The sequence below is a fragment of the Allobosea sp. GW821-FHT03A12 genome (assembly GCF_058986765.1).
Genome location: NZ_JBYSVZ010000006.1, coordinates 274,393 through 329,775 on the forward strand (window position 1 = coordinate 274,393; position 55,383 = coordinate 329,775).

52 protein-coding genes and 1 tRNA gene (2 of these 53 cut by a window edge) are annotated in these 55,383 nt (G+C 67.5%); 29 read left to right on the plus strand and 24 right to left on the minus strand.

All coding sequences use genetic code 11. From position 1 onward, the window contains the following. Both AC3WLC_RS23625 and AC3WLC_RS23630 read left to right on the plus strand, forming a co-directional pair. Positions 1 to 473 carry the final stretch of a bifunctional folylpolyglutamate synthase/dihydrofolate synthase gene (locus AC3WLC_RS23625; protein ID WP_493686356.1) on the plus strand. It extends 850 nt beyond the left edge of the window, so only the last 473 of its 1,323 coding nucleotides appear in the window; the start codon falls outside the window, past its left edge; it ends in the stop codon at positions 471 to 473. Positions 474 to 495: 22 nt separating this feature from the next. Continuing rightward, complete coding sequence (locus tag AC3WLC_RS23630) at positions 496 to 909, plus strand: hypothetical protein (RefSeq protein WP_493686357.1); 414 nt, start codon at positions 496 to 498, stop codon at positions 907 to 909. A gap of 10 nt (positions 910 to 919) precedes the next feature. Here AC3WLC_RS23630 and AC3WLC_RS23635 read toward each other — a convergent pair whose 3' ends face one another. After that, positions 920 to 1,753 (minus strand): alpha/beta hydrolase family protein, encoded by an 834-nt coding sequence (locus AC3WLC_RS23635; protein WP_493686358.1) that lies wholly within the window; start codon positions 1,751 to 1,753, stop codon positions 920 to 922. 108 nt (positions 1,754 to 1,861) lie between these two features. On the opposite strand from AC3WLC_RS23635, the gene AC3WLC_RS23640 reads away from it, so the two are divergent. Further along, entirely contained in the window at positions 1,862 to 2,707 is an 846-nt protein-coding gene (locus AC3WLC_RS23640; RefSeq protein WP_493686359.1) for an aldo/keto reductase, read from the plus strand. 11 nt (positions 2,708 to 2,718) lie between these two features. Here AC3WLC_RS23640 and AC3WLC_RS23645 read toward each other — a convergent pair whose 3' ends face one another. From AC3WLC_RS23645 to AC3WLC_RS23655, 3 genes are all read right to left on the minus strand, one after another. Beyond that, entirely contained in the window at positions 2,719 to 3,456 is a 738-nt protein-coding gene (locus tag AC3WLC_RS23645; RefSeq protein WP_493686360.1) for an SIMPL domain-containing protein, read from the minus strand. Positions 3,457 to 3,552: 96 nt separating this feature from the next. Continuing rightward, positions 3,553 to 4,770 carry a tryptophan synthase subunit beta gene (gene trpB / locus AC3WLC_RS23650; protein WP_493686361.1) on the minus strand — a complete coding sequence of 406 codons (1,218 nt, stop codon included), beginning with the start codon at positions 4,768 to 4,770 and terminating at the stop codon, positions 3,553 to 3,555. After that, positions 4,767 to 5,450, minus strand: coding sequence for a phosphoribosylanthranilate isomerase (locus AC3WLC_RS23655; RefSeq protein WP_493686362.1), 684 nt, complete (start codon positions 5,448 to 5,450; stop codon positions 4,767 to 4,769). Before AC3WLC_RS23655 ends, trpB begins: the two co-directional genes overlap by 4 nt. Before the next feature lie 130 nt (positions 5,451 to 5,580). Here AC3WLC_RS23655 and AC3WLC_RS23660 point away from each other — a divergent pair, with 130 nt between their 5' ends. Together AC3WLC_RS23660 and AC3WLC_RS23665 are read left to right on the plus strand one after the other, a co-directional pair. Beyond that, on the plus strand, positions 5,581 to 6,834 hold the full coding sequence (locus AC3WLC_RS23660) for a TAXI family TRAP transporter solute-binding subunit (RefSeq protein WP_493686363.1): 1,254 nt from the start codon (positions 5,581 to 5,583) through the stop codon (positions 6,832 to 6,834). A gap of 71 nt (positions 6,835 to 6,905) precedes the next feature. Next, positions 6,906 to 7,241: a hypothetical protein gene (locus AC3WLC_RS23665; protein WP_493686364.1), complete on the plus strand. Its 336-nt coding sequence runs from the start codon at positions 6,906 to 6,908 to the stop codon at positions 7,239 to 7,241. Positions 7,242 to 7,248: 7 nt separating this feature from the next. Here AC3WLC_RS23665 and AC3WLC_RS23670 read toward each other — a convergent pair whose 3' ends face one another. Both AC3WLC_RS23670 and AC3WLC_RS23675 read right to left on the minus strand, forming a co-directional pair. Further along, positions 7,249 to 8,151, minus strand: a complete 903-nt coding sequence (locus AC3WLC_RS23670) for an NAD(P)/FAD-dependent oxidoreductase (protein WP_493686365.1) — start codon at positions 8,149 to 8,151, stop codon at positions 7,249 to 7,251. Next, positions 8,129 to 8,587, minus strand: a complete 459-nt coding sequence (locus tag AC3WLC_RS23675) for an Rrf2 family transcriptional regulator (protein ID WP_493686366.1) — start codon at positions 8,585 to 8,587, stop codon at positions 8,129 to 8,131. Before AC3WLC_RS23675 ends, AC3WLC_RS23670 begins: the two co-directional genes overlap by 23 nt. Positions 8,588 to 8,781: 194 nt before the next feature. Between AC3WLC_RS23675 and typA the strand changes: the two genes are divergently transcribed. The 10 genes from typA to AC3WLC_RS23725 all read left to right on the plus strand — a co-directional run bounded on the left by typA (position 8,782) and on the right by AC3WLC_RS23725 (position 19,513). Beyond that, the gene (gene typA / locus AC3WLC_RS23680) at positions 8,782 to 10,605 is read left to right on the plus strand and encodes a translational GTPase TypA (protein WP_493686367.1); all 1,824 of its coding nucleotides are present in this window, start codon (positions 8,782 to 8,784) and stop codon (positions 10,603 to 10,605) included. Positions 10,606 to 10,839: 234 nt separating this feature from the next. Further along, a complete protein-coding gene (locus AC3WLC_RS23685) occupies positions 10,840 to 12,402 on the plus strand; it encodes a putative bifunctional diguanylate cyclase/phosphodiesterase (RefSeq protein WP_493686368.1) in 1,563 nt (520 codons plus the stop codon). Beyond that, positions 12,399 to 13,031 (plus strand): ATP-binding protein, encoded by a 633-nt coding sequence (locus AC3WLC_RS23690; RefSeq protein WP_493686369.1) that lies wholly within the window; start codon positions 12,399 to 12,401, stop codon positions 13,029 to 13,031. Before AC3WLC_RS23685 ends, AC3WLC_RS23690 begins: the two co-directional genes overlap by 4 nt. Beyond that, positions 13,028 to 13,273 carry a type II toxin-antitoxin system VapB family antitoxin gene (locus AC3WLC_RS23695; RefSeq protein WP_493686370.1) on the plus strand — a complete coding sequence of 82 codons (246 nt, stop codon included), beginning with the start codon at positions 13,028 to 13,030 and terminating at the stop codon, positions 13,271 to 13,273. Before AC3WLC_RS23690 ends, AC3WLC_RS23695 begins: the two co-directional genes overlap by 4 nt. Beyond that, on the plus strand, positions 13,273 to 13,671 hold the full coding sequence (locus tag AC3WLC_RS23700; protein ID WP_493686371.1) for a type II toxin-antitoxin system VapC family toxin: 399 nt from the start codon (positions 13,273 to 13,275) through the stop codon (positions 13,669 to 13,671). The genes AC3WLC_RS23695 and AC3WLC_RS23700 overlap by 1 nt, the downstream gene beginning before the upstream one ends. A 24-nt stretch (positions 13,672 to 13,695) precedes the next feature. Further along, on the plus strand, positions 13,696 to 14,634 hold the full coding sequence (locus AC3WLC_RS23705) for an aldo/keto reductase (RefSeq protein WP_493686372.1): 939 nt from the start codon (positions 13,696 to 13,698) through the stop codon (positions 14,632 to 14,634). Positions 14,635 to 14,787: 153 nt separating this feature from the next. Continuing rightward, a complete protein-coding gene (locus tag AC3WLC_RS23710) occupies positions 14,788 to 16,026 on the plus strand; it encodes a COG3904 family protein (RefSeq protein WP_493686373.1) in 1,239 nt (412 codons plus the stop codon). A gap of 189 nt (positions 16,027 to 16,215) precedes the next feature. Then, the gene (gene xylF, locus AC3WLC_RS23715; RefSeq protein ID WP_493686374.1) at positions 16,216 to 17,265 is read left to right on the plus strand and encodes a D-xylose ABC transporter substrate-binding protein; all 1,050 of its coding nucleotides are present in this window, start codon (positions 16,216 to 16,218) and stop codon (positions 17,263 to 17,265) included. Further along, entirely contained in the window at positions 17,258 to 18,562 is a 1,305-nt protein-coding gene (locus AC3WLC_RS23720) for a sugar ABC transporter permease (RefSeq protein ID WP_493686375.1), read from the plus strand. Before xylF ends, AC3WLC_RS23720 begins: the two co-directional genes overlap by 8 nt. A 171-nt stretch (positions 18,563 to 18,733) precedes the next feature. Then, positions 18,734 to 19,513, plus strand: a complete 780-nt coding sequence (locus AC3WLC_RS23725) for an ATP-binding cassette domain-containing protein (RefSeq protein ID WP_493686376.1) — start codon at positions 18,734 to 18,736, stop codon at positions 19,511 to 19,513. A gap of 22 nt (positions 19,514 to 19,535) precedes the next feature. On the opposite strand, the gene AC3WLC_RS23730 is transcribed toward AC3WLC_RS23725, so the two are convergent. From AC3WLC_RS23730 to AC3WLC_RS23745, 4 genes are read right to left on the minus strand one after another with little or no spacing between them, the layout of a single operon-like run. Beyond that, positions 19,536 to 20,120 (minus strand): amino acid synthesis family protein, encoded by a 585-nt coding sequence (locus AC3WLC_RS23730; RefSeq protein WP_493686377.1) that lies wholly within the window; start codon positions 20,118 to 20,120, stop codon positions 19,536 to 19,538. Then, positions 20,117 to 20,701, minus strand: coding sequence for an amino acid synthesis family protein (locus AC3WLC_RS23735; RefSeq protein WP_493686378.1), 585 nt, complete (start codon positions 20,699 to 20,701; stop codon positions 20,117 to 20,119). Before AC3WLC_RS23735 ends, AC3WLC_RS23730 begins: the two co-directional genes overlap by 4 nt. Beyond that, entirely contained in the window at positions 20,694 to 21,581 is an 888-nt protein-coding gene (locus AC3WLC_RS23740) for a UPF0280 family protein (protein ID WP_493686379.1), read from the minus strand. The genes AC3WLC_RS23735 and AC3WLC_RS23740 overlap by 8 nt, the downstream gene beginning before the upstream one ends. Before the next feature lie 4 nt (positions 21,582 to 21,585). Continuing rightward, entirely contained in the window at positions 21,586 to 23,070 is a 1,485-nt protein-coding gene (locus tag AC3WLC_RS23745; RefSeq protein WP_493686380.1) for a 6-hydroxynicotinate reductase, read from the minus strand. 391 nt (positions 23,071 to 23,461) lie between these two features. Between AC3WLC_RS23745 and nadC the strand changes: the two genes are divergently transcribed. Together nadC and phnN are read left to right on the plus strand one after the other, a co-directional pair. Next, entirely contained in the window at positions 23,462 to 24,295 is an 834-nt protein-coding gene (gene nadC / locus AC3WLC_RS23750; protein ID WP_493686381.1) for a carboxylating nicotinate-nucleotide diphosphorylase, read from the plus strand. A 19-nt stretch (positions 24,296 to 24,314) separates the two neighbouring features. Beyond that, positions 24,315 to 26,357 (plus strand): phosphonate metabolism protein/1,5-bisphosphokinase (PRPP-forming) PhnN, encoded by a 2,043-nt coding sequence (gene phnN / locus AC3WLC_RS23755; protein ID WP_493686382.1) that lies wholly within the window; start codon positions 24,315 to 24,317, stop codon positions 26,355 to 26,357. Between the two features lie 10 nt (positions 26,358 to 26,367). Here phnN and AC3WLC_RS23760 read toward each other — a convergent pair whose 3' ends face one another. From AC3WLC_RS23760 to AC3WLC_RS23780, 5 genes are all read right to left on the minus strand, one after another. Beyond that, positions 26,368 to 26,823 (minus strand): MarR family winged helix-turn-helix transcriptional regulator, encoded by a 456-nt coding sequence (locus AC3WLC_RS23760; protein WP_493686383.1) that lies wholly within the window; start codon positions 26,821 to 26,823, stop codon positions 26,368 to 26,370. 99 nt (positions 26,824 to 26,922) lie between these two features. Next, complete coding sequence (locus AC3WLC_RS23765) at positions 26,923 to 28,035, minus strand: Gfo/Idh/MocA family protein (protein WP_493686384.1); 1,113 nt, start codon at positions 28,033 to 28,035, stop codon at positions 26,923 to 26,925. Between the two features lie 147 nt (positions 28,036 to 28,182). After that, complete coding sequence (locus AC3WLC_RS23770; protein ID WP_110491983.1) at positions 28,183 to 28,977, minus strand: ATP-binding cassette domain-containing protein; 795 nt, start codon at positions 28,975 to 28,977, stop codon at positions 28,183 to 28,185. 2 nt (positions 28,978 to 28,979) lie between these two features. Continuing rightward, positions 28,980 to 30,128, minus strand: coding sequence for an ABC transporter permease (locus AC3WLC_RS23775; RefSeq protein WP_493686385.1), 1,149 nt, complete (start codon positions 30,126 to 30,128; stop codon positions 28,980 to 28,982). Positions 30,129 to 30,198: 70 nt separating this feature from the next. Next, on the minus strand, positions 30,199 to 31,134 hold the full coding sequence (locus AC3WLC_RS23780) for a sugar ABC transporter substrate-binding protein (RefSeq protein ID WP_091835212.1): 936 nt from the start codon (positions 31,132 to 31,134) through the stop codon (positions 30,199 to 30,201). A gap of 595 nt (positions 31,135 to 31,729) precedes the next feature. Between AC3WLC_RS23780 and AC3WLC_RS23785 the strand changes: the two genes are divergently transcribed. Further along, complete coding sequence (locus tag AC3WLC_RS23785) at positions 31,730 to 32,974, plus strand: Zn-dependent hydrolase (protein WP_493686386.1); 1,245 nt, start codon at positions 31,730 to 31,732, stop codon at positions 32,972 to 32,974. A gap of 164 nt (positions 32,975 to 33,138) precedes the next feature. Then, positions 33,139 to 33,459 carry a thioredoxin gene (trxA, locus tag AC3WLC_RS23790; RefSeq protein WP_137883921.1) on the plus strand — a complete coding sequence of 107 codons (321 nt, stop codon included), beginning with the start codon at positions 33,139 to 33,141 and terminating at the stop codon, positions 33,457 to 33,459. Positions 33,460 to 33,533: 74 nt separating this feature from the next. On the opposite strand, the gene AC3WLC_RS23795 is transcribed toward trxA, so the two are convergent. Then, the gene (locus tag AC3WLC_RS23795; protein WP_346362097.1) at positions 33,534 to 33,929 is read right to left on the minus strand and encodes a DoxX family protein; all 396 of its coding nucleotides are present in this window, start codon (positions 33,927 to 33,929) and stop codon (positions 33,534 to 33,536) included. A 310-nt stretch (positions 33,930 to 34,239) separates the two neighbouring features. Here AC3WLC_RS23795 and AC3WLC_RS23800 point away from each other — a divergent pair, with 310 nt between their 5' ends. Then, positions 34,240 to 36,390 carry a transglycosylase domain-containing protein gene (locus AC3WLC_RS23800; RefSeq protein WP_493686387.1) on the plus strand — a complete coding sequence of 717 codons (2,151 nt, stop codon included), beginning with the start codon at positions 34,240 to 34,242 and terminating at the stop codon, positions 36,388 to 36,390. 174 nt (positions 36,391 to 36,564) lie between these two features. Here the strand turns inward: AC3WLC_RS23800 and hrpB are convergent, their stop codons facing one another. Both hrpB and AC3WLC_RS23810 read right to left on the minus strand, forming a co-directional pair. Then, the gene (gene hrpB, locus AC3WLC_RS23805) at positions 36,565 to 39,078 is read right to left on the minus strand and encodes an ATP-dependent helicase HrpB (RefSeq protein WP_493686388.1); all 2,514 of its coding nucleotides are present in this window, start codon (positions 39,076 to 39,078) and stop codon (positions 36,565 to 36,567) included. Positions 39,079 to 39,121: 43 nt separating this feature from the next. Continuing rightward, a complete protein-coding gene (locus tag AC3WLC_RS23810) occupies positions 39,122 to 39,910 on the minus strand; it encodes a class II glutamine amidotransferase (protein WP_493686389.1) in 789 nt (262 codons plus the stop codon). A 179-nt stretch (positions 39,911 to 40,089) separates the two neighbouring features. Here AC3WLC_RS23810 and AC3WLC_RS23815 point away from each other — a divergent pair, with 179 nt between their 5' ends. Next, entirely contained in the window at positions 40,090 to 41,502 is a 1,413-nt protein-coding gene (locus AC3WLC_RS23815) for a sodium:proton antiporter (RefSeq protein ID WP_493686648.1), read from the plus strand. Positions 41,503 to 41,665: 163 nt separating this feature from the next. After that, positions 41,666 to 42,862 carry a multidrug effflux MFS transporter gene (locus tag AC3WLC_RS23820; protein ID WP_493686390.1) on the plus strand — a complete coding sequence of 399 codons (1,197 nt, stop codon included), beginning with the start codon at positions 41,666 to 41,668 and terminating at the stop codon, positions 42,860 to 42,862. A gap of 3 nt (positions 42,863 to 42,865) precedes the next feature. Here AC3WLC_RS23820 and AC3WLC_RS23825 read toward each other — a convergent pair whose 3' ends face one another. Then, complete coding sequence (locus AC3WLC_RS23825) at positions 42,866 to 43,684, minus strand: DUF1194 domain-containing protein (RefSeq protein ID WP_493686391.1); 819 nt, start codon at positions 43,682 to 43,684, stop codon at positions 42,866 to 42,868. A 183-nt stretch (positions 43,685 to 43,867) separates the two neighbouring features. Then, positions 43,868 to 44,494: a (d)CMP kinase gene (gene cmk / locus AC3WLC_RS23830; RefSeq protein WP_493686649.1), complete on the minus strand. Its 627-nt coding sequence runs from the start codon at positions 44,492 to 44,494 to the stop codon at positions 43,868 to 43,870. Positions 44,495 to 44,735: 241 nt separating this feature from the next. On the opposite strand from cmk, the gene AC3WLC_RS23835 reads away from it, so the two are divergent. The 7 genes from AC3WLC_RS23835 to AC3WLC_RS23865 all read left to right on the plus strand — a co-directional run bounded on the left by AC3WLC_RS23835 (position 44,736) and on the right by AC3WLC_RS23865 (position 51,877). Then, positions 44,736 to 45,137 carry a TIGR02300 family protein gene (locus AC3WLC_RS23835; RefSeq protein ID WP_137883912.1) on the plus strand — a complete coding sequence of 134 codons (402 nt, stop codon included), beginning with the start codon at positions 44,736 to 44,738 and terminating at the stop codon, positions 45,135 to 45,137. Positions 45,138 to 45,326: 189 nt separating this feature from the next. Then, positions 45,327 to 45,402 (plus strand) — tRNA-Ala (locus AC3WLC_RS23840). Positions 45,403 to 45,796: 394 nt separating this feature from the next. Beyond that, positions 45,797 to 47,491 carry an ATP-binding protein gene (locus tag AC3WLC_RS23845; RefSeq protein WP_493686392.1) on the plus strand — a complete coding sequence of 565 codons (1,695 nt, stop codon included), beginning with the start codon at positions 45,797 to 45,799 and terminating at the stop codon, positions 47,489 to 47,491. Positions 47,492 to 47,818: 327 nt separating this feature from the next. Beyond that, complete coding sequence (locus AC3WLC_RS23850; RefSeq protein WP_493686393.1) at positions 47,819 to 49,165, plus strand: LLM class flavin-dependent oxidoreductase; 1,347 nt, start codon at positions 47,819 to 47,821, stop codon at positions 49,163 to 49,165. A gap of 92 nt (positions 49,166 to 49,257) precedes the next feature. Further along, a complete protein-coding gene (locus tag AC3WLC_RS23855; protein ID WP_493686394.1) occupies positions 49,258 to 50,271 on the plus strand; it encodes an ABC transporter substrate-binding protein in 1,014 nt (337 codons plus the stop codon). 2 nt (positions 50,272 to 50,273) lie between these two features. Continuing rightward, positions 50,274 to 51,152 carry an ABC transporter permease gene (locus tag AC3WLC_RS23860; protein WP_493686395.1) on the plus strand — a complete coding sequence of 293 codons (879 nt, stop codon included), beginning with the start codon at positions 50,274 to 50,276 and terminating at the stop codon, positions 51,150 to 51,152. Next, the gene (locus AC3WLC_RS23865; protein WP_493686396.1) at positions 51,128 to 51,877 is read left to right on the plus strand and encodes an ABC transporter ATP-binding protein; all 750 of its coding nucleotides are present in this window, start codon (positions 51,128 to 51,130) and stop codon (positions 51,875 to 51,877) included. Before AC3WLC_RS23860 ends, AC3WLC_RS23865 begins: the two co-directional genes overlap by 25 nt. Positions 51,878 to 52,045: 168 nt before the next feature. On the opposite strand, the gene AC3WLC_RS23870 is transcribed toward AC3WLC_RS23865, so the two are convergent. From AC3WLC_RS23870 to AC3WLC_RS23885, 4 genes are all read right to left on the minus strand, one after another. Beyond that, positions 52,046 to 53,254 (minus strand): ABC transporter substrate-binding protein, encoded by a 1,209-nt coding sequence (locus tag AC3WLC_RS23870; RefSeq protein WP_493686397.1) that lies wholly within the window; start codon positions 53,252 to 53,254, stop codon positions 52,046 to 52,048. Positions 53,255 to 53,285: 31 nt separating this feature from the next. Next, the gene (locus AC3WLC_RS23875) at positions 53,286 to 54,314 is read right to left on the minus strand and encodes an SMP-30/gluconolactonase/LRE family protein (RefSeq protein ID WP_493686398.1); all 1,029 of its coding nucleotides are present in this window, start codon (positions 54,312 to 54,314) and stop codon (positions 53,286 to 53,288) included. After that, positions 54,314 to 55,240: a 3,5-dioxohexanoate:acetyl-CoA acetone transferase gene (gene kce / locus AC3WLC_RS23880; RefSeq protein ID WP_493686399.1), complete on the minus strand. Its 927-nt coding sequence runs from the start codon at positions 55,238 to 55,240 to the stop codon at positions 54,314 to 54,316. Before kce ends, AC3WLC_RS23875 begins: the two co-directional genes overlap by 1 nt. A gap of 85 nt (positions 55,241 to 55,325) precedes the next feature. Continuing rightward, positions 55,326 to 55,383: the end of a cyclase family protein gene (locus AC3WLC_RS23885; protein ID WP_493686400.1), read on the minus strand. Its footprint extends 722 nt past the window's final position; 58 of the gene's 780 nt are visible here — the last part of the coding sequence; its start codon lies beyond the right edge, outside the window; it ends in the stop codon at positions 55,326 to 55,328.

The following is a 55,383-nucleotide window of genomic DNA, read 5'->3' on the forward strand; positions in this document are numbered from 1 at the left end:
GCATGACCGAGGCCGAGTGGCCGGCCCGCCTGCAGAGACTGGCGCGCGGCAAGCTCGCCGAGCTCGCGCCGGCCGGAGCCGAGCTCTGGCTCGATGGCGGCCACAACCCCGATGGCGGGCGCGTCCTCGCCCAGGCCATGGCCGATCTCGAGGAGAAGAACCCGGCCCCGCTGGTGATGATCGCCGGCCTGCTCGCGACCAAGGATGCGCGCGCCACGCTCGGCCATTTCAAGGGGCTGGCGCAGGTGCTGTTCGCCGTCTCCATGCAGAACCAGCTCGCGGCGCGCACGGCCGAAGAGGTGGCGGCGCTCGCACGCGAGGCGGGTTTGAAGGCCGAAGTCGCGGGCTCGGTCGAGCAGGCGTTGATGGAGATCGCCCGGCGCGACTGGAAGGCCCCGCCGCGTATCCTGATCTGCGGCTCGCTCTACCTCGCCGGCGAGGTGCTGGCGGCCAACGGCACGCCGCCGGTTTGACCCATCCGCGACGAGAAGCGCCATGCCGATCTCCGAATTGACGACGCTCGGGCTGATCCTGCTCTGCGGGGCGCTCGGCGGTTGCGTGACCTCGGGCGACAAGGGCGCTGACGGCGTCGACCGCGCGGTCGCGGGTGAGCCGACCTTCATGCAGCAGACTTACATGACCATGGACAAGCGTTGCCGGCAGGTGAAGCGGCCGACCGCCGTGCTGACCCAGAAGCCGCAACATGGCAGCGTCCGGATGCTGACCCGCAAGGCGGCGGCTGTCTATGGCCCGGGCGCTTACGAGCATTGCGACGGCAAGGTCGGCAAGGCGCTCGCCTTTGAATACACCTCCGACCCCGATTATCGCGGCCGCGACGCTTTCGAGGTGCGCGTGCGCTATTCCGATGGCGAGATCCGCCATGGCCGCTATGAGGTCGAGGTCCGCTGAGACCAGGCCCTCAGCGGCGGCCGGTGAAGCCTACCCCCGCCAGGAAGCCGTCGACCTTGCCGCGCCATTGGTCGATCGCGCGGATATAGCGATGCCCGTCCTCGCCGAAGGGCGGCGCCGCGACGAACTCGGCCCGGCCTCCCGCCTCCTGGAAGGCGCGGTGCAATCGGCTGGCGATCTCCGGGCCGAGGAAGCGGTCATTGCTGCTGTAGAGCCAGAGCTGCGGCACGCGTGAGCCGCTGCCATAGCGTGCGGCGGCGGAGACAAGCGCATCCGGAGAGCAGACCTCGCCTGCTTTCAGCGAGCCGCGCCCACCCGCGAAATTGACGACGCCGAGCAGGCCGGGGACGGATTGCGAGGCGGCTGCGAGCGAGCCCCAGCCGCCTGCCGACACCCCCATCAGCACGACGCGGCGCTGATCGGCTTCCGGCCGGGCCAGCACCGCATCGAGCGCCGCGCGAATGTCACGCGCGCTGTTCAGCCCGGCGCGATGGAACTCGGCCCGGTCGCAGGCGCCATAGCCTTCGGCCCAGGCGCCGCCCTCCGTCCCATAGCCGCGCCGGATCGGCACGGCGACCATGACGCCACGCGCGGTGAAATGGCGCGCGACCGCGGCGAGCGTGCCCTTGCCGAACTCCGCCCGTCCGGCCGCATCGCGCGGGCTGCCATGCGACAGCACCAGAACAGGGAAGGGACCGGATCCCGCCGGCCTATGCACGTAGACGGCGATCTGCCGGTCGTCGACGCGCGCCTGCAGCGCCTCGACCGTTTCGGCCACCGCCGCGGGAATCGTGAGCAGGGCGATCAAGCCGGCCGAAGCCAACGCTGCAACGATCCTGCGCATGATCAGCTCCCCAGCCGCGACGTCTCCAATGGATCGCAGCTTCCGCGGGTGACGACAAGGACACGCCCGGCATGGCCTTGCCCGAGCATGACCGCTAGGATCGTGCCCATGACGACAGCGGCATTCGGCAAGGGCAGCCCCGCGGTCTCGCGGATCGGCCAGGGCACCTGGAACATCGAGCGCTCGCCCCGCAGCGAGGCCATCGCGGCGCTGCGGCGCGGGCTCGACCTCGGCCTCTCCCATATCGATACCGCCGAGATGTATGCCGATGGCCGCGCCGAGGAGATCACCGGCGAGGCGCTCGCCGGGCGACGCGACGAGGTCTTCCTGGTCTCGAAGGTGCTGCCGCACAACGCCTCGAAGGCCGGCACGCGCAAGGCCTGCGAGCAGTCTCTGCGCCGGCTCAAGACCGACCGCCTCGACTGCTATCTGCTGCATTGGCGCGGCTCATACCCGCTGGCCGAGACCTTCGCAGCCTTCGAGGAGCTCAGGGCCGAGGGCAAGATCCTGTCCTGGGGCGTCAGCAATTTCGACGTCGCCGATCTCGACGAGGCGCTGCGCGTCGCCGGTTCGGGCAGGATCTCCTGCAACCAGGTACTCTATCACCTGCGCGAGCGGGCGATCGAACACGCGGTAATCCCCTGGTGCGAGCGCAACGGCATCGCCGTCACCGCCTACAGCCCGTTCGGGCAGGATGATTTTCCGGAAGAAGGCTCGCCGCAGGGCAAGGTCTTGGCCGAGATCGCGGCGGCTCATGGTGCGAGTTCGCGCCAAGTCGCGCTCGGCTTCCTGACGCGCAGTCCCGGCGTCTTCGCGATCCCGAAGGCGGCGAAAGCCAGCCATGCGCAGGACAATGCCGGCGCGCTGGAGCTTCGGCTCAGCGACGACGAGATCGCCCGGCTCGATGCAGCCTTCCCGCGCGGTCCGAAACCGCGCGGGCTGCCGATGCTTTAGCTGTCTTCAGCCTACTTCTCGATTCGCCAGACCGTGCGCAGGGCAGCGCTGACAGTGACCTCGCCCGGCTCGACCGAGACCGGCGCGCCAGCGGCGGCCATGCGGTAGGCCCTGACATCGCCCATCGGGCGCACCGGCGGCTCGGCCTCGGCCTCGACGATCGAGACGAGCTCGCCGACCTTGACGCCGAGGCGCTTGGCATAGATCTCAGCCCGGGCGCGCGCCGCTTCCGCCGCCTTGTCGCGGGCCTGGTCCTTGGCCTTGTCCTCGTCGGCGAGGCCGAAGCTGATGCCGGACATGTCGTTGGCGCCGGCGGCGACCAGCGCATCGATCAGCGGGCCGGCCTTGGCGATGTCGCGCACGATTACAGTGATGCCGGTGCGCGCCTCGTAGCCATCGATCTTCGGCGCACGCGGCTGCGGCGAGGACGAGGAGGAAGGCTGCGTCATCCGCGGCGTAAGCGCGATCTGCGAGGTCGAGAGGTCGCCCTGGGCGACGCCGGCGGCCTTCACCGCCTCGATCAGCTTGGCCAGCGCCGGGGTGTTCTTCGACAGCGCCTCAGCCGCGGTCTTGCCCTCGCTGACCACGCCGGCATGGACGGTGGCGAGATCGGGCCTCACCCGGACTTCGCCGGTGGTCTGGATCACGATGCCTTCCGCCGGCGCCAGCGGCCCCGCGGTCTGGGCGTGCACGGGAGCGGCGAGCGCCGCGAGCGCGGCGATGAGCAGGGCCTTCTTGGTCTTCGACATGATCGTCCTTCGCTGGGCAATAGTCCGCGAAAGCGCGCGCCGCTTCCGCGACGCGACCATGCGCAACCTATTGGGGCAGTATCACGACGCCGCGCGTCACCGCGATGCCAGAATCTCCGCCACCTGCGGGATGTCCTTGTCGCCGCGGCCGGAGAGGTTGACGACCATCAGATGGTCCTTCGGCTTCTTCGGGGCGAGCTCGGCGACCCGCGCCAGCGCATGCGCCGATTCCAGCGCCGGGATGATGCCTTCGAGCTTCGAGATCAGCTGGAAGGCCTCGAGTGCCTCCTCGTCCGTCGCCGAGAGATAGGTGGCGCGGCCGATATCGTGCAGCCAGGAGTGCTCCGGGCCGATGCCGGGATAGTCGAGCCCGGCCGAGATCGAATGGGCGTCGTTGATCTGCCCGTCCTCGTTCATCAGCAGATAGGTGCGGTTGCCGTGCAGCACGCCCGGGCGCCCGCCGGTCAGCGAAGCCGCGTGCAGGCCCGACGGGATGCCGTGGCCGGCGGCCTCGACGCCGTAGATCTCGACGCTGGGATCATCGAGGAAGGGGTGGAACAAGCCCATTGCATTGGAGCCGCCGCCGATACAGGCGATCAGCGAATCCGGCAGGCGGCCTTCCATCTCCTGCATCTGCTCGCGCGTCTCCTTGCCGATGATCGACTGGAAGTCGCGCACCATCGCTGGGTACGGATGCGGGCCGGCGACGGTGCCGATGCAGTAGAAGGTCGTCGCGACATTGGTCACCCAGTCGCGCAGCGCCTCGTTCATCGCATCCTTCAGCGTCTTGGTGCCGGATTCGACGGGAATGACGGTCGCGCCCAGCATCTGCATGCGGAAGACGTTCGGCGCCTGCCGGGCGACGTCGACCGCGCCCATATAGACGATGCATTCAAGGCCGTAGCGGGCGCAGAGCGTCGCGGTGGCGACGCCGTGCTGCCCGGCGCCGGTCTCGGCGATGATCCGCTTCTTGCCCATGCGCCGGGCGAGCAGGATCTGGCCGAGCACATTGTTAACCTTGTGCGAGCCGGTGTGGTTCAATTCCTCGCGCTTCAGATAGACCTTGGCGCCACCGAAATGCTCGGTCAGCCGCTCGGCGAGATAGAGCGGCGAGGGCCGGCCAACATAGTGCTTCAGCCCGCTCGTCATCTCGGCCTGGTAGGCGGGGTCGGCCTTGGCGGCGTTGTAGGCCTGCTCCAGCTCGAGGATCAGCGGCATCAGCGTCTCGGCGACGAAGCGGCCGCCGAACTGGCCGAAACGGCCATTCTCGTCCGGCCCGTTCCGGAAGCTGTTCGGAGTGTGCGGCGCGTTCATGCCTGGCCTGCCTTCTTCAAGTCTTCTGCCGCCGCGCGGGCGGCCCTGACGAATTCCGCGATCTTCGCGACATCCTTGATACCCGGTGCGCTTTCGACCCCGGAGGAGACGTCGACGCCGTCCGGCTTCGCGATGCCGATGGCGTTCGCGACATTCGCCGGATCGAGCCCGCCCGATAGCATGAAGCGGAAAGCCGGGTCGAGGTTGCTCAGCAAGGTCCAGTCGAAGGGCCGGCCGTGCCCACCCGGATAGGCGGCGTCCTTGGGCGGCTTGGCGTCAAGCAGAATGCGGTCGGCGATGCCGTGATAGCGCGCGACCTGTTCCAGATCGGCAGCCGTGGCGACGCCGAGTGCCTTCATCACCGGCAGGCCTGTCGCGGCCTTGATCGCGGCGACCTGCTCGGGCGTCTCCTTGCCATGAAGCTGCATCCAGTCCGGCCGCACGATCCGCGCCAGCTCGGCCGCCTGCTCCGGCTCGTAGTCGACGACCAACGCGACGACGATCGTCCTGCCGCGTGCCTGCGCAGCGAGCTCGGCCGCCCGCTCCGGCGTGACATAGCGCGGGCTCTTCGGATGGAAATTGAGGCCGATCATCTCGGCACCCGCGGCGAGCGCCGCCTCCAGCGTCTCCGGAGTCGAGAGGCCGCAGATCTTGATGGGGAAGGCGTCGTCACGGGTCATGTGGGGGCTCTAGCACATAGCCCTTCCCGCCGCACTCGTGACATGATGCCAGTCGAAACGGGCGTGCGGGGGCGAAAGCGGGCGACGAATGGGGCGGCGTTTCTTTGCAGGTCTGGCGGCGTTCCTGCTGATGGCCGGCCTCATCGCGTTGGGCGTCTATCTGTGGAGCCAACCGAGGACGCTGAAGCTCGCGGTCGGCCCCCTCGGCTCCGACGATGCCCGGCTTGCCGCCGCCCTGGTCCAGGGACTCAGCCGCGAAAAGAAGCCGGTGCGCCTGCGTCTCGTCCTGACCGAGGGCTCGGCCGAGAGCGCCAGGAAGATCGATGCCGGCAAGGTCGACCTTGCCATCGTCCGGCCCGACATCGCCCTGCCGGCCAAGGCCGATACGGCACTGATCACCCGCCGCTCCTTCCCCTTCTTCATCGGCTCCAAAGATCTGGGCACCGACCGAATCTCCGGCCTGCGCGGCAAGCGCATCGGCGTGGTGCGTGCACCGAACGGCAATCTCGACCTCTTGAAGCTCGTGCTCTCGCAATACGAGGTGAAGCCGGAGGAGGTGACGATCGTCCCGCTCGGACCGGAGGACGTCCAGGCCGCCATCGCCGAGGGCCATATCGACGTGCTCTTCGCCGTCAATGCGCTCAACGCCCGCGTCGTCACCGAGATCGGCGCGCGTTTGCACCGGGCCTTCGGCGAGCACCCGACCATCATCCCGATCCGCGAGGCCGATGCCCTCGCTGCCCGCAACCACGCGATCGAGTCGGGCGAGATCGTCCGCGGCGCGCTCGGCGGCGATCCGCCGGTGCCGGCCGAGAACCTGCCGAGCATCTCGATCACCTCGCGCCTGATGGCAGCGCAATCGCTCGACGATGCCAGGGTCGGCGAACTCGTCAGCGCCATCCTGTCGCTGCGTGTCACGCTCGCCACCGACCTGCCAGCGATCCAGGGGCTGGAGACGCCTGAGACCGACAAGGATGCGCCGCTCGCCGTGCATTCGGGCGCCGCCGCCTTCATCGACGGCGAGCAGGAGAGCTTCTTCGAGCGCTATGGCGACTGGTTCTATCTCGGCGTGATGGCGCTCTCGCTGGTCGGCTCCGGCGCGGCCGGCCTGTTCGGCGTCGAGAGCGCGGCGCGGCGCAAGCGGGCGATGGCGGATCTGAGCCGCCTGGTCGTCCTGCTCGGCGCAATGCGAACCGCGGCGGACGAGCCCGCGCTGGCGGCGATGGAGCGCGAGGCCGACGCCATCCTCGCCGAGGTGCTGGCGAATTATGCGCGCGGCGACATCGATTCCGGCGGGATCGGCGCCTATCGCTTCGCCATGGACCAGCTTGGCCGTGCCGCAGCCGAGCGGCGCATCGCGCTGCTGGAAACTGCAGCCGAGTGATCAAGCTTTATTCCTGCCGCAAAGGCGGGGCATGCGGATGGCGCGGCCGCTCCGACAGCTTCGAGACCCCTATGACCTCTGCCTTCGCCTCGCTCGCCCTCGGGACCTTGCTGGCACTCTCAGCTGCCGTCCCACTTCGGGCCCAGGCGCCCGAAAACTGGCCGCAGGTGAAATGCGACCGCTGGCGCAGCGCCTATGACGAGGCGCTCAAGCGCATCGGCAGGAAGGGGCTCGGGTCGGAGTTCCTGTCCGGCAACGAGGCCTTCATCGCCTCCGGCTGCCAGAATCCGCCCGACGTCTGCCCGCGCAGCGCCGAGGAACTCAACTTCGCCAATGTCATGGTAATGGCGGGCATGAATGCCGGGGTCTCCTCGACCTTCATGCCCTATGCCTGCCGGAGATCCTGACCCGGCTCTAGAGCAGGGACATGTGCAGGCCGGTCCCGGCGACGACACCGTCGGCGACGGCGAGCGCAACGCTGTGCCGGGCGGTCGCGGCATCGCCCGCTGCATAGATGCCGCGAACGCTCGTCTGCTTCATGCCATCGACGCGCAGCAGCGGGCCGAACGGGCCATCGTCAAAGGCGCAGCCGAGGTCCTCCGCCAGCGGGCTCGCGGGGCAGATGCCGCCGGCGACGAACAGCGCCTTGACCGGCGCGAGCCGACCGTCGGCGAGGCGCAGGCCAGCCATGGCCGTCCCCTCGCCCTCGGCCGCAACGACCAGTGCGCGCTCGACTGTGACGCCACGCCGCTCCAGCAGGGCACTCGCCTCGGCATCAGGCTCGGCCTCGCCATTGAGGAACAGTGTGACCTCGCCCCAATCGGCGACGAGCGCCGCCTTCAGGGCCGAGAACGAACCGCTCGCCAGCACGCCGAGCTTGCCGCCGCCGAGCTCGTAGCCGTCGCAATAGGGGCAATGCAGCACGCTCTTGCCCCAGCGCTCCCTCAGGCCGGGGATGGTGGGCAGCTCGTCGCGCACGCCGGTTGCGAGCAGCAGGCGGCGCGTTCGGTGCTCACCTCCGCTGGAATCGGCGACGCTGAACCCGTCTTCCGCGCCTCCGGCCTCGCTCGCCCGTGCATCCCGCCAGGTCACGGTCGGATAGGCCAGGAGCTGCTCCCTTGCCTCGGCGACGATCGCCGCCGGCTCGCGCCCGTCCTGGGCCAAAAAGCCGTGGGAATGGCTGGAGAAGCGGTTACGTCGCTGACCTTCGTCGATCACCAGGATGCGGCGGCGCGCCCGCGCCAGCTGGAGGCCGGCCGAAAGTCCGGCGAAACTGCCGCCGACGATGATCGCGTCATAAGGCTTGGTGCTTGGCATGGACCTGTCTCCGTTCGTCGAAGCGGCGGCTGAAATCCGCCGCGAGATCGGACAGCCGCACCCGGTCGAAATGGCCGGCGAGCAGCGCCTCGGCCTCGGCGAAGGCCTCGCCCAGCGCAGCGTTCACCGCCTGCTCGACCAGGCATTGCGGGTTCTCGCTGCGATGGCCGAGCGCGATCAGCGCGGGCTCGCCGAGCGCACGATGGACGTCGCCAAGCGTGATCGCATCGAGCGCACGCGCCAGCGTCCAGCCGCCGCCATGCCCCTTTTCCGAATGCACCAGCCCGGTTTCCCTGAGGCCCGCCATGGTGCGGCGGATCACGACCGGATTGGTGCCAAGGCAGGCGGCGAGCTCTTCCGAGGTCATCGGGGCGCCGCGATCGGCCATGTGCAACAGCACGTGCAAGGTGGCTGAGAGGCGGCTGTCCTGTTTCATGTAACCTTCAATGTTACATGATTGAGCGCCTGTCAAGCATACCGTGGAACGCGGACTTCGCCCGGTTGCGGTTGCCCAAACGCCCTCCAGCGTTTATGTGCAGCGCAACGAATTCCAGATTCACGCAACGCACAGGCTGCGCCGGCCGGGCTTTCCCCGCCGGCTCGCGGTCTTGAACCAAGGCCGCTTCCCGCATGTCCATGCGCAATATCGCCATCATCGCCCACGTCGACCACGGCAAGACCACGCTGGTCGACAAGCTGCTGCAGCAGTCCGGTGCCTTCCGCGAGAACCAGCGCGTCGCCGAGCGGGTGATGGATTCGAACGACCTCGAAAAGGAGCGCGGCATCACCATCCTGGCCAAGGCCACCTCGGTGGTCTGGAAGGATACGCGCATCAACATCGTCGACACCCCCGGCCACGCCGATTTCGGCGGCGAGGTCGAGCGCATCCTCAACATGGTCGACTCGGCGATCGTGCTGGTCGACGCCGCCGAAGGCCCGATGCCGCAGACCAAGTTCGTGGTCTCCAAGGCGCTGAAGCTCGGCCTTCGCCCGATCGTCGCGATCAACAAGGTCGACAAGCCCGACGCCCGCGTCACCGAGGTGATCAACGAGGTCTTCGACCTCTTCGCCGCGCTCGACGCCACCGACGAGCAGCTCGACTTCCCGATCCTCTACGGCTCGGGCAAGCAGGGCTGGATGGCGCCGTCGCCGGAAGGCCCGCAGGACCAGGGCCTGGCGCCGATGTACGACCTGATCCTGAAGCATGTGCCGGAGCCGCGCATCGAGGAGGGGCCGTTCCGGATGATCGGCACGCTGCTCGAGGCCAATCCCTATCTCGGCCGCATCATCACCGGCCGCGTCGTCTCGGGCACGGCCAAGCCGAACCAGAACATCAAGGTTCTCTCGGGCGACGGCTCCACGGTCGAAACCGGCCGCATCACCAAGATCCTGGCCTTCCGTGGGCTGGAGCGCACCCCGATCGAGGAGGCGATTCCCGGCGACATCGTTTCGATCGCCGGTCTGGTCAAGGGCTCGGTCGCCGACACCTTCTGCGATCCGTCGATCGATACCCCGATCAAAGCCCAGCCGATCGATCCGCCGACGGTGTCGATGACCTTCATGGTCAACGATTCCCCGCTCGCCGGCACCGAGGGCGACAAGGTCACCACCCGCGTCATCCGCGACCGCCTGTTCAAGGAGGCCGAGGGCAATGTCGCGCTGAAGATCGAGGAAGCCTTCGACAAGGACAGCTACATCGTCTCCGGCCGCGGCGAATTGCAGCTCGCCATCCTGATCGAGACCATGCGCCGCGAAGGCTTCGAGCTCGGCGTCTCGCGTCCGCGCGTCGTGCTGAAGCGCGACGAGGCCGGCCAGCTGCTCGAGCCGATCGAGGAGGTCGTGATCGACGTGGACGAGGAGCATTCCGGCGTCGTCGTGCAGAAGATGTCCGAGCGCAAGGCAGACATGCTGGAGATGCGCCCCTCCGGCGGCAATCGCCTGCGCCTCGTCTTCCACGCCCCGACCCGCGGCCTGATCGGCTATCAGGGCGAGCTGCTCACCGATACGCGCGGCACCGCGATCATGAACCGGCTGTTCCACGACTACCTGCCTTACAAGGGCGAGATCGGCGGGCGTCGCAACGGCGTGCTGATCGCGATGGAGACCGGCGAGGCCGTCGCATACGCGCTCTGGAACCTCGAAGACCGCGGCCCGATGATGATCGAGCCCGGCTGGAAGGTCTATCAGGGCATGATCGTCGGCGAGCACACCCGCGAGAATGACCTCGAAGTGAACGTGCTCAAGGGCAAGAAGCTGACCAACATCCGCACGACGTCGAAGGACGAGGCCGTGCGCCTCACCCCGCCGATCCGGATGACGCTGGAGCGCTCGCTCGCCTGGATCGACGATGACGAGCTCGTCGAGGTCACGCCGAAGTCGATCCGCCTGCGCAAGGGCATCCTCGACCCGAACGAGCGCAAGCGCTCGCAGAAGCAGAAGGCCGAAGTGGCCTGAGCCAGCCCGCCCCGATATCCTGGATGATGCGCGGCCCGGACTTCGTTCGGGCCGCGTTCTTGTCTCAGCGCCTGCCAATGCGGAATGTGGCCCGGCAAGGCCGGCTCGCCTCCGAGACGCTCTCTTAACGACTTCCGGTGATCATCCGCCGGTTGCCGGAACCGTCCGATCGGCAAGGCGTTGGGCGGCCGACCGGGGCGGGATGAGCGCTGTCTCGCGGTTCGGGAGGCCTCCTTGTCCAAGGTCTGGAACTTCATCGTGAAACACCGCGTCAGCATTCAGGATCTCGGCCTGATCCTGGCCGTGGTGCTGGTGCTCGCCTACATCGCCTTCGAGGTCGACATCTTCGTCACGCAAGGCAGCGTGCCGATGGAGCAGAAGCTCGTCGAGCTCGACGAGGCGCTGCTGCTCGGCGGCGTGCTGGCGATCGGCCTGCTGATCTTCGCGGCGCGCCGCTACATGGAGCAGAAGCGCGAGATGGCCCGGCGCATCGCCGCCGAGGGCCGGGCGCGCGAGCTCGCCTATCAGGACCCGCTCACCGGCCTTGCCAACCGCCGCCAGTTCGAGGAAGCGCTGGCGATGGCGGCGGCATCACCGCCGGCCCAGGGGCAGGCGCATGCGGTCTTCCTGCTCGATCTCAACGGCTTCAAGCAGATCAACGACACCTATGGCCACGATGCCGGCGACGAGGTGCTGCTCGCGGTCGCCGAGCATCTGCTGCGCGCAGTCCGTGACGGCGACCTGGTCGCGCGCCTGGGCGGCGACGAGTTCGTGCTGCTCGCCCAGCACCTGATGGGGCCGGAGGCCGCCGCGAACATTGCGACGCGCATCATCAGCGGCCTGGGCGAGCCGATCCTGACCGGCCGGGTCGAGCATCGGGTGGCGACGGGGATCGGCATCGCCTTCCTGCCCGACGACGCGCAGACGACGGCGGAGGCGCTGCGCAAGGCCGATCTTGCGCTCTATCGCGCCAAGGGCGAGCGCCGCTCCGCCTTCCGCTTCTTCGAGGAGGAGATGGATCGCCTGGTGCGCCAGCGCGAGCAGATGGAACGGGAGCTGCGCGAAGCGCTGGAGCAGGACCTGATCAGGCCGCAATTTCGCCCGTCGGTCGATCTCGCCAGCGGTAAGGTGACGGGTTTCGAGGCGGTGCCGAGCTGGATCGTCGATGGAGTCGAGCGCTTCCCGCCGGAGCGCTTCCTGCCCGTCGCCGAAGAGACCGGGCTGATCCACGCCATCGCCAAGCGCATCCTCGACATCGCCTGCGCGGCGGCGCGCGACTGGCCCGACGACATCATGCTGTCGATCGACGTGCTGCCCGCCCAGCTCAAGGACCGCTCGCTCGGCGAAGGCATCCTCGCGGCGATCGGCGCTGCGGGGCTGCAGCCGGCGCGCCTGGAGATCGACATCTCCGAGAGCGCCATCGTCCATGACCTGCATGCCGCCAAGGCGGCGCTGGGCTCCTTGCGGCAGGCGGGCGTCAGGGTCGCTCTCGACAATTTCGGCACGGGCTATTCGAACCTCTACCACATCCGGGAATTCGGCTTCGACAAGGTCAAGATCGACCGCCGCTTCGTCTCCAACATGCAGGACGAGGACGCGGCCAGCGTGGTGCGGGCACTGGCCGGCCTGGGACAGGGGCTCGGCGTCACCGTCAGCGCCGACGGCATTGCAGGGCCGGGCGACGCTGCCCTGCTCGCCTCGGGCGTCAGCGAAGGGCAGAACGCCGCGCAGCTGCTGTCCGCCGATGCCGCGCGCCTGCTCGCTCGCGAGGGACGGGCCCGGCTCGGAGCGCAATGATCGACGCCATCGCCAAGCCGGTCGAGATCCTGCTGATCACCGGCCCGGCCGGGGTCGGCAAATCGACCCTGTGCTGGGAAATGGGCGCGATACTGGCCGAGGCCGGCATCGCCCATGTCGCGATCGAAAGCGATGAGCTCGACCGCGTCTTCCCGAAGCCCGGCGCGGAGGAACTCGCTCTGCTGGCGCCCGGCGCCCGCGATGTCAGCCAGCTCAATCTTGCGGCGCTGTGGCGCACCTATCGCGCCCTCGGCCACAGCCGCCTGATCATGCCCGGCGTGATGCTGCATGTCGCATTCGACAAGCGCTGGATCCTGGCCGCGATCCCCGAGGCCCACATCACCGTGGTGCGCCTGCGCGCCGGCGACGAGAGCTTGCGCCAGCGCATCGACCGCCGCGAGGTCGGGGCAGGCCGCGACGCCCAGATCGAGCGCTCGTTACGCCAGGCGAAGCGCATTGCAGGCGAAGATGCCGCGGGTTTCATCGTCATCGAGACCGATGGTCATACGCCCGCCGAACTGGCTGGCGAAGCGCTCGGCAAGGCCGGCTGGCTGCCCTTCGACACTAAGCATATTGACGATGAGTTCTTTGCGGATTTACAATTATGTAAAGACGCAAGGTGTCGATGACCTCCCCCCTGAACATCCGCAATCCCAAAGCCCATGCACTCGCCAGCAAGCTCGCGAGCCTGCGCAAGGTCTCGATCACGGACGCCGTCGTGGGCGCACTCGAAGCCGAGTTGAAGCGCGAGCAAGCGCAAATCCCGCTGGCCGAGCGACTCGACGCACTGGCGGACCGGGCACTCGCCAAGGCGGGCAAAGGCGGGCGCGAGGTCGGCGAAGAGGAGCGCGACGCGCTCTGGACCCGCTGATGTTCGTCGACACCTCCGTCTTCGTCGCGATCCTGTGCAAGGAGCCGGAGGCCGCTCTGTTCTCGGCCAAGCTGGAACGAGCACAGACGCGCTTCACCTCGCCGCTGGTGCGCCTCGAAGCCTGCATGGTGCTGGCGACACGGATGGCGCGAGACCCGGTCGATGTCGAAGCCGATTTCGACGCGTTTCTCGATATTGCCGATGTCTCGGTGATGCCGATCACCGATGCGATCGCGCGCGAAGCGGTCGCCGCCTTCCAGCGTTACGGGAAGGGCCGGGGTGCGCCGGCGCAGCTCAATCTCGCCGACTGCATGTCCTATGCTTGCGCCCGCGTTGCGGGGGCTCCGATCCTGTTCAAGGGCCGCGACTTCTCCCGCACCGATCTCGATCTCGCCTGAACAGCCGTCCAAGAGGGGTTTTCCATGCAGTTCCGCAATCTCGGCCGCTCCGGCCTGCGCGTCTCGCTCGTCGGCCTCGGCTGCAACAATTTCGGCGGCCGGATCGACCTGGAGGCGGCGCGCAAGGTCGTCGACGCCGCGATCGAGCACGGCATCACCCTGTTCGACACCGCCGACATGTACGGCAATCGCGGCGGCTCGGAGCTGGCGCTCGGCGAACTGCTCGGCGCCCGCCGCAAGGACATCGTGCTCGCCAGCAAGTTCGGCATGAACATGGACGACGCCGGCGTGAAGAAGGGCGGCTCGCGCCGCTACATCATCGAGGCGGTCGAAGCCTCGCTGAAGCGGATGAAGACCGACTGGATCGACCTCTACCAGCTGCACCGGCCCGACCCGCTGACGCCGATCGAGGAGACGCTGCGCGCCCTCGACGACCTCGTCCGCCAGGGCAAGGTCCGCTATATCGGCTGCTCGAACCTGCCGTCCTGGCAGGTCGCCGATGCGCATTGGACCGCGAAGACGCTCGGCCTCGAAGGCTTCGCCTCGGCGCAGGACGAGTACAGCCTGCTGGTGCGCGGCGCCGAGAAGGAGCTGATCCCGGCTCTCGATCATTTCGGCATGGGGTTGCTGCCCTATTTCCCGCTCGCCAACGGCCTGCTCACCGGCAAGTACCAGCGCAATGCCCCGATGCCGGAAGGCGCACGCATGACTCGCGAGGCGCAGCGCGCCGGCGAGGTGCTGACCGAGGCGAACTGGGCCAGGACCGAGAAGCTCGCCGCCTTCTGCGAGGCGCGCGGCAAGACGCTGCTGGAACTCGCCTTCTCCTGGCTCGCCGCCCAGCCGGTCGTCTCCAGCGTCATCGCCGGCGCGACGAAGCCAGAGCAGGTCGCCGCCAACGTCAAGGCGGCGGACTGGGCGCTGACACCGGAGGAGCTCGCCGAGATCGACGCGATCACGCGCTGAAATCGGCCGCGAGAGCGCCTCAAAGACGCCCAACGGCACAGCCAAAGCATTAACCTTGTCTCCCTGCCCATGCGACGGGGCGCGGAGGCTGTTGTCAAAACCCTGCGCCTGGGGTTCCCTTGCGCAACCGCAGCTGAGGCCGCTGATTTCGTGATGCGCATCGCCCATCTCCTGGCGTTCGCCTTTTCCCTGATCGCCTTGCCCGCGCTGGCGCAGGACAAGCCGGCTGCCGCGCCGCAGCCGGAGCCGATGCGCATCGTGCTGACGCGCAGCGCCGAGCCCTGCGAGCCAGACTGCCGTGAATGGCTCGCCGCCCAGGGGGCGATCACCAAGGACACGCCGGCCGAACTGCGCCGTGCGCTCGCCGAATTGAACGGGCGCAAGTTGCCGCTGCTGGTCTACTCGACCGGCGGCACGGTCGAGGCGGCGATCGCGATGGGCGAGCTCGTCCGCAAGAGCGGCCTCGACATCGCCGTCGCCCGCACCGTCTTCAGCCAGCGCGAGCCGGCACTCGGCACCATCGACGAGCGCAGCCCGCTCTGCGCCTCGGCCTGCACCCTCTTCCTCGCCAGCGGCGTGCGCCGGATCATCCCGCCGCAATCGCGCATCGGCGTGCACCAGCAGACCATCGTCGAGACCGAGACGACGACGGTGCGCGACTACAGGGTTGTGCGCGGGCGCAGGGAACTGGTCGACGAGAGAACCGAGACGCGGACGGTCAAGCAGGAGCAGGCGACCGGCGAGATCGACGCCAAGATGAGGCGCTACCTCGACGCCATGGGCCTCGACCGTTCCTTCATCGAGGTGACGGTGTCGACGCCGGCCGACACGATGCGATACCTCAAGCCCGACGAGATGCGCGCGACCACGATCGCGACCCAGATCGGACCCGCCGCCCTTGCCTTCGAGGACCTGCGGCCCGCATTGGCCCCCGCTCCCGGCTCTTCGCGGAGCCTGAGCGCGGCACCCGTGCTGCCGGCGACGCTGGTCGCGCCAGCGACCCCGATCGGCTCGGTCGAGCTCGGCCCGCATCGCGGCGGCAGATTGCGCCTCGCCTTGTCCGTCAGCGAAGGGCGCTATCAGCAGACCACCGCCCTGCAGATGCGGCTGCTGTTCGGCGATGCGCCGATCCCGACGCGGCTGCGGACGGTCACGCTGACCTTGCCGGGCGGTCCGCCGATCATCGCGCAGAACGAGGACGGCAGCGCCCCCGACGGGCCGATGAGCGCCGATGTCCTGCGCGAGACCTTGTGCGGCCTGACCGATCGGACCGCGGTATCGCTGAAGATCGATCCCCCGGCGGAAGACGGCACCCCTTCGACCTGGCAGCGCAGCGGCACCGCGGCCGAGCTGCTGCGTCTGCCGGCGCTGCGCTCGGCGATCTGCCGCTGACGGGCGCTTGACCAAATCCCATCCGGAACCAATCGCTCCCCGGCAGGCGCAATCGATTACATGCGCGCGATGCGTGCAGTTCAACCTGCCTTCAATGTGTGCTTGACGCGCCCGAGCCGATACGCTCACCTTCCCTCCAATCCGACGCGCAGCACGAAAGCGCGCGGCCGCAAACGAGGGAGAAACGCCGTGTTGAGACGCCATTTTCTCGCCGCGGGCCTCGCGCTCGCGGCTTTCGGTAGCGCTTATCCAGTTTTCGCCCAGAGCAAGGGCCCGGTGGTCGGCGTCAGCTGGTCGAACTTCCAGGAGGAGCGCTGGAAGACCGACGAGGCCGCAATCAAGGCGGCGATCGAGAAGGTCGGCGGCACCTATCTCTCGGCCGACGCGCAATCCTCGCCCGCCAAGCAGCTCACCGATGTCGAAAGCCTGATCGCACGCGGCGCCAAGGCGATCATCGTGCTGGCCCAGGACGCGCAGGCGATCCGCCCGGCCGTGCAGAAGGCGGTGGACGAGGGCATCGCGGTCATCGGCTACGATCGGCTGATCGAGATCCCGCAGGCCTTCTACCTGACCTTCGACAATGTCGAGGTCGGCCGGATGATGGCGCGCGAGATCCAGAAGGCGAAGCCGGAGGGCAACTACGTCTTCATCAAGGGCTCGAGCTCGGACCCGAACGCCAACTTCCTGTTCCAGGGCTCGATCGAGGTGCTGAAACCGGCGATCGACGCCGGCAAGATCAAGAATGTCGGCGAGGCCTATACCGATGGCTGGCTGCCGGCCAACGCCCAGCGCAACATGGAGCAGTTCCTGACGCGCAACGCCAACAAGGTCGACGCCGTCATCGCAGCCAATGACGGCACCGGCGGCGGCGCCATCGCGGCGCTCGCCGCGCAGGGCCTCGCCGGCTCGGTGCCGGTCTCCGGCCAGGACGCCGACCGCGCCGCCCTCAACCGCGTCGCCTTGGGCACCCAGACGGTGACGATCTGGAAGGATGCGCGCGAGCTTGGGCGCAATGCCGCCGAGATCGCGATCAAGCTCGCCGGCGGCGCCAAGCTGACCGAGGTCGCAGGCGCGACCGCCTGGGACCAGGGCCCGAGCAAGGCCAAGATGACCGCGCTGTTCCTGAAGCCGGTGCCGGTGACCAAGGACAATCTCGGCGTCGTGATCGAGGCCGGCTGGGCGCCAAAGGCCGCCGTCTGCCAGGGCGTGGCCGCCGGCAAGGTCAAGGCCTGTGACTGAAAGCGTGCCCGCGCCGGCAGCGCCGTCGCAGGATGCGAAGAGCTTCGCCGATCATCTGCGCGCCATCGAGTTCGACGCGCGGATGATCGGCATGATCGCCGCCTTGGCGGTGATCTGGCTCGGCTTCAACTGGCTCTCGGGCGGCGCCTTCCTGACGCCGCGCAATCTCTGGAATCTCTCGGTCCAGACCGCTTCGGTCGCGGTGATGGCCTGCGGCATGGTGCTGGTGATCGTCACCCGCAATATCGACCTCTCGGTCGGCTCGATGCTCGGCTTCGTCGGCATGGTCACCGGCCTCGTCCAGGCGCAACTGCTCCCCGGCCTGCTCGGTTTCGAGCACCCGGCCACCTGGCTGATCTCGATCGCCGCCGCGATCGCGCTCGGCGGGCTGATCGGCCTGTTCCAGGGCGCGCTGATCGCCTATCTCGCCATCCCCTCCTTCATCGTCACGCTCGGCGGCCTGCTGGTCTGGCGCGGCGGCGCCTGGTGGGTGACGCAGGGCCAGACCATCGCGCCGATGGATTCACGCTTTCGTCCGCTCGGCGGCGGCATCGAGGGCGCGATCGGTACCACCGCCTCTTGGGTGATCGGCATCGTCATCTGCGCGCTGATCGTCGCGGGGATCGCCTTCGCCCGGCGCCGGCGCAAGCGCTACGGCTTCGCCCTGCGCCCGCTCTGGGCCGAGATCGTGCTCGCCGCGCTCGCCTGCGGCACGGTGATCGGCGCGGTCGCGATCGCCAACGCCTATGCCCTGCCGGCCGGCGTCGCCCGCCGCCTCGTCGAGGCGAAGGGCGGCACCTGGCCCGAGGGCGGGCTCGTCATCGGCCATGGCCTCGCCGTGCCGGTTCTGCTCGCCCTCGCGGTCGGCGTCGCCATGAGTTTCCTGGCGCGGCGTTTGCGCTTCGGCCGCTATGTCTTCTCGATCGGCGGCAATCCCGAGGCGGCCCAGCTTTCCGGCGTCAACACGCGCAAGGTGCTGATGCTGGTCTACGGGCTGATGGGCATGCTGGTCGGCATCGCCGCCTGCATCTCGACCGCCCGCCTCAATGCCGCAACCAATTCGGCCGGCCAGCTCGACGAGCTCTATGTCATCGCCGCGGCGGTGATCGGCGGTACCTCGCTCGCCGGCGGCGTCGGCACCATAACCGGCGCGATGCTGGGCGCGCTGGTGATGCAGTCCCTGCAATCGGGCATGGTGCTGATCGGCGTCGATACGCCCCTGCAGAATATCGTCGTCGGCATCGTGCTCGTCCTCGCCGTCTGGCTCGACGGGCTCTATCGCAAGCGGCTGGGTTAGCGGGATGAGCGCGGCAAACTCCCCTGTCATTCCGGGTCGCCGCGCAGCGGCGAACCCGGAACCCACGACCGGGCGAGCGCGATCGACGGGATTGTATTTGAGGGTTCACCCGGTCGTGGGTTCCGGGTTCTCGCTTCGCGAGCCCCGGAATGACAGGGGAGGAGCCTGCCCATGGACATGACCACGCCCCTCGTCGAGATGCGCGAGATCTCGATCGCCTTCGGCGGCATCAAGGCGGTCGACCATGCCAGCATCGACCTGCATGCCGGCGAGGTTGTCGGCCTGCTCGGCCATAACGGCGCCGGCAAGTCGACGCTGATCAAGATCCTGTCGGGCGCCTATCGCGCCGATGCCGGCGAGATCAGGATCGCCGGCGAGCCCGTTGCGATCTCCAGCCCGCGCGACGCCAAGCGTCACGGCATCGAGACGATCTACCAGACGCTCGCTCTCGCCGACAATGTCGACGCCGCCGCCAACATCTTCCTCGGCCGCGAGCTTTTGACCTCCTGGGGCACGCTCGACGACAGCGTGATGGAGGCCGAGACCCGCAAAGTGATGGGCCGGCTCAACCCGCATTTCCGCCGCTTCAAGGAGCCGGTGAAGGCGCTTTCCGGCGGCCAGCGCCAGTCGGTCGCGATCGCCCGCGCGATCTATTTCAACGCGCGGGTGCTGATCATGGACGAGCCGACGGCCGCGCTCGGCCCGGCCGAGACCAAGCAGGTCGCCGACCTGATCCTGGAGCTGAAGAAGCAGGGCATCGGCATCTTCCTGATCAGCCACGATCTGCACGATGTCTTCGACCTCGCCGACCGCGTCAGCGTGATGAAGAACGGCAAGGTGGTCGGCACCGCCCATGTCCGCGACGTCACGCAGGACGAGGTGCTCGGCATGATCATCTCGGGCAAATGCCCGCCCGGCGCGGTGGCTGGGCCGGGCGCTCTACGCAGTTAGGCGAAAGGACGGGACGCGCGCCTCAGCGCAGTCCGTCCTCGCCCTTGGCCTCGGCATGGGTCAGCCCGCCGACGCGCGGCAGGGGCCGGCCGCCGCTGGTCAGGGCGACCGCGACGACGATCTCGCCGGCGCGCGGCCCATCGGGAATGCGCACCTCCATGCCGTCGAAATGACTGCGGACATAGGCCGCGGCCTTGTGGCCGAGCGGCACGTCGAGGACGACACCGAGCGAGCCGCGCTTCTTCGAGGACGGGATCAGCGCCGGTGCCTTGCCCAGGAGCTTGCGCAGGGGGGCGCCGAGCTTGGGATGCAGGATCGCGGCGGCGTGCTCCAGCTCGCCATCTTCGCCGACGGCAGCGGCCTTGCCATAGCCCTGGACCGCTTCGCCCTCGATGCCGAGGGCGGCCAGCGCATGGCGGCCGAGCAGGTCGCCGAGCTCCTCGCCGATGTCGATCAGCTCGGAGAGGTCGTCCTGATAGGTGCCGGCGAAGGGATTGGCGATCACGGCGACGGCGGCGGCGCGCTTGATGGGCGGCGAGACGGGCCGGCCGAGCTCACTATGGGTCTCGTCGAGGATCGTGACGATCTTGCGGATCCTGGCTTTCATCGCAGGCCGTCCTCGCCCTTGATCTCGCTCGCCTTGAGGCCGCCGACGCGGGCGTGGATGCGCGGCCCGGTGGTCATCACCAGCGCGAACAGCAATTCATCGGCCTTGGGCGCATCGGTGATGCCGATCTCGAAGGCGTCGAAATGGCTGCGGACGTAGGACGCATTGACGTGGGTCACGGGGATGTCGAGGCGCGTGCCGGGGCCGCCGACCTTCTTGGTCGAGGGCACGATCGCCTTGGCGTCGCCGAGCAGTTCGCGCATGGCGTAGCCGCCCGGCACGTGCCAGAGCGCACCATGCTCGAGCTCGCCGGCGGCGCCGACGATGGCACCCTTGCCATAGCCCTGGATTGCCCTGGCATCGCCGCCCATCGCCGCGAGCAGCCGCTGAGCCATGGCGAGTCCGAAGGGTTTCAGATCGTCCATGAAGCCCTGGATGTCCTCGACATAGCGGCCGGCATAGGGGTTGGCGATCACCGCCAGCGCCGCGCCGCGCTTCAGCGGCACTGCGGCGGCGGGGCCGCCCTCGTGGTAGATCTCCTCGACGGTCACGGCGTATTTGCGGACGGCGATCTCAGGCACGGGCAAGTCTCCTCTCGGGGTCTTCTTGAACGATCATAGGGGTCGCGAGCGTGCGGCTCACGCCCTGAAGATGCATGGCGGCCGAGACGATCAGGCCTGCGGCGCGCAAGCGCTCCGCCTCGGCGAGTCCCGCGGCAAGCGCGGTCTCGATCTCGTCGACGGCCAGCGGGCCGACGTCGCGTGTGACGAGCCTCTCGCCGAGATCGCTATCGCTCTGGACGGAGCTGGCCGGCAGGCGCTCGACTGCGGGATGGCCGGGTAAATCGATCGCATTGGCGATTACCGTCGCGGCGGCGTCGGCCATGGCCGCGGTGGCGCTAAGCACTGTCACCGCCTCGGCGATTCCCAGCGAAAAGCTGCGGCCGGGATAGCCGGATGTGGCGATGCCGGCGACGCCATCTTCAGGCCGGATCGTCGCCGTGGCGAAGAACTCCGGCCGGTCGGGACGCTTCACCAGCCCGATGCGGAACTGTTCTCCCGCTGCGAGATGCAGGGCGATGTCGCCGCCATTGTTGACATAGGCGCGCTGCAGCGGCGCGGCGGCACACATCACGCCGAGAATCTCCTGCGCGACAGAACCGGCGACGGCTGCCATCGGCGTGATGAAGCTGCGCTCGGCAAACGGACTGACCGCTGCATGCATGCGGCGAGCGATGGGACCGAGCGGCAGTGGGCTCGTCCGGCTCACCGCCGTCCGCAGCAGTTTCAATTCATCGCAAAGCTCGGCGAGCAGGCCGTCGAAGCGGAGAACGGCAGCCTCATGCGCAGCCTTGACAGCCCCCTGCTCGCCGACAGCCTCGATGACGAGGTCGATCGGCCCCTGCTGCAGGAGCAGGCGCCGGCCATCCGGCAGAATCCGCGCGGAGGGCTTCTCCCACATCGGCCTAGCCGAGCGAGCGGCGCGGCTGCTCCGGCGCCAGCGGCCAGGGATTGTCCGGGCGCTGCGGCAGGCGCAGGCGGCTGCCGCCCTTGAGCGAGGCCAGCGGCTGGATCGCGTCCATATGGCCGCCGAGCGCCTCATAGTCGCTGAGGCTCATGGTGAACTCGAGCGGCGCGACCAAGGCCGGCGTCGGCACATAGCCGAAGGCGTTCTCAGGCAGGCGGGTGACGTCGACCATGAAGGTGATGCCGCCGCCCGGCCAGATATAGACCGGCGCGCCGCCGCAGGTGACATAGGTCAGCGCATCCTTGACCGAGCGGGTCAGCCGGACCGGATTCTCGGTGACGCCGGCGCGCAGCGAGCCGCCGGCGCCGCCAATGAACAGCACGGTGGAGAGCGCCGGCTCGCAATTCTCGGCGATACGCTCGACCGGCTCGACCAGCGGCTGCGGCATCTGCATCTCGACAGGCTGCAGGTTCTCGTCGAGCTCGTAATAGGCGGCGTGCTCGCCGGTGGTCGAAACCATCAGCAGGCGCAGGCCGGGATAGGCGACCTTGGGGTCGAACGGCCCGAGAATAGTCAGGGGATCGCTGATATTGGTGCCGCCCCAGCCGGTGCCGGGCTGCGCCACCTGGAAATAGCGGCCGGGCGTCGAGCGCCGGCCCTTCATCTTGATGCCAGTGCTGGCCATGCCGAGCAGCTTGCCGGCCTGGTGCTCGGAGAGCACGCCGGTGATGTGGTCGTCGACGACGACGACCTCGTCGACCTTGCCGTGCCATTGCTTGGCGAAGATGCCGATCGTCGCCGAGCCGCAGCCGACGCGCATCCGGCTTTCCTGGATGCCGTTGACGATCGGCGGCTTGCCGGCCTGGACGATCACGGTCTCGCCCTCGTCGATGGTGAGCTCGACCGCCTTGCCGTTGCTGAGCTGGAGCAGTGCGTCGCAGGTGACGCGGCCCTCCTTCTTCGAGCCGCCGGTGAGGTGGTGGACCCCGCCGAGCGAGAGCATCTGCGAGCCGTATTCGCCGGTGGTGACGTGGCCGATCGCCTCGCCCTCGACGCGCACTGTCGCCTGCTCCGGGCCGAGGAAGCGGTCAGTGTCGATCTTCACCTTGACGCCGCAATAACTGAAGATGCCCTCGGTCACGACGGTGACCATGTCGACGCCGTCGACCTCAGAGGAGACGATGAACGGGGCCGGCTTGTAGTCGGGATAGGTGGTGCCGGCGCCGATCGCGGTGATGAAGGTGCCCTGCTGGTGGACGATCTCGCCGTCCCATTCGCGGCTGCCGGCAAAGGGAACGATCTCGCCGCCATGCTCCAGCGTGCGCTCCAGCACGATATGCGGTTCCATCCGAACCAGCTCGCCGTCGACATTGCCGTAGCGATCGCAGGCACCGACGGCGCCCGGCTTGATGAAGCACATCACCGGGCAGGCATCGCAGCGGATCTTGTCGTCCGCGACCGGGCTCGCTTCGTCCAGCGCCATGCTTGATCCTCCCGCAGAGCGGGTCTCTGAATTTTGTTTGTGTACAAACGATACTGGCGCGCCTCTTGGAGCAAGTCAAGACAGCGGCGAGGCGTGAGCCGGCCGTGCATTCTACGCCCAATTCCGAGATTGGCCCACGACCTCAGCCGTCAGGGCCGCGCTCGCGCCGGTTCGTCGGTGAAAAGGGAGCGTGGCCGCCAAATCTTGCATACAAGATTATTTATGGCGCCGTCAGGCAGGGCTTTTACCCGGCAGAGATGACCTCCGGATGACGCGATTGGCGGTTGCAAGCACGGCATCAATGGCGCATTGACAGCCAAATTTCCCCGCTGCTATTGTTTGCATACAAACATGTTTGGAGCGGCATCGCCGCGGGAGAGAGGGCCCTGCCATGTATGACGTCTTCGCCACGGACCGCCTGATCGACCACTGGCTTGTCGAGGATATCGGCGCCTGCGACCTCACCGTCCAGGTGATGATCGAGCCCGGCGAGACCGGCAAGTTCCACATGAACGCCCGCGAGCCGATGATCGTCGCCGGCGTCGAGGTCGCGGCCAGGGTGTTCAAGCGCTACGATCCCGATCTCAAGGTCACCCTGCGCGTCAAGGACGGCGACAAGGTCGAGAAGGGCGCGATCCTCGTCGAGATCGAAGGCTCTGCCCGCAGCGTGCTCACCGCCGAGCGCACCGCGCTCAACATCGCCCAGCGCCTCTCCGGCATCGCCAACGAGACCGCCCGCTACGCCGCCGCCATGGCCGGCAGCAAGGCGCGCCTGATCGACACCCGCAAGACCACGCCCGGCCTGCGCATGATGGAGAAGCACGCCGTGACCTGCGGCGGCGGCCTCAACCACCGCCTCGGCCTCGATAACGGCGTGATGATCAAGGACAACCACATCGCCGTCTGCGGCAGCATCACTGCCGCCGTCGAACGCGCCCGCAAGAAGCTGCCGGTGCTGACCAAGCTCGAGGTCGAGTGCGATCGGCTGGAGCAGGTCGAAGAGGCCGCCAAGGCCGGCGCCGACGTGATCATGCTCGACAACATGTCGGTCGCAGACATGACCAAGGCAGTCGAGCTGATCGCCGGCCGCGCCAAGGTCGAAGCCTCCGGCGGGATCAACATCGACACGATCGGCCCGATCTCGAAGACCGGCGTCGACTACATCTCGACCAGCAAGATCACCCAGTCGGCGCCGGCCGTGGATATCGGTCTCGACGAAGCCTGAGCAGGACTGCGGCCAGGGAATGCGGCAAGGCACCTTCTTCCTCGTCGTCGGCCCGAGCGGGGCCGGCAAGGACTCGCTGATCGACGGCGCCCGCACCTTGCTGGAGCCGACCGGCCGCTATGTCTTCGCGCGGCGTGTCGTCACCCGCCCGGCCGGCTCGCCGGGCGAGGATCACGAGGCGGCGACGGACGAGGCCTTCGATGCACGCGAGGCCAAGGGCGACTTCCTGATCACCTGGGGCGCCCATGGCCTGCGCTACGGGCTGCCGGCCGAGTTGAAGCGGCTGGTCGAGGCCGGCCGCAACGTCATCGCCAATGGCTCGCGCGCCACGATCGCGGCGCTCGCCGCTCGGCTGCCGCGCTTCGTCGTGGTCGAGGTCACCGCGCCGCCCGAGGTGCTCGCCGCCCGCATCGCCGGGCGCGGGCGCGAGAGCGGCGAAGCCATCGAGAAGCGCCTGTCGCGCACGGTCGAGCCGCGCCCGGAAGGCATCAGGGCGGCGACGATCTGCAATGATCAGAGCGTGGAGATCGGGATCGAGCGCTTCGTCGCCGCGGTCGAGGCGGCCGCCAATACGATGCGCCTGCGCCGTCTGCCGCTCTTTGCGGGACGGGCGCATTGCGCCTACCTCCCGGCCAAGGGCGAGATCGTCAACGGTTTCGACTATCTCGGGCCGGGCCGGATCGAGATCTCCGGGACGACGGCCAGCATTCGCTCGGATGTTCAGGTGGTCGATTCACCTGCCCTGCTCGCCGGCGACGAGATCGGCCTCTCGGCCGAGGCCTTCGACGAGCTTAATCTCCCGGAGGGCAGCGAAGTCACGATCCGGCGCACCCCCTCGCCGGAAAGCCGGGCGGCGCTGACCCGCAAGATCCAGGGCGGCGAGCTCACGGAGGCGCAGTATCACACGCTGATCCGCGACATCGTCGAAGCCCGCTATCCCGATGGCGAGGTTGCCGCCTTCCTGGTCGCGGCAACGCAGAAGCTGTCCGACGACGAGGTCATCGCGCTGGCACGGGTGCGGACCCGCTTCGCGCAAAGGATCACCTGGCCCGACAAGATCGTCGTCGACAAGCATTCGATGGGCGGCATTCCCGGCAGCCGGATCACGCTGATCGTCGTGCCGATCGTCGCCGCGCATGGCGCCTTCCTGATGCCGAAAACCTCGTCGCGCGCCATCACTTCGGCGGCAGGCACGGCCGATGCGATGGAGGCGCTCGCCCGCGTCGAGCTCAATCCGGCCGAACTGCGCGCCTGTGTGGAAAAGGCGCGCGGCTCGATCGCCTGGAACGGGCGGTTGAACCATTCCGTCGTCGACGACGTGATGAACGCGATCACGCGGCCGCTCGGCATCGATTCGAACCGCTGGTCGGTCGCCTCGATCCTGTCGAAGAAGCTCACGGCCGGCTCGACCCATGTCATCGTCGACCTGCCCTATGGCCCGCGCGCCAAGCTGAAGAGCGAAGCCGAGGCCGCCGAGCTGGCGCAGTTGTTCGAGACGGTCGGAGCCGGGCTCGGCCTCGTCGTCAACGCCTTTCCGACCGATGGCAGCCGCCCGATCGGGCGCGGCATCGGCCCGGCGCTGGAATGCCGCGATGTCGGCTGGGTGCTCGACAACGACCCGCAGGCGCCGGCCGACCTGGTCGAGAAGGCGCTGTTCTTCGCCAGCCGCATCCTGGCCTGGGACCCGGCGCTCGGCTCGGTCGCGGCCGGGCGGGCACGGGCGGAGGAGCTGCTGCGCTCAGGCGCGGCGCGGGCCGCCTTCGAGCGAATCATCGATGCGCAGGGGCGGCGCGAGCCCCCGGTCGCGCCGGGGCTGCTGGTCCATACCGTGCGCTCGCCCAAAGCCGGGATGGTCAGCGAGATCGATGGCTGGGCGGTCGCAGGAATCGCGCGGCGCGCCGGCGCACCCTTCGACAAGGCGGCCGGCATCGACCTGCGCCGCCATGTCGGCGACCGCGTCGCCGCAGGCGATCCGCTCTTCGCCATTCACGCCAGCGCCTCGAGCGATCTCGACGAGGCCAAGGCGATGGCTGACAGCTGCGACTGCTACGTGATCAGCTAGCGACCGCGCTTCAACGCAACTGCTTCAGCAAGGCGATCAGCGTCGCCCGTTGGTTGGTCGCCAGCGGGGCGAGCGTGACCTTGGTCACCGTCTCCGCCTTGGGCAGCAATTCGCGGGTATAGTCGACACCGGCCGGGCTGAGCTCGACGATGAGGCGGCGACCATCCTCGGGGTCAGGCTTGGTCTGGACCAGCTTGCGCTTGAGCAGGCGGTCGACCACGCCCTTGATCGTGGCCGCGTCCATCGCGGTCTGGCGCCCCAGCAGGTTCTGCGAGGAGCCGCCATCCTGATAGAGCCGCGCCAGCACCGCCCATTGCGTCGGCGTCAGGTCGGCGCCCATGATCTCGTTGAAGATCGAGACGTGGCGCTGCGCCGCCTGGCGCATGATGAAGCCGACCTGCTCGGCGAGATCATAGCTCTCGTCGGCGGGTTCGGGCGTCTCGGCCGCACTGCTCGGTCGCGCCATCGCTGGTCCTCGTTCGTGTACGAACGATATTTCTAGAGCATGTCCGGCAAAAGTGGGAACCACTTTTGCAATCAGGACCTGTTCCAGCCAAGCAGCTCCTCAGACTGTCGTCCAGCGCCCATCGCGGAAACTCCTCGCTGCCGCCTCGACCGTGCGCTCGATGCGCAGGCCGGCCTCGAAGTCGAGGAGATGCGCGGGCTCGCCGGCGATGGCGCGCAGCAATTCGCGGCATTCGATGATCTTGAGCTCGTTGAAGCCGAGGCCGTGGCCGGGCGCCGGAATGAAGCGGCCATAGGGCTCGTGCGCCGGAGCGGTGAGGATGCGGCGGAAGCCCTGGACGTCAGCTTTCCCCTCGGCGGTATAGAGCTCGATCTCGTTCATCCGCTCCTGGTCATAGGCGATCGTGCCCTTCGCGCCGAAGACCTGCAGCGCAATCCGGCCCTTGCGGCCCCATGCCGAGCGGTTGAGGGCGACGAGCCCGGAAGCGCCGGACGACAGGCGCAACAGCAGCGTGGCGATATCGTGGGTCTCGACCGCACGCTGGCCGCCGGCTGCGAGCGGCCGCTCGGCATAAGGCTTTGCCATATCGGCCATGACGGACTCGACCTCGCCGATCAGCACCTTGATCAGCGAGAAGGCATGGACGCCGAAATCGTCGAGGGCGCCGTGTCCGGAGGCAGCCTCGCTCTTCCAGGAGAACAGCGCGCCGGCATCGGCCATGAAATCCTCGTCCATCTCGACGCGGACATGGTTGACCGGGCCGATCGCGCCATCGGCGACCAGGCGCTGCGCCAGCCGGATCGCCGGGTTCTGGATGTAGTTGTAGCCGAGGGCCGCGATCGTTCCGGCCGCCTTCGCCGCCGCCAGCATCGCTTGCGCATCGCCGAGGCTGGTCGCCATCGGCTTCTCGCACCAGACGTGCTTGCCGGCCTTCAGCGCCGCGATCGCCATTTGCGCGTGGAAGGCGTTCGGCGTGGTGATCGAGACCACGTCGACATCGGGATGGGCGATGAGCGCCTGCCAGTCGGCGGTCGATTCGGTGAAGCCGAACTCGCCGGCCCGCTGGGCCGCCAAGGCCTCATCGACCTCGCAGAGCACGGCGAGCTTCGGGCGAGGCACATCGCCGAAGACCGGCGCGACCGCATTCCAGGCCAGTGCGTGGCACTTGCCCATATAGCCGGTGCCGATCAGGCCGACGCCGAGCGCGCGCATGGGGATGTCCTTTCCGATCACAATTTACGAGGTCATCCCGGACAAGCGGCGAAGCCGCGCCGATCCGGGACCCATTCCTGAACCGTTCCGGAATGGATCCCGGGTCTTCGCTTCGCTACGCCCGGGATGACCAATTGAGGGAAATAATCAGACCGTGCCGCCGAGCTCCTCGGAGACTGCCTGCAATTCCTTGCCGCCGGCCATCAGGTTCTGCAGCTCGTCCATGGCGATCCCGGACTTGGCGTAGGTGCCGAGCGTCTTGCCGCGGTTGAGCACGGTGAAGCGGTCGCCGACGGCATAGGCGTGGCGGACATTATGGGTGATGAAGATCACGCCGAGGCCCTTGGCGCGGACGAGGTTGATGTATTTCAGCACCATCGAGGTCTGGGCGACGCCGAGCGCCGAGGTCGGCTCGTCCAGGATCAGTACCTTGGCGCCAAAATAGACGGCGCGGGCGATGGCGACGCATTGACGCTCGCCGCCCGAGAGCGTGCCGACCGCCTGGTGCGGGTCGCGGATATCGATGCCGATCCTGTGCATCTCGTCGCGCGTCACCGCATGGGCGAGGTCGAAATCGATCCATTTCAGCGGGCCGAAGCCGCGGATCGGCTCGCGCCCCATGAAGAAGTTCCGCGTGATCGACATCAGCGGGATCATCGCCAGGTCCTGGTAGACCGTGGCGATGCCGGCATCGAGCGCGTCGCGCGGGCTCGAGAAGGCGACCGGCCGACCCTCGACCAGGAACTCGCCCGAGCTCGGCTTATGACAGCCCGAGAGCGTCTTGATCAGCGTCGACTTGCCAGCGCCGTTGTCGCCAAGCAGGCAGAGCACCTCGCCGGCGGAGACCTTGAGCGAGACGCCCGAGAGCGCGATCACCGAACCGAAATGCTTGACGATGTCGCGGACCTCGATCAGCGGGGCCTGTTCCGGAGCTGTCGTCATGGTCAGCGCTCCCCTGTCGCCTTGCGGCGGATGAAGTTGTTGAACAGCACGGCGAGCAGCAGCATCCCGCCGAGGAAGACCTGGAACCAGTCGCTGTCGAAGCTGGTGTAGGTCAGGCCGATCGAGACCATGCCGAAGATGATCGCGCCGAAGAAGGCGCCGATCGCCGAGCCATAGCCGCCGGTGAGCAGGCAGCCGCCGATGACCGCGGCGATGATCGCCTCGAACTCCTTCTGGAAGCCGCGGCGGGCATCGGTCGAGCCGGCGTCGAGCACGGTCAGGATCGCGACGAGCGTGGCGGCGCAGGCGGTCAGCACGAACAGGGTCGTCTTGACCATGTTCACCGGCACGCCGGAGTTGCGAGCCGCATTGGGATCGCCGCCGGCGGCGAAGATCCAGTTGCCGAAGCGGGTGCGCAAGAGGACATAGGTCGCGAGCGCGGCGATGGCGAGGAACCAGAGCACCCCGACGGGGACGCCGGTCACGGTCGGCGTGCCGTTGGGAAACTTGGCGATCCAGTTGGCCTGCGCCAGCCAGGCGAACAGCCCCTCCAGGGCCTGGCCGGAGAAGAGTTCGCGCACCACGCCTGCGCCCGCCTTGTCGCCGATCCCACGCAATTGCGTCGAGCCGCCGGTCGCCCATTTCAGCCCGACCAGCGAGAGCCCGCGCAGGATGAAGAGGAAGGCGAGCGTGACGATGAAGGAGGGCAGGCGCGTCCGGATGACGATCTGCCCGTTCACCGCGCCCATCAAGCCGGCGAAGACGAAGGTCGCGACGATCGCCGCCAGCAGCGGCAGGTCGCCGACGACGATCAGCGCGCCGAAGACGAGGCCGGAAAAGGCGATCATCGAGCCGATCGAAAGGTCGAACTCGCCGCCGATCATCAGCAGCGCCGCCGCAATGGCGAGGATGCCGAGCTGCGCCGCTGGCGAGAGCACGGTCATGACCCCGGCGAGGGTGAACATCGCCGGGTTGGCGGTCAGGCCGAAGAAGACGGTCACCAGGACGAGGCCGGCGACCGCCCCCAGTTCGGGCCGGCGCATCAATCGGGCGATCAGCGAGACGCGGCGCAGGCGCTCGTCGCGCGCCTCCGCGGCCGGGTCGGCGGGACGGGAGGCACCCGCGGCGAGATCGGCGGTCGACGTCGTCATGGCGCGCACCTTCAGCTTCTGAACCGTCCGGGGAGGGAGCGGCGGCGCTGGGCACGCCGCCGCAGATCGCTCAGCGGATGCCCTTGGCCGAGAGGTCGACGACCTGGGCCGCCTTCTCCTTGGTGACGAGGTTCGGGCCGGACGGGACGTTGCCGCCGGGGACGAGGCCGTATTCGGCGTTGAGCGCCAGGAAGGCGACCGGCAGATAGCCCTGCAGGAACTGCTGCTGGTCGATGCCGAAGGCGGCTTCGCCCGCGACGATCGCCTTGAGGAAGTTGGCGGAGAGATCGAAGGTGGCGACGCGGACGCTGGCGATCTTGCCGGCCTCCTTGACGCCGGCCAGGGTCGGCTCGCCGCCGAGCGAGGCGCTCAGCGCCATCACCGTGTCGACGCTGGCGTCGGAGAGTGCCGCCTTGACCTTGGAGCGGATCTCGGACGGGTCGTTCGAGACCGGCAGCACGGTGACCTTGCCCTTGAAGCCCTCGGCAAAACCCTTGCAGCGCAGGTCGAGCGCGACATTGCCGACCTCGTGGTTGACGCAGACGCCGACCTTGCCGCCCATGCTGGCGAGCTTCTCGCCGGCGGCCTTGCCGGCATCGAACTCGTCCTGGCCGACATGCAGCAGCGCGCCGAGCTTCTTCGAGACGTCGGAGCCCGAATTCATCGAGATCACCGGGATGCCGGCGGCGACCGCCTTCTGGATCGACGGACCGAGCGCCGAGGCGTCGGGAATCGAGACGACGAGGCCGGCCGGCTTCTGGTTTACCGCGGCGTCGATTAATTGGCTCATCGCCACCATGTCGAAAGTCTCGGGCGCGCGATAATCGACGGAGACCTTGAGGTCGGCCGCGGCCTTGGCGACGCCGTTCTTGACCACCGACCAGAACGGGTCTGCGGCCTGGCCATGGCTGACGACGATGATCCTGGTCTGCTGCGCGACACTGGGCGTCGCTCCTGCGACCGCGATGGCGGCGGCAGCAATCATCCCTGCGAGAAAACGCTTCATCTCATCCTCCCTTGCGGGGATGCTCCCCGCTTTCGTTATCGGTCCGATCGGGCGCGATCGGCCAGTTTTCGGGCGATTTGGCCGGCCGCGAAGCGCCGCGGACTGCCTGGGATGGCGAAGGAGGGAGGGCACGCCAGGCGCGACCGCCGACTCTGCGCTTCATTCAAAACGAAACAAAAAAACCGTTTTCAATATTCAATGGAACAATCATTCCATCTCTCATGCGCAGCTGTCAAGCGCCTTCTGCGCCGCTGACATACCGGAGCGTGTGCGCCGGTTCTCCCTACCAAGGCGGACCTCTCCACAGGCTGACCGCTTGGACTCCTCCCTTCTCCCTTGTGGGGAAGGGTATGGGGATCGGGGTGGTGCCGCTTGGTGACCGGCAGCAGAAACAGGATCTGGCAGCAGCGGCAGAGCCATCGAGCTCGGCCGATTGCTCCGGCTTTGCGACCCCCACCCCTACCCCTCCCCACAAGGGGGGTCCTGCGCAGACCGGAGAAATCCATCACCAATATCGATTTGCCAGGAGCGGGCTGCCGCCTCGATTGTTGGCACTTGAAGCGGCGCGGTCAGCGTCCGAGATCGGGGGACATTCATGGGCCTGCCAGCGACTGCACGCATCGATATCGGGCGCTTCTGGACGACGATCGAGCGCTCGGCTGAGATCGGGGTCGGTCGGCCGGGCGGCCTGTCGCGGCTGGCGCTGGGCAATGCCGACCGGGAGGTCCGCGGCGTCTTCATCGACTGGTGCCGGCAGGCGGGCCTCGCCGTGCGCATCGATGGCATCGGCAATATCTTCGCGCGCCGGGCCGGGCTGGACGACAGCCTGCCGCCGGTGGTGATGGGCAGCCATCTCGACACGCAAGTGAATGGCGGGCGCTTCGACGGCATTGCCGGCGTGCTCGGCGGGCTGGAGGTCTGCCGCATGCTCGACCAGCTCGGCCATCGCACGAAACGGCCGATCGAAGTGGTCAACTGGACCAATGAGGAGGGCGGGCGCTTCTCGCCGCCGATGGTCGGCTCTGGCTGCTTCACCGGCGCCTATACGCTCGACTGGGCGCTCAGCCGGCGCGACGACGATGGCCGGACGATCGGCGAGGAGCTCGACCGCATCGGCTATCGCGGGGAGATGGAACCGGCGCCCCACCCCTTCGACGCCTATGTCGAATTCCATATCGAGCAGGGGCCGATCCTCGATCGCGAGGGCATGCAGGTCGGTGTCGTCACCGGCGGCTTCGCCAGCACCGGCATGCTGGTCGAATTCCGCGGCGAGACCGCCCATACCGGCCCCTGGCCGATGGAGCGGCGCAAGAATGCGCTGATCGCCGGGGCGCGCCTGCTGGTCGCGGTCGACGATCTCGGCTGGGAGCATGCCGGCAGCGGCGGCAAGGCGACCGCCTCACGGCTGGTGGCCTGGCCGAACAAGCCAGGCATCCTCTCCGATTGGGCGCAGGCGACCTGTGACGTCCGCCATGCCGACCCGCAAGCCACAGCCGTGATGGCCGAGCGCGTGCGCCGTGCCGTCCATGAGGCGGCGGCGCGGGCCGACTGCACGGCCGAGATCCTCGATATCTGGAACTGGGGCGGCAAGGTTTTTGCCGAGGAGCTGATCGAGCAGGTTCGCACCACCTCGCAGGCGCTCGGCTACCGCACCCGCGACATCCTGAGCCAGGCTGGTCACGACGCCTATTTCGTCGCCCGCCACGCGCCGACGACGATGATCTTCGCGCCCTGCAAGGGCGGCATCACCCACAACAACGGGGAATTCTGCACGCCGGATGATCTCGAGCCCGGCCTCAACGTGCTGCTGCACACGGTGGTGGCGCGGGCGGACCGCTGAAACCGTGAGCACTCCATAGGTGCGACCGCCCATCTCCCGGTGGAAGCACGGCTGACCCGCTTCACCGGAAGGTGAGCCAGCCTTGACCCTGCGGCCGCCCGTTCATAGCTTCAGCGACGAATAGCGGCGTTGTTGCCGCACTCAGAATCGAAAGGCGGTAAGCCATGGCGACGACCAAAGTGACCGATGCGAGCTTCGAGGCCGACGTGCTGAAGTCGAGCGAGCCGGTGGTGGTGGATTTCTGGGCCGAGTGGTGCGGCCCCTGCCGGATGATCGGCCCGGCCCTCGAGGAGATCGCCGGCGAGCTCGACGGCAAGGTCAAGATCGTCAAGATGAACGTCGACGAGAACCAGCAGATTCCGGCCCAGTTCGGCATCCGCTCGATCCCGACGCTGATGCTGTTCAAGGACGGCAAGCTGGCCTCGCAGAAGGTCGGCGCCGCTCCCAAGAGCGATCTGTCACGCTGGATCTCGGCCGCCGTCTGATCAATCGGCCCTAGAATCAAGAAGGCCCGCCCTCGACGAGGGCGGGCCTTCTTCGTTTCAGGCTGTCGGTCCCGTCACTTCGAACGGTTGTCGAGGGCCCAGGCGCCCGGGCCGGCGAAGACCAGATAGAAGAAAACGAAGCAGTAGAGGATCGCCGCATCACCGCCGTTCAGCAGCGGATAGAGGCTCCGCGGCGCGTGGAACATCCAATAGGCATAGGCCATCTCGCCCGCGAGGATGAAGGCGACGGGACGGGTCCAGAGGCCGATCAGGATGAGCAGGCCGCCGAAGGCTTCGAGGACCGCGCCGAACCAGAACAGCGTGAACATCGCCGGCAGACCACTGGCCGGGGGAGCCGGGAAGCCGAACAGCTTCTGCGTGCCATGGATGATGAAGATCAGCGCAGCCGCGATGCGCAGCAGCCCGAGCGCATAGGGCGCAAAGCGGTTCAGGGAGTTGAGAGCCTGCATGGGCGGGTTGCCTTCCGTCCGGTTTCGAAATGGAATAATTTGCTAAGTGATTGGGTTTGCTGGCGAAGAAGTCTCTTTCATCGCTCCGCGCTTGTCCTCGCGCAAGCACGGCCGATCAAGTCACGTTTTCGTTTGCAGTGCAGCAAAATCAGCGAGCGGCAAATCCGCAACAGCGATGGCTTCGTTCACCATTGCGGACAATTCGCAGGAATCGGGCTTAACCACCCCTTAAAAGCGCCATGTTTGAATCCTGTCTGGAAATCGCCGGGCTGCGGATCGCAGTGCGGTAGCGGGGCCTGAACGGGGCGGGATGAACGACCGGTCGAAACGAGGCGGTGAGCGGCGCGAGCCGTCCTTCGAACGTGCGCGCGACGATTACGAGCGCGACGACGGCGATCTGCGCCTCTCGGCCGAGGACCGCCCTTATCGCGGAGGAGCAAACCGGGTGGCACCGCGCCAGCAACCGCGCCGCCAGCAGAACGAGCGCAGCAAGGGTGGTCGCAAGCCGCGCCGCAAGCGCGGCTCCTTCCTTGGCCGCATCTTCTATTGGGGCGTCGTCATGGGGCTGTGGGCGGTGCTCGCCGTCGGCGGCGTCGTCGCCTATCACGCCGCGCAATTGCCGCCGATCGACCAGCTCACCGTGCCCAAGCGCCCGCCGAACATCGCGATTCTCGCGGCCGACGGCACGCTGCTCGCCAATCGCGGCGAGACCGGCGGACGCACCATCACCCTCGGCGAGGTACCGCCCTATCTGCCGAAAGCCTTCGTCGCGATCGAAGACCGGCGCTTCTACGACCATTTCGGCATCGACCCGATCGGCCTCGGCCGCGCCATCGTCAACAACCTGACCAAGCGCGGCGGTGTCCAGGGCGGCTCGACCCTGACCCAGCAGCTCGCCAAGAACCTGTTCCTCACGCAGGAGCGCACGGCAGCGCGCAAGATCCAGGAAGCGATCCTTTCGCTCTGGCTGGAGCGGACCTACACCAAGGACCAGATCCTCGAGCTCTATCTCAACCGCGTCTATTTCGGCTCGGGCGCCTATGGCGTCGAGGCGGCGGCGCAGCGCTACTTCAACAAGTCGGCGCGCTCGGTCTCGATTGCCGAGGCGGCGATGCTCGCCGGCCTGGTCCAGGCACCTTCGCGCCTCGCGCCGAACCGCAATCCCGACGCCGCCGAGAAGCGCGCCCAGCTGGTGATCTCGGCGATGGCCGAGCAGGGCCTGATCTCGCAGGCCTCGGCCAAGACCGCGCTCGGCGCGCCGGCCGAGGTGCCCGAGCGCGTCGGCGCCGGCTCGGTCAACTACGCCGCCGACTATGTCATGGACGTGCTCGACGACTTCGTCGGCGCGATCGAGGGCGACGTCACCGTGCTGACCACGATCGACACCAAGCTGCAAGGCTCGGCGGAGACGATCCTGGTCGAGGCGCTCTCGGCGCAGGGCGCCAAGCTCAACGCCTCGCAAGGCGCGGTGGTCTCGCTGGCGCCGGACGGGGCGATCCGTGCCCTGATCGGCGGGCGCGACTACACCAAGAGCCAGTTCAACCGCGCCACCGCCGCGCATCGCCAGCCGGGCTCGTCCTTCAAGCCCTTCGTCTATCTCACCGCGCTCGAGAAGGGCATGACGCCGGACACGATCCGCGACGATTCCCCGGTCTCGATCAAGGGCTGGGAGCCGGAGAACTATTCGCGCACCTTCCGCGGCCCAGTGACGCTGCAGACCGCCTTCGCCCATTCGCTCAACACCGTGGTGGCCCGCCTGATCCAGGAGGTGACGCCGCGCGAGGTCGTGCGCACGGCCCAGCGCCTCGGCGTCAACTCGTCCCTGCAGGCCAATCCGTCGCTGTCGCTCGGAACCTCGGAGGTGACGCCGCTCGAGATGACCGCGGCCTATGCGACCTTCGCCAATGGCGGCCAGTCGGTGCTCCCCTATGTCATCCGCGAGGTCAAATCGACCAGCGGCAAAGTCGTCTATGCCCGCAAGGCCAATAATTTCGGCCCGGTGATCCAGCCGCAGACGCTCTCGATGATGAATTCGATGTTCCACGCGGTGATGACGAGCGGTACCGGCAGCAAGGTCAACATTCCCGGCTGGGAGGTCGGCGGCAAGTCGGGGACGACGCAGGATTATCGCGACGCCTGGTTCGTCGGCTTCACCGGGCGCCTCGTCACGGCCGTCTGGGTCGGCAATGACGACAACTCGACGATGAAGCGCGTCACCGGGGCCGGCCTGCCGGCCGAGATCTGGGGCAAGTACATGAAGACGGCCCATGCCGGCCAGCAGCCGATACAGCTGCCGGGCGGGCTCTGGCAGTCGGCGCCCAAGTCGATCTTCGATGGCGGCGAGCCGGTCGCCGGCGTCGCGCCTTCGCCGCGGACGCAGCCGGCCGCCTCCGGCGATCGCGCCTGGACGCCGCCGGCGCCGCAGGAGAAGAACTTCTTCGAGCGCCTGTTCGGCGGGTAGCACGATCTAACCCCTCCCCCTTGTGGGGGGCAGGGGTGGGGGGCGCAAAGCCAAAGTGATCGGCAGAGTGTGATCGCGCTGTCTCTGCTGCCAATCCCTTTTCCTGCCGCCGATCACCAAGCGGCACCACCCCCATCCCCAACCCTTCCCCACAAGGGGGAAGGGAGAATTCTTTCACGTCCCGCGCGGCTTGGCGCGGGTCGTCGGCGTCGCCGCGGCGGGATCGTCCGGCCAGGGATGGCGGGGATAGCGCCCCTTCATTTCGCTCTTCACCGCAACCCAGGAACCGCGCCAGAAGCCCGGCAGGTCACGGGTGATCTGGATCGGCCGATGTCCGGGGGAGAGCAGCTCCAGCACCAGCGGCACGCGCCCGCCGGCGAGCGAAGGGTGCTGCGCCAGCCCATACAGCTCCTGCACGCGGACCGAGATGGTCGGCCCGGCCTCGGCGCCGTAGTCGACCACGAGTTGCGAGCCGGTCGGCGCCGTAAAATGCGTCGGCGCCTCCGCATCGAGCCGCCTTTTCAACTCCCAGGGCAGCAGGGTCGACAGCGCCGCGTCGAGATCGCCGGGCGTGATCGCTGCCAATGAATTGCGACCGACAATGTGGGGAGCTAGCCAATCCGCGACGCCGTCGGCGAGACCGCTGTCCGAGAGATCGGGCCAGCCGGCATCCTCGCCTTCGGCCGTGCGCAGGAAGGCGACGCGCTCGCGCAATTGCGCCTGCCCCTTGCTCCAAGGCAGCGTCTCGATGCCGAGCGCCGCAACGCCCTTCGCCAGCACCTCGGCATTCTCCGGCGAGGCTTCGGCCGGCAAGGGCCGCTCGGCCAGTACCAGCGAACCGTATTTGCGCGCAGCGCGAGCCCTCAGCGCCTTCGCCTGGCGGTCGAACACGGTTTCGTTGCGCTCCGACAGTCCGATCCGGATCAGCCCGGAGACGGCGAGCGCGGCGATCTCGGTCTCGCTGATCGCGACAGCGCTGAGGATGCGGGCCTGCTGGGCGCTTCCGGTCATCTCGCCGACGACGAGATAGGGCTCTCGCGCCAGCCTCTGGCCGGGTTCGAGCATCGCACCGCGGCCATTGGCGAGCAGGTACTGCCCCAAGCCGGGCTGGCGCGCCTTGGCGACACGGTCGGGGAAGGCAAGGCCTAGCAGGAAGCCGGGCGAAAGCGGCTGCTCCATGCCGGCCTTCACCTTGCTCGCCGCCTGCCTCGCCCAGCCCTCGGCGAGGCGGATCATGTCGCCGGCGCGGCCACCGCGCTCACGCCCGAAACGCTCCAGCCGTTCGGACAGGTCGATCGCATCGCCGCCGAGCCCGCGCTCGACCAGGAGAGCGGCGAGAAGCGCCGCCGGCTCGGCCTGACGATGATGCGCCGCGCCGACGACCATATGGGCAAGACGCGGCGGCAGCGGCAGGCCCTGCAGCGCCTTGCCGTCGTCGGTGATGCGGCCGTCCGGATCCAGCGCATCGAGGTCACCCAGCAGTGCCCGCGCCTCCTTCAGCGCGGGCGCTGGCGGCGGATCGAAGAAGGCGAGCGTGGTCGGATCGGAGACGCCCCAGGCGGCGCAATCGAGCAGCAGCGGGGCGAGGTCGGCCGAGAGGATTTCGGGGCGGGCGAAGGCTTCGAGCGCGCCGTTCGCCGCCTCCTCCCAGAGCCGATAGCAGATACCGGGCTCGGTACGCCCCGCGCGACCGCGGCGCTGGTCTGAAGCGGCGCGGCTGGCGCGCTGGGTGACGAGGCGGGTGACACCGATATCCGGCTCGTAGAGCGGCACGCGGGCGAGGCCGGAATCGATCACCACCCGCACGCCCTCGATCGTCAGCGAGGTCTCGGCGATCGAGGTCGCGAGCACGACCTTGCGCTTGCCTTTCGGCGCCGGCAGCACGGCGCGGTCCTGCTCGGCCTGGTCGAGCGCGCCATAGAGCGGCGCGATCTCGATGGATGCATCGCGGATCTTCTCGCGCAGGCGCTCCTCGACCCGGCGGATCTCACCCTGGCCGGGCAGGAAGACGAGCAGCGAGCCGGCCTGCTCGTTCAGCGCCTGCAGCACGGCCTCGGTGACCTGATCCTCGATCCGCTTCAGCGGGTCGCGGCCGAGATAGCGGGTCTCGACCGGATAGGCCCGGCCCTCGCTCTCGATCACCTCGGCATCGCCGAGCAGCTTGGCGACACGCGCGCCGTCCAGCGTCGCCGACATCACCAGAATCCGAAGATCCTCGCGCAGGCCGGCCTGGGCATCGAGCGCCAGCGCCAGCCCGAAATCGGCATCGAGCGAACGCTCGTGGAATTCGTCGAACAGCACGGCGGCGACGCCGTCGAGCGCGGGATCGTCGAGGATCATCCTTGCGAAGACGCCTTCGGTGACGACCTCGATCCGCGTCTTCGGCCCGATCTTCGAGCCGAGCCGGACACGCAGGCCGACCGTCTCGCCGACCCGCTCGCCCAATGTCTGCGCCATGCGATTGGCTGCGCCGCGCGCCGCGAGCCGGCGTGGCTCGAGCACGATCAGCTTGCCCCCGCCCTTGCCGTTATTTTGGGCCCAGGGCTCGTCGAGCAGAGCGAGCGGCACGCGCGTGGTCTTGCCGGCGCCGGGCGGAGCGACGAGCACGGCGTTCGGCTTCTCGCGCAGGGAGGTGGCGAGGACGTCGAGAACCGCGTCGATCGGGAGGGCTGTGTCGAAGGCGCGCATGCGCCTGCGATGTGGCGCAGGCGGCGCGGTCGCGCAAGCCGCCTCAGGCTGCCTGCCGCAATCCGACCTCGAACGGCGTCATGCTGACGGCGCCCGCCTTCACCGAGACCAGCGTGTTGCAGGGCAGGGCCTGCCAGCAGTCGCGGGCGGCATCGACCGGCTCGGAGGCGATCACCACCGCATCGCCGCGATCGCAGAGATAGAGCGTCGGAGGCCTCGGATCGGAGGACCAGCGCACGGCATGAATCGTCTCGCCATCGGCGAGCGCGGCCGCGCAACGCAACGGCTCCTTGACGCCGGCCTCCTGCATCAGCGCAAGGGCATCGCCGAGCGCGCCAGCCAGGGCATCGCCGGGCGTTGCGCCCTCGGCGATGCGCGCCAGCGCCAGCAGGAACAGCGCCTCGGAATCGGTGGTGCCGACGCGGGCGTCGTAGAGCGCGTCGGGGATCAGGCTTTCGAGCCGGCGCTTGATCACGGCGTAGCCGCCGATCTGGCCGTTATGCATGAACAGATGCCGGCCATGGACGAAGGGGTGGCAGTTCGCCCGCGTCGAGGCCGTGCCGGTCGCGGCACGCACATGCGCGAAGAACAGATGCGAGCGCACCAGGCGCGCGATCGAGAGCAGGTTTTCGTCCGACCATGCCGGCCTGATCTCGCGATACTGGCCGGGCTCGGCCCGCTCGCCATACCAGCCGACGCCGAAGCCGTCGCCATTGGTGCCGGTCTTGGCCTCCTCGGCGTGCAGCGACTGGTGGATCAACGAATGGCAGGGCGAGGCGATGAAGTCCTCGAGGAAGACCGGGGCGCCGGCATAGGCGAGGAAACGGCACATGGTGGTCCCGAATCAGCTGCGGGCGGGACGCCGCAGGAGAAGATTATTCCATGAGAATGAATGCCGGCATAATGGTGGCGATCGCCCGGTTGTCGCTCCCATAGCCTTGCTATAACCGTCGCAGCGATGGGGTGATGACGACGTCCCGCGGCAAGCGGGCGGGGGAAGGGCCGACTTTCATGCTGACGAAGCTTGCCGGCGCGGCGCTCCTGTTCGCCCTTTTCCCTGAAGCCGCCTTCGCCGCCGGCGATATTAGCGGCGCCAGCATGGGCGTCGCCTGGGCGCTGCCCTTCGCCGGCATGCTGCTCTCGATTGCGCTCGGCCCGGTGCTGTTCCCGCATTTTTGGGAACTGAACTACGGCAAATTCGCCGCCTTCTGGGCCGTGCTGGTGGTGGTGCCGCTCGTCCTGTTCCGCGGCTTCGACCCGGCGCTTGGCGCGCTGCTGCACACATCGCTGCTCGAATACATCCCCTTCATCATCCTGCTGTTCGCGCTGTTCACCATCGCCGGCGGCATCCTGATCACCGGCAATCTGCACGGCACGCCGGCGACCAATACGGTGCTGCTCGCGATCGGCACGCTGATGGCGAGCTTCGTCGGCACCACCGGCGCCTCGATCATCATGATCCGCCCGGTTCTGCGCGCGAACGACGACCGGCGCCATAACGTCCATGTCGTCGTCTTCTTCATCTTCTTGGTCTCGAACATCGGCGGATCGCTGACGCCGCTCGGCGACCCGCCGCTCTTCCTCGGCTTCCTGCGCGGCGTCTCCTTCTTCTGGACGACGACGCACCTCCTGCCGGAGACGCTGTTCGCCGTCGCTGTCCTGCTCGCTTTGTTCTACGCGCTCGACAGCTGGTTCTTCCGCAAGGAGGAGAACTACCCGCCGCTGCGCGATCCCACGCCGGACCGGGCGATCAAGCTGTTCGGCAAGATCAACATCCTCCTGCTCGGCGGCGTCATCCTCGCCATCCTGATGTCGGCGAACTGGAAGCCGGGCGTCGTCTTCGACATCCATGGCGTCCATGTCGAACTGCAGAACGTCGTGCGCGACCTCGTCCTGCTCGGGCTTGCCGGCCTCTCGCTCGTCCTGACGCCGAAGCCGGTGCGCGCCGGCAACGAGTTCAGCTGGGGGCCGATCAAGGAGGTCGCCAAGCTCTTCGCCGGCATCTTCGCCTGCATCATCCCGGTGCTGGCGATGCTCCAGGCCGGCCGCAACGGCGCCTTCGCGCCGCTGGTCGCCCTCGTCAGCAATGCCGACGGCAGCGCCAACAACACCGCCTATTTCTGGCTGACCGGCGCGCTCTCCTCCTTCCTCGACAACGCCCCGACCTATCTCGTCTTCTTCGAGCTCGCCGGCGGCGACCCCAAGGTGCTGATGACGACCGGGGCGCTGACGCTGACTGCGATCTCGGCCGGCGCCGTGTTCATGGGCGCCAACTCCTATATCGGCAACGCGCCGAACTTCATGGTCTATGCCATCGCCAAGGACCGGAAGGTCGCGATGCCGAGCTTCTTCGGCTACATGCTCTGGTCGGGCGCGATCCTGATCCCGCTCTTCCTGCTGCAGACGCTGATCTTCTTCCGCTGAGGGGCTTGCCCGTCATTGCGAGCACAGCGAAGCAATCCAGGAGCGGCAGCGCTCTACGTCCCCCTGGATTGCTTCGTCGCTCTCGCTCCTCGCAATGACGGCGCGGTTTCGTCGCGAACCGACATGGTCTAAATCGCGGCATCCATTTCGAGTACCTGTTCCCATGCCCCTGCGCCCCGACACGCTGGCGATGACCGCCGTCCTCGCCATGCTGACGGCGCTCGGCCCGCTCTCGACCGATTTCTACCTGCCATCCCTGCCCGAGATCGCGCGGGTGATGGGCACGGATTTCGCCGGCGCGCAGGCGACCCTCTCGGCCTTCCTGTTCGGCTATGCCGCCGGCCAGATCATCTGGGGGCCGCTCTCGGACCGGCTCGGCCGCCGGCCGGTGCTGATGATCGGCCTTGGCCTGTTCATCGCCACCACGCTCGCCTGTGCCTTTGCGCCCTCGATCGAAGCGCTGATCGGCGCCCGCTTCGCCCAGGCGGTCGGCGCCTCCGGACCGATCGTGCTCGGCCGCGCCATGGTGCGCGATCTCTATGAGGGGCCGCGCGCCGGCCGCGAGCTCGCCCGCATGGGCATGATCATGGGCCTCGTTCCGGCGATCGCGCCCGTGCTCGGCGGCCTGCTGCAGAACGCCTTCGGCTGGCGCTCGACCTTCCTGGCTTCGCTCGTCTTCGCGCTCACCATGCTCGCGATCATCGTGACGATCATGCCGGAGACATTGCGCCAGCGCTCGCCGGACGGGCTCTCGCTGCCGGCGATCTTCCGCGGCTACCGGCTGCTGCTGCGCAACCCGGCCTACCGGATCTATGTCGCCCTGACCTCGCTGGCCTATGCCGGCCTCTTCGCCTTCATCTCCGGCTCGTCCTTCGTGCTGATGGGGGTCTACGGCCTGTCGGCACCGGCCTATGGCCTGTCCTTCGGCTGCGCCGTGCTCGGCTTCATCCTCGGCACGATCATCGCGCAGCGCCTGGTCGGCCGCCGCGGCCTCGACGGCGTGATCGGGCTCGGCGTCGTCTGCCTCGCCGCCGGCGGGCTTGCCATGCTGGCCGGCGTCGCCACCGGTTTCGGCGGGCTGTTCGGGGTGGTCGCGCCGATGGCGCTCTATGCCTGCGGCATCGGCCTCGTCATGCCGCAAGCGCAGGCCTCGGCGATGATGCCGTTCCCAGACCGGGCCGGCGCGGCCTCCTCGCTGACGGGCCTGTGCCAGATGCTGCTCGCCGCCTGCGTCGGCCTGCTGGTCGGCCATCTGCTCAAGGGCACCGCGCTGCCTTTGCCGATCGTGATGTCGGTGATCGGCGTAGCGACGCTGATCCTCTTCCATGCCAGCGCCGCAATCCGCGCCGGCAAGCCCTGAGCCTCAGTTCCCCATCCGGTCGCGCCATTGCCGCTCGCCCTGCATGCAGGAGATGCGCGCGGGCTTGGCCTGCGCCTTCTGGATCAGCGCCTCGGGGCCAGAGGCCGGCATCTCGGCGATCTCGCGCACCAGCTTCGTCCTGGTCGCATCGACGAACTGGTGGCGCTCGCGGATCGGAATCACGAAGGCACCGGTGCCGGTGACGACGCAGTCCTCATAGTAGACGTCGAGATTGTCGATGTCGAAATAGCTCGCCTGCTTCAGCATCACCGGAAGCCCGTTGATCGAGATGCCCTTGTCGCGCGCGGCGTCGCGGGCTGCTGTCACCGGGCGTCCGTCATTGTTGGCGCCGTCGCCGGAGATGTCGATGACCCGGCGAATCGGCGTGACATTGCTCTTCTCGAGCAGCGCGACGGCAAGGTCGATCGCGCCGGAGATCGAGGTGCGCCGACCGCGCCGGGTCGGCGCCTCGCCGAGCTCCTCGGCGAAGGCGATCGCCGATTGCGGGGTCTCGATCACCGTCCAGGGTCGGACGATGTGCTGGAAGTCGCCGCCGGCCCATTCGAAATAGGTGACGGCGATCTTGCCGATCGCGCCCTTGGCGATGGCATCATGCAGCACCTTCGAGCGAAAGGCCTCGATATAGCCGTTGCGCTGCAGAGCGAGCTCGTCGAGGTCCATCGAATAGGAGACGTCGACTGCCAGGACGAGGGCGACGTCAACCTCCTCGGGCGGCGCATTCGCCTGCTGCGCATCGGGCGCCGAGGCGGGCCACGACCCGGCGGCGGCGAGACAAAAGAGACCGAACAGCCAGCGCCGCATCGAAACCTCCGTCATCTGTCGTCGAAGCGTGACGCCGAAAGGAGGACGGGTTTCGGGCGAAGGCAGGCTTCAAACGAATGTCGTCGAAGTCTGCGCTTGGTTTCGATTCGCGCAAAGCACGAAAACGCGAGTGCAGGCCGGAAAAATGAGCATCGGCCCGCACAAACCAGTACCCTGAAGGGATTATCCGCGCCGGCGATCCTCGACGACGGCGAGCGCCGCCTGGAAGGCTTCCTCGACGCCGAGCGCCGAGGTGTCGAGCTGAACCGCATCCTCGGCAGCTTTGAGAGGCGCATCGCCCCGGCCCGAATCCCTGGCGTCGCGGCGGCGGATATCGGCCAGGATGCCGTCGAGCGTGGCGATCTCGCCACGCCCCGCCAATTCCTTGTGCCGACGCGCGGCACGAACTTCGGGCGTCGCGGTGACGAAGAGCTTCACTGTCGCATCCGGGCAGATCACCGTGCCGATGTCACGCCCGTCGAGCACCGCCCCCTCCCCTGCCGCAGCGAAGCGGCGCTGCCGGTCGATCAAAGCGCGCCGGACAGCGGGGATCGCCGCCACCACCGAGGCGGCCTCACCGATCTCGCGGCCGCGCAGCCGCGATTCGTCGATTGCCGCATCGTCGAAGCCCGCCGCGCTCGCGGCAGCGGCCTGCGCATCGTCGAGCGGCTCGCCGGCATCAAGCATGGTGCGGGCGACCATGCGGTAGAGCAGGCCGGTGTCGAGATAGGGCAGGCCGTAATGGGCGGCGAGCCGGCGCGCCAAGGTTCCCTTGCCGGAGGCCGCCGGTCCGTCGACGGCGATGACCAGCCGGTCGGCCTGCTGGATCGGGGCGGCTGTCGGCTGGGTTGCGGGCACGATTCTCGTCTTTCGTCAGTGCTCTGGTGAGGGCTGAGTTCTAAAGCACGGGGCGCGCCGATGCGAAGCGGTTTTGCACCCGGTGTCGCAGCTTCGCGTCGCCGCCAAATCAATATTTGACAGCGACGCTTCGCCCGACTAACGGACGCCCCTGCTTTTTACGAACCCCGTACGAACTTGAAGGTCCGACGCCGTGGCGAAACCGGAACTTGGTACCAAGCGCGTTTGCCCGGTCACGGGCCGCAAATTCTACGATCTCGACAAGGATCCGATCGTCTCGCCCTATACCGGCCAGTCCTATCCGCGCTCGCTGTTCGAGCCGCAGGCCAAGGCCGCCGCCCCAGCGCCCAAGCCGGCGGATGACGAGGACGAGACGGAGGCCGCCGATGGCGCGGTCGAGCTCGTCTCGCTCGACGACGCCGATGCCGAAGCTGCCGAGAAGGAGCCGGTGGTCACCAGCGACGACGACATCGAGATCGAGGATGACGGCGTCGCCGGCGACGACGACGACACCTTCCTGGAAGAGGACGAGGAAGGCGACGACGACGTCTCTGACCTGATCGATGGTGACATCGAGGGCGACGAGGACGCCTGAACGGCGCCAAAATCGCGTCAGATCGCGCTCCTGAAAAAAGCGCGACGATAACGTGACATCAGTGCTTGTGTCTTGGCGCAAGCTTGCCTATAGAGCGCTTCGTCGCTGCGGCGACGAGCGCGGACCGCCTCGAAAGAGCCTCCGGTCAGCGACGATTTCCCGGCCTTTCCCCAAGAAGGCCGGCAGAGTGGGGCCATAGCTCAGTTGGGAGAGCGCTTGAATGGCATTCAAGAGGTCGGCGGTTCGATTCCGCCTGGCTCCACCAAATCTCCCCAAGCCTTTGTTGTCCTGAAAAGCCGTTTTATGACAGCGGCTTAATGAGCTGTGCGATCCACAGCCCCGGTTCGCGCAGCTGGCCAAGCCCGATAGCGCGCCGCCCTGAACCCCTTCTCCTGCGCGAAAATATCTGATGGTTGCCGACGCGACGCCGTGATGGGCGCTGGCTTCCTATGGCACCAGCCTCAGGCCCGGACCTAAAGCATGGGCGATATGACCTGCCGCCGGCCCACCACGGAGACCTGCAAGCAGGCGGCGTGGATGGCCCTCGAGTCACCAGCGCCTTTCATGGCCCCGTTCCCAGGGTCGGCACTCTCATTGGGAGAGCATCAGGAATCGACCGGATTATGAGCTGGCGCGAAGCCTGCTAGACCGGGAGGATCATGGTTTCTGGCGATGCGACAAAGGCAATAGTGACTGCGCTACGTCGTTCCGCGCCGGCTCTTCTTCTGGTTGCAGGAATCCTGAGTTTTCTAGGGATTGAAGGCTGGCGCAGTTACCGGGCCGCCTATCGTGGTGCCGAACAAAACATCCAAAATCTGGTCAGGGTCCTGTCCGAGCAGACAGAACGGACGGTGCAGTCGATCGATCTGAGCCTGCAGGGCGTCGTCGCCGATTTGGCGAGCGGACCAGAGTTGGCCGACAATGATACCCGATTTCTCGCAGAGCTCCGCAAGCGGACGAGCTCTCTGCCTTATGTGCGAGCGCTCTTTGTCATCGGCCCCGGTGGATTCATCTCGCACGATACGGATTACCCGGCGACCCCGCGCGTCAGCTTGGCCGATCGGCCATATTTCATCACCCACAGGGACAACCCACATCTTGGATTGCACATCAACATGCCCCTGCGAAGTCGCTCGCTCGGTGGTTGGTTCGTCGCTCTCTCGCGGCGGATCGAGCGTCCCGACGGCAGTTTCGGAGGCATTGTCGTAGCGGCGATGGAACCGCTCTTCTTCGAGCGCTTCTATCGGCAGCTTTGGGTTGGAGGCGGCACAATCGCGCTTCTGCACACCAATGGCACATTGCTCGCCCGCTCGCCTCATGACGACGCGATCATCGGCTCTTCGTTCGCGCATGTTGAACCGTTCAACAAGGCGCTCAGGCAGGATTCCGATGACGTTCTCTGGGCGAGAAGCCCGATCGACGGCGTCGAACGGGTCGCCGGCTACAGAGTGCTCGCGAACGAGCCGCTCGTGCTGCTGGTCACCATGGACAAGGATGAGGTCCTGCAGTCCTGGCGCTCTCACATGATCGCAATTGGGATCGGGGCGGCGCTTCTGATCGCAATGCTTGCCAGCATCGAGATTCTGACGCGGAGCTACCAGCGCCGGGAGAAACGCATCCAAGCACGCTTGATCGAGGCCGAGAGACTGGAATCGATCGGCCGCTTTGCGGCAGGGGTCGCGCACGATGTTGGAAACCTGCTGAGGATTCTACGATCCGCTGCGATACTCCTGCGTCCACAGGTGGCGGACAGGATGGACGCACGCCAATTGCTGGACCATGTCGATGCTACGCTGACCACAGGTGGTGAACTGGTCGGCCAGCTGCTGTCCTATGCCCGTACCGGCGACCTCGAGCTCCAGGTCGCCGACCTCAATGCGATCGTTCTCGAAGCTGAGCCGATGCTGAGGCAGGCAGCAGGGCCTCGCGTCGAGATTCTCACATTGTTCGCCGCATCAGCCTTGCCTTGCCGAATCGACCCGTTCCAGTTTCGCTCCGTCCTCCTGAATCTGGTCCTGAATGCCCGTGACGCCATGCCAGAAGGCGGCACGATGGTCCTGGGGCTGTCATGTCAGCGGGGCAAGGAGGATGAGCGACAGCGCTGGGCTGAAGTCCGTGTCTCGGATGATGGAGCCGGCATGTCTCAGGGCGTACTTGAACGGGCGCTCGTACCGTTCTTCTCCACCCGGGAAGCCGGACAGGGCAACGGCCTGGGTCTCAGCCAGGTTCGACGCTTCATCGACTTCAACCAGGGCGAGCTGGAGATCGCCAGCGAGGAGGGCGGAGGGACCACAATCCGGCTTCGTTTGCCGCTGGTGGAAGATGGCATGCTGGAGGATACTCCCCCCGCATAGACTGCGCTGCCTACCGCGGGCGGCCTGACGCACGCCAAGCTCAGCCTCCCCCAAGGCCGTTCAGATCCGAAATGGAAATCTTCTTTTTGAGAATCGCCTCAACGAGAGATAATAACCTCCTTTCTGATACCCATCTAGGCTAATAATTCTTTTAGAGGGCAAGCATCAGCCAATTCTCTCTCAAATTTCAGTGTAATAATCTCCTGACTGAACCGTTCTTTTTAAAAAACACTTCTCTTGACCATATACGCCGCCCGCAGTCATCGTAAATGACCGGGACGCGACCTTTGCATCCCACCAGATCATTCGCTTCATGCGAGGTGCGCGATGTCCAATGCCGGCCGCCAGCTCACGCTCAACCTGTTCATCTATCCCGGCGGCCACCATGAGGCGGCCTGGCGCTACAAGGACTCCGAGCCGGGACGCGTGCTCGACATCCGCTATTACCAGGAGCTGGCGCGGAAGGCGGAGGCCGCGAAGTTCGATGCGGTCTTCCTCGCCGATGGGCCGTCCCTGGCGGAGAATGTCCGCTATTCCTCGCGGATCCGCTTCGAACCCGTGACCTGGCTGACCGCGATCGCCGCGGCCACGCAGACAATCGGGCTGATCGGCACGGCCTCGACCACCTATAACGAGCCCTACAACCTCGCCCGCCTCTTCGCCTCGCTCGACCATATCAGCGGTGGCCGGGCGGGCTGGAACATCGTCACCACCAGCGATGCCGGGGCGGCCCATAATTTCGGCCTGCCGGAGCATCCGCCGCATGGCGAGCGCTACGAGAAGGCGCGCGAATTCCTCGATGTCATCACGAAGCTCTGGGACAGCTGGGAAGACGACGCCCTCGTCGCCGATCCGCAGAGCGGCGTCTTCGCCGAGGCCGGCAAGGTCCACCGCATCGACCATGTCGGCAAGCACTACCGGGTGCGTGGTCCCCTTAACATCTCGCGCTCGCCGCAGGGGCGGCCGGTCTATGTCCAAGCCGGCTCCTCCGAGGATGGCCGCTCCTTTGCGGCCCAGCATGCCGAGGCGATCTTCACTGCGCACCAGACGCTTCAAAGCGCGCAGGAATTCTATTCCGACATCAAGACCCGTGCGGTGGCGCTCGGCCGGCGGCCGAATCACCTGCGCATCCTGCCGGGGATCAGCCCCTTCCTCGGCTCGACGCAGGCCGAGGCGAAGCGGCTGGAAGAGGAGATCGACGATCTGATCCAGCCGGCCGCCTCGCTCGACCAGCTCAAGCGGATGATCGGCGTCGACCTCGGCGGCTACGACCTCGACGGACCCGTGCCGCGCCACATCATCGACACCAACGGGCCGAAGGGGCTGGCGAGCCGCTTCCAGCTCGTCGTCGACATCGTCGACCGCGAGAACCCGACGATCCGCCAGCTGATCCGGCGCCTTGCCGGCGCACGCGGCCATCGCGTCGTCGTCGGCACGCCCGAGCACGTTGCGAACGAGATCCAGAGCTGGTTCGAGGAGGGCGCGGCCGACGGCTTCAACATCATGCCGCCTTATCTCACCGGCGGCTTCGACACATTCGTCGCCGAGGTCGTGCCGATCCTGCGCAGGCGCGGCCTGTTCCGGCACGACTATTCCGGCACGACATTGCGCGACCATTACGGGCTGCCGCGGCCGGACAGCCTCTTCGCCGCCGAGCAGCGCAAGAGCGCCTGAGGCGCCCTGCGGCGCCAATCACCCTTCCCCATGCGTGACGTCGTGCGGGCCCTTTCCGCCGGGCGCTGACGCATGCCTATCGAGGACATCAAATGAAGCTGACTTACCTCCTGCCCCTTGCAGCCGCCCTGTTGGCCGGCCCGGCTATCGCCCAACCCTTGCCGGAGACTGCTCCCATTCCCGAGCGCGTCCCTCCGGGGACGACCCTGGTGATCGGCGATCCGCAAACCAGGGTCGCGCTCACTCTGTCGGGCGAACTCGCCAAGCTGCCCTTCAAGGTCGAATGGGCCAACATCTCCGGCGGACCGCAGACGATCGAGGCCTTCAGAGCGAAGGCGCTCGATATCGGCGCCGTTGCCGACATCCCGCCGATCCATGCGCAATGGACCGGGCTCGAGGTCAGGATCGTCGCCGCCAAGTTCCGCCGCGACCCCATCGGCCACCCGATTTATGTGATCGCGACCGCGCCGGGCTCCGGCATCACCAAGCTCGAGGACATCAAGGGCCGCAAGATCGCCTTCAGCCCGGGCCAGGCCCAGGGCGCGCTGGTGCTGCGCGTGCTGAAGAAGCTGAACCTCCGGCATGAGGAGGTCCAGCTCGTCGAACTGCCGAGCGTCGGCGATGCCTATGTCAACGCGCTCGCCAGCAAGCTCGTCGATGCCGCGCCGATCGGCGAGGCGAACAAGCAGCGCTTCGTCCAGAACTACGCCCGCGACGGCGCCAAGGCCTTGCCGCACGGCCTGCGCGACGATCCCGCCTATCTCTATGTCGTGAAATCCTCGCTGGAGGACCCCGGCAAGGCGGCGGCGATCCGCGCCTATGTCCAGGCCTGGGGGCGCGCCACCAAATGGGTCGAGACCCATCCCGAGGAATGGATCAAGGGCTATTACGTCAAGGACCAGGGCCTGAAGGCCGATTCCGGCCGCTTCCTGGTCGAATCCAACGGTGACCCGGATGTGCCGCTCGACTGGAACGGGGCGATCGAGCGCCAGCAGGAAACCATCGACCTCCTCGCCGCCGAACTGAAGAAGCCCGTGCTCAAGGCTGCGACGCTGTTCGACCGGCGCTTCGAGCAGGTCGCCGGCGCGGCCTATCAGGGAGAATGAGCATGGCCGATCTCTCGCTCACCGGCGGGCAGGGCGCCGTCGATCCCGTCTGGCTTAAGCTCGCCCGCAGCCAGCCTGCTACCACCGTCGAAACGCCGCGCCGCCGCCGCAAGCTCGGCCCGGGCCGTCCGATCCCCTATGGCGCGGCGCTCGGCCCGGCCCTGCTGCTGATCCTCTGGAGCATCGGCTCGGCGACCGGCTTCATCGACGACCGTATCCTGTCGGCGCCGTGGACGGTGGCGACCACCGGCTGGGAGCTGATCCAGGACGGGCGCCTGCAGGAGAACCTCTGGACCTCGTTCCAGCGCTCCTTCTGGGGGCTGTTCTGGGGCATCGTCGCCGGCGCCTCGCTCGGCGTCATCGCCGGCCTCAGCCGTATCGGCGAATACCTCGTCGACGGGCCGATCCAGATCAAGCGCGCCATTCCGGCGCTGGCGCTGATCCCGCTGCTGATGCTCTGGTTCGGCATCGGCGAGGGCATGAAGGTGCTGACCATCGCGCTGATCACCTTCGCACCGATCTATATCCAGACTCATGACGGCCTGCGCTCGACCGATGCCCGCTTCATCGAATTGGCCGAGACGCTCGACCTCTCCAACGGCCAGTTCCTGCGCCATGTCGTGCTGCCGGCGGCGCTGCCCGGCTTCCTGCTCGGCCTGCGCTTCGGCGTCACCTATTCCTGGCTCGCCCTCGTCGTGGTCGAGCAGGTCAACGCCACCTCCGGCCTCGGCTACATGATCAACCTCGCCCGCACCTATGGCCAGACCGAGGTCATCATCCTCTGCCTCGCCGTCTATGCCGCGCTCGGCCTGAGCTCGGACTGGCTCGTCCGCTTCATCACCCGAAAGGCTCTGCCATGGCGCAAGATTCTGGCCGACTGACCCAGCCTCCCGTGGTCGCGGTACGCGGCCTCACCCGCCGCTATGGCGAGCGCACCATCATCGACAATGTCGATCTCGACATCGGCCGTGGCGAGTTCGTCGCTCTGCTCGGCCGTTCCGGCTCGGGCAAGAGCACCTTCCTGCGGGCGCTCGCCGGGCTCGACCATGGCGTCCCCGGCTCCGGCCGGCTCGGCACGCCCGACGCGGTCTCGGTCGTCTTCCAGGATGCGCGGCTGCTGCCCTGGAAGACGGTCGTCGACAATGTCTCGCTCGGACTGAAGGGCGAAACGCCACGCGAGCGCGCCCTGCATGCGCTTGCCGAGGTCGAGCTGACGGCGCGGGCAAAGGCCTGGCCGATGCAGCTCTCCGGCGGTGAGCAGCAGCGCGCGGCGCTGGCCCGTTCGCTGGTGCGCGAGCCCGAGCTCCTGCTGCTCGACGAGCCCTTCGGCGCGCTCGATGCCCTCACTCGCCTGCGCATGCAGGCGCTGCTGCTCGACCTCTGCGCCCGCCATCGCCCGGCGGTGCTGCTCGTCACCCATGACGTCGACGAAGCGATCCATCTCGCCCAGCGGGTGCTGGTGCTCGATCAGGGCCGCTTCGTCGTCGACCTCAAGGTCGAGCTGCCGGCCGAAGCAGGACCGCGGCAGCGGCGCTTCGCCGAGGTGCGTAGCGAACTGCTGACCAGCCTCGGCGTGACCCAGGAGGAGCTGCGCCGCGTCGCCTGAGGCGAACCACCGCGTCTTTCCGGGGCAGGCCGCAGGCCCGAGCCCGGAATCCAGAACCGAGACGAAAGCCGGAAAGGCGCATCGGTCGCAGCGCTATCGTGATAGCCGGCATCGGTTCTGGGTTCCCGGCCCTTCGCTGCGCGAAGTCCCGGAAAGACGGCGACCCGGCTACTTCTTGATCGCCGGGCAGGCGCTCTGGGCGAGCGGGCGGAAGGCCTGGTCGCCCGGAATCGTGGCGACGAGGTCGTAGAGGTCCCATTCGCTCTTCGACTCCGCCGGCTTCTTGACCTGGAAGACGTAGAAGTCGTGGACCATGCGCCCGTCCTCGCGCAGCTTGGCGTTGCGCACGACCTCGTCCTCGATCGGCAGCTCGCGCATCTTGGCGATCACCGTCTTGGCCTCGTCCGACTTCGCCGCGACGACGGCCTTGAGATAGTGCCGGACCGAGGAATAGACGCCGGCCTGGATCGCCGAGGGCACCGCGCCATGCGCCGCCTTGAAGCGCTCGGAGAAGGCGCGGGTGCGCTCGTCGATGTTCCAGTAGAAGCCCTCGGTCAGGATCGTGCCCTGCGCCGAGGCGAGGCCGACGCTCTTCACGTCCATCGCCGTCAGGAAGAAGGCGACCAGCTTCTGCTTGTCCTGGCCGATACCGAAATCGCGGGCGGTCTTGATCCCGGCGACGGTGTCACCGCCGGCATTGGCGAGCGCGATCAGGTCGGCGCCCGAGCCCTGCGCGGTCAGCAGCTGCGAGGAGAGATCGACGGCCGGGAAGGCGTGCCGGATCGAGCCGACATAGGTGCCGCCCTTGGCGGTGACGAGGGTCTTGGCGTCGGCTTCGAGCTGGTGGCCGAGCGCGTAGTCGGCCGTGACCAGATACCATTTGGTGCCGGGCTTGGTCAGGTGGTTGGCGATCCCTGCGACCTGGACATAGGTGTCCCACATCCACTGGACGACATGATCGGGCTGGCAGGCGTCGCCGGTGAGCCGCGCCGTGCCGCCGGGGAACAGGCCGACGCGGTTCTTGTCCTTGAGCAGCGGCGGGATCGCGAGTTGCAGCGAGGCGTTCGACATGTCGGCGAGCACATCGACGCCCTGCCGGTCGATCCATTCGCGGGTGATCGCTGAGCCGACATCGGCCTTGTTCTGATGGTCGGCCGAGACGACCTCGATCTTCATGCCCTGGCATTCGGCCTTCAGGCAGTCCTCGACCGCCATCCGGGCGGCGGTGATCGAGCCCTTGCCTGTGATGTCGGAATAGACGCCGGACATGTCGGTCAGCACGCCGATCTTGACGACGCCGTCCGAGATTTCGGCTGCCGCCGGCAGGGCGCCGAGCAATGCGGTGGTAAGAGCGAGCGCCGAGGCCAGACCCTTCATGTGAATTCCTCCCGTGATGTTTTCGTCGTTGCTAGCGGTCGTGCCAGTGCGCCATTGGCAGGCCGGCGACCGGTGATCTGAAGCAAGGGATGCGGCTGCCGCGCAGGCTGCCGATATGGGCGGTGCTGAGATCGGCCCCGCCGAAGGTGATACTGGCGAACCAGGGCGCGATCGTGCCGCCGCAGGCGAGCATCAGCTCGGGCGTCGCCTCGTCGCGGGCGAAGGCCGCCATCAGCGCCTCGCCTGCTTCGCTGCCGCGATCATCGTCGAGCAGGATGCGCAGCTCGCCTTCCGGCGTGATCGCGAAGACCCGGTCGAGCATCACATGCGTGCCCCAGAGATTGCCATGGGTGTCGAAGGCGATGCCGTCGATGAAGGCGCCATGGTTGCTCGGGCCGAAAATCTCGCGATCGGTCAGGCTGCCATCGGCCCCGACGCGCAGCCGTGTTACCCGGCAGGCGCAGGTCTCGGCGACATAGAGCCATTCTTCCTTGGCATCGAGCCGGATCTCGTTGGTGAAGGCGAATCCGTCGGCCACGATGCGCAGCCGTCCGCCATCATAGAGCGCGACATAGCCGTCGCGGACATTCGGGCTCATCGCCCGCATCCAGTTTGTCGTCCGCGTCGAGATCGTCAGCCAGATCCGGTCTTTGCTGTCGCGCAGCACGAAATTGACCTTGCCGATCGCCTGCCCGTCGATGCTGTCGACCAGCACGCGCGTTTCGCCCGAGCGGGTCATCACCTCCAGCCGGTCGGTGCCGAAATTCGAGATCAGCACGTCGCCATTGCCCGCGAAGGCGAGGCCGTTCGGCAGGGTGCCGGAGACGAAACGCGCCTCTTCGTCCGCCGCCTCGGCGAAGCCGCGGCTGGCGGTCTGGGTGATCAGCTGCTGCGAGCCATCGGGCCGGATATGGACGACCCCGCCGCGCGCATCGGCGCTCCAGAGCGAGCCGTCGCGCTCGGCGAGGATGCATTCCGGCCGTTGCAGGCCCTCGCCGACGTAAGTGATGGCCGCGGGATCGATGACGAAGCCGTCGAGCGGGTTTGGACGTGACGACATCAGAAGTTCACGCGATCGCCGCCCTTGAGGCCGAGCGTCGCGCGGGCCTCCTCGGGCGTCGCGATCTCGTAGCCGAGCTCCTCGATGATGCGGCGGATCTTCGCGACCTGTTCGGCATTGGAGGTCGCGAGCTTGCCCTTGCCGATGAACAGGCTGTCCTCCAGCCCGACGCGGACATTGCCGCCGAGCATCGCGGCTTGCGTGCAGAACGCCATCTGGTGGCGGCCGGCGGCCAGCACCGACCAGTGATAATCCTTGCCGAAGAGCTTGTCGGCAGTGCGCTTCATGAACATCAGGTTGTCGGGATCGGCGCCGATGCCACCGAGGATGCCGAAGATCAATTGCAGGAAGACCGGCGGCCGGAACCAGCCGCGATCGAGGCAATGGGCGAGATTGTAGAGGTGGCCGACATCGTAGCATTCATGCTCGAACTTGGTGCCGTGGCCCTCGCCGAGCAGCTTGTAGATGCGCTCGATGTCGCCGAAGGTGTTGCGGAAGATGAAGTCCTTGGTGTTGGCGAGATAGGTGTGCTCCCAGGGATGCTTCCAGTCGCTGTACTTCTCCGCCAGCGGATGCAGCGCGAAGTTCATCGAGCCCATATTGAGCGAGCACATCTCCGGCGCGGCCTTGAGCGGCGCGGCGAGGCGCTCCTCGACGGTCATGGTCAGGCCGCCGCCGGTGGTGATGTTCACGACAGCGTCAGTCGCCTGCTTGATCCGCGGCAGGAATTCCATGAACACCGCCGGATCCGGCGTCGGACGACCATCCCGGGGATCGCGGGCATGCAGATGCAGGATCGCCGCGCCGGCTTCAGCCGCCGCGATCGCCTGGCTGGCGATCTCGTCCGGGGTGATCGGCAGGTGATCCGACATGGTCGGCGTATGGATTCCGCCGGTGACGGCGCAGGTGATGATGACCTTGCTCATCGCATTCTCCTTCGTCGTTCGGGCAACTTTTTGATTTGCCGCATTTTCTTCACGCGAACCGGTGTCCACTTCGCTTGAAAATGCTCTAGTCCGGCAGGATCGCCACGGCGCGGGTCCAGCCGGCCGAGCCGTTGCGGACCTTC

Coding starts and splice junctions, on each gene's coding strand:
- AC3WLC_RS23630 (WP_493686357.1), top strand. CDS start 496: ATGCCGATCTCCGAATTGACGACGCTCGGGCTGATCCTGCTCTGCGGG.
- AC3WLC_RS23635 (WP_493686358.1), bottom strand. CDS start 1,753: ATGCGCAGGATCGTTGCAGCGTTGGCTTCGGCCGGCTTGATCGCCCTG.
- AC3WLC_RS23640 (WP_493686359.1), top strand. CDS start 1,862: ATGACGACAGCGGCATTCGGCAAGGGCAGCCCCGCGGTCTCGCGGATC.
- AC3WLC_RS23645 (WP_493686360.1), bottom strand. CDS start 3,456: ATGTCGAAGACCAAGAAGGCCCTGCTCATCGCCGCGCTCGCGGCGCTC.
- trpB (WP_493686361.1), bottom strand. CDS start 4,770: ATGAACGCGCCGCACACTCCGAACAGCTTCCGGAACGGGCCGGACGAG.
- AC3WLC_RS23655 (WP_493686362.1), bottom strand. CDS start 5,450: ATGACCCGTGACGACGCCTTCCCCATCAAGATCTGCGGCCTCTCGACT.
- AC3WLC_RS23660 (WP_493686363.1), top strand. CDS start 5,581: ATGGCCGGCCTCATCGCGTTGGGCGTCTATCTGTGGAGCCAACCGAGG.
- AC3WLC_RS23665 (WP_493686364.1), top strand. CDS start 6,906: ATGACCTCTGCCTTCGCCTCGCTCGCCCTCGGGACCTTGCTGGCACTC.
- AC3WLC_RS23670 (WP_493686365.1), bottom strand. CDS start 8,151: ATGCCAAGCACCAAGCCTTATGACGCGATCATCGTCGGCGGCAGTTTC.
- AC3WLC_RS23675 (WP_493686366.1), bottom strand. CDS start 8,587: ATGAAACAGGACAGCCGCCTCTCAGCCACCTTGCACGTGCTGTTGCAC.
- typA (WP_493686367.1), top strand. CDS start 8,782: ATGTCCATGCGCAATATCGCCATCATCGCCCACGTCGACCACGGCAAG.
- AC3WLC_RS23690 (WP_493686369.1), top strand. CDS start 12,399: ATGATCGACGCCATCGCCAAGCCGGTCGAGATCCTGCTGATCACCGGC.
- AC3WLC_RS23695 (WP_493686370.1), top strand. CDS start 13,028: ATGACCTCCCCCCTGAACATCCGCAATCCCAAAGCCCATGCACTCGCC.
- AC3WLC_RS23700 (WP_493686371.1), top strand. CDS start 13,273: ATGTTCGTCGACACCTCCGTCTTCGTCGCGATCCTGTGCAAGGAGCCG.
- AC3WLC_RS23705 (WP_493686372.1), top strand. CDS start 13,696: ATGCAGTTCCGCAATCTCGGCCGCTCCGGCCTGCGCGTCTCGCTCGTC.
- AC3WLC_RS23710 (WP_493686373.1), top strand. CDS start 14,788: ATGCGCATCGCCCATCTCCTGGCGTTCGCCTTTTCCCTGATCGCCTTG.
- AC3WLC_RS23725 (WP_493686376.1), top strand. CDS start 18,734: ATGGACATGACCACGCCCCTCGTCGAGATGCGCGAGATCTCGATCGCC.
- AC3WLC_RS23730 (WP_493686377.1), bottom strand. CDS start 20,120: ATGAAAGCCAGGATCCGCAAGATCGTCACGATCCTCGACGAGACCCAT.
- AC3WLC_RS23740 (WP_493686379.1), bottom strand. CDS start 21,581: ATGTGGGAGAAGCCCTCCGCGCGGATTCTGCCGGATGGCCGGCGCCTG.
- AC3WLC_RS23745 (WP_493686380.1), bottom strand. CDS start 23,070: ATGGCGCTGGACGAAGCGAGCCCGGTCGCGGACGACAAGATCCGCTGC.
- nadC (WP_493686381.1), top strand. CDS start 23,462: ATGTATGACGTCTTCGCCACGGACCGCCTGATCGACCACTGGCTTGTC.
- phnN (WP_493686382.1), top strand. CDS start 24,315: ATGCGGCAAGGCACCTTCTTCCTCGTCGTCGGCCCGAGCGGGGCCGGC.
- AC3WLC_RS23760 (WP_493686383.1), bottom strand. CDS start 26,823: ATGGCGCGACCGAGCAGTGCGGCCGAGACGCCCGAACCCGCCGACGAG.
- AC3WLC_RS23765 (WP_493686384.1), bottom strand. CDS start 28,035: ATGCGCGCGCTCGGCGTCGGCCTGATCGGCACCGGCTATATGGGCAAG.
- AC3WLC_RS23770 (WP_110491983.1), bottom strand. CDS start 28,977: ATGACGACAGCTCCGGAACAGGCCCCGCTGATCGAGGTCCGCGACATC.
- AC3WLC_RS23775 (WP_493686385.1), bottom strand. CDS start 30,128: ATGACGACGTCGACCGCCGATCTCGCCGCGGGTGCCTCCCGTCCCGCC.
- AC3WLC_RS23780 (WP_091835212.1), bottom strand. CDS start 31,134: ATGAAGCGTTTTCTCGCAGGGATGATTGCTGCCGCCGCCATCGCGGTC.
- AC3WLC_RS23785 (WP_493686386.1), top strand. CDS start 31,730: ATGGGCCTGCCAGCGACTGCACGCATCGATATCGGGCGCTTCTGGACG.
- trxA (WP_137883921.1), top strand. CDS start 33,139: ATGGCGACGACCAAAGTGACCGATGCGAGCTTCGAGGCCGACGTGCTG.
- AC3WLC_RS23795 (WP_346362097.1), bottom strand. CDS start 33,929: ATGCAGGCTCTCAACTCCCTGAACCGCTTTGCGCCCTATGCGCTCGGG.
- AC3WLC_RS23800 (WP_493686387.1), top strand. CDS start 34,240: ATGAACGACCGGTCGAAACGAGGCGGTGAGCGGCGCGAGCCGTCCTTC.
- hrpB (WP_493686388.1), bottom strand. CDS start 39,078: ATGCGCGCCTTCGACACAGCCCTCCCGATCGACGCGGTTCTCGACGTC.
- AC3WLC_RS23810 (WP_493686389.1), bottom strand. CDS start 39,910: ATGTGCCGTTTCCTCGCCTATGCCGGCGCCCCGGTCTTCCTCGAGGAC.
- AC3WLC_RS23815 (WP_493686648.1), top strand. CDS start 40,090: ATGCTGACGAAGCTTGCCGGCGCGGCGCTCCTGTTCGCCCTTTTCCCT.
- AC3WLC_RS23820 (WP_493686390.1), top strand. CDS start 41,666: ATGCCCCTGCGCCCCGACACGCTGGCGATGACCGCCGTCCTCGCCATG.
- AC3WLC_RS23825 (WP_493686391.1), bottom strand. CDS start 43,684: ATGCGGCGCTGGCTGTTCGGTCTCTTTTGTCTCGCCGCCGCCGGGTCG.
- AC3WLC_RS23845 (WP_493686392.1), top strand. CDS start 45,797: ATGGTTTCTGGCGATGCGACAAAGGCAATAGTGACTGCGCTACGTCGT.
- AC3WLC_RS23850 (WP_493686393.1), top strand. CDS start 47,819: ATGTCCAATGCCGGCCGCCAGCTCACGCTCAACCTGTTCATCTATCCC.
- AC3WLC_RS23855 (WP_493686394.1), top strand. CDS start 49,258: ATGAAGCTGACTTACCTCCTGCCCCTTGCAGCCGCCCTGTTGGCCGGC.
- AC3WLC_RS23860 (WP_493686395.1), top strand. CDS start 50,274: ATGGCCGATCTCTCGCTCACCGGCGGGCAGGGCGCCGTCGATCCCGTC.
- AC3WLC_RS23865 (WP_493686396.1), top strand. CDS start 51,128: ATGGCGCAAGATTCTGGCCGACTGACCCAGCCTCCCGTGGTCGCGGTA.
- AC3WLC_RS23870 (WP_493686397.1), bottom strand. CDS start 53,254: ATGAAGGGTCTGGCCTCGGCGCTCGCTCTTACCACCGCATTGCTCGGC.
- AC3WLC_RS23875 (WP_493686398.1), bottom strand. CDS start 54,314: ATGTCGTCACGTCCAAACCCGCTCGACGGCTTCGTCATCGATCCCGCG.
- kce (WP_493686399.1), bottom strand. CDS start 55,240: ATGAGCAAGGTCATCATCACCTGCGCCGTCACCGGCGGAATCCATACG.